Here is a 56815-nt window from a genome sequence, read left to right as displayed (position 1 = left end):
ACCCATGGCAACGAACTGCTCGAGAAGGCCATTGGCTACTACGAGCAGTACCTCGGCCTCAAGGATTCCGACGCAGTGCGCGTGGACATAGCGCTCTGCAAGCTCTACGAGGGCGAGACGAGCGAGGCGATGACCGATCTTGAGACACTCACGCAGGACTCGCCCGCATATGCTCCCGCCTGGGCAAACCTCGGCATGGTCCAGGAGTACTCCGGCGACAAGGAATCCGCCAAGGCCTCCTATCAGAACGCCATCGACAATGATCCCAACGACGAGTACGGTGCAAAGTCCTACGCCACGCAGCGCCTGGCCGCGCTCGAGTCCTCGTCGAGCAGTACGACCGGCACGTCGACGTCCGCGACGCCCTCCTCGTCTTCGGGCGAGACCGGCGCGAAGGGTCTCACGGACACACTAAACAACCTCTCTGGCACCGGATTCTAGGGAAGGGGAACATTCATGAGCATCAACATCTCAACTACACCCATCGAGGGGGGCTGCCGCGTGGCAGTCTCTGGTGAGGTCGACGTCTCCAACGCCTCGGCGCTGCGCGATGTGCTTGACGAGCAGCTCGCCTCTGGCGAGGGGTCGCTCGCAATCGATTTGGCCGACGTGCCCTACATCGACTCCACGGGGATCGGTGTCCTTGTGGGTGCGGCGCATCACGCCAAGGAGCAGGGTCGTGCGCTCTCGGTGGAGCGCCCGCAGAGAAACGTCGCGCGCGTACTCTCGCTTTTGGGCGTGGGTGCCGACCTCAACGTTACCGGACAGGAATAGCCGCGTCCCAAGACCCCTCGCTCGTGGGGGGAGTGTAGGAATTCGATCCATGCTGGAGGAAACCGATCGTGTTTGGCATTGGAGAGTCAGAGCTCGCTCTCATCCTGCTCTTCGCATTTCTCATCTTTGGGCCAGACAAGCTGCCTGGGATGGGGCGCACCATCGGCCGCGCGCTGCGGCAGTTCAGAAACGCCCAGGAGGGCTTCACGCAGGTCGTGCAGACCGAGATCGTTGATCCCGCGACCGAGGCCATGAGCGACTCGCCCAAGAAGCCCAACCGCAAGCGCAGCGAAGAGGAGGACGCGGACATCGAGGATTCCGGTGCCCCCAAATCCACGCCTAAGACCGAGACGTTCGCCGAGCGCAAGAAGCGTCTCGAGGCCGAGCGTGCCGCCGCTGAGAAGGCCAAGGCCAACGCGGCTGCGGTGGCGCCCGAGAAGGCCGCCGCCACCGAAGCTGCGGCGAGCGATGCCGATGCTGATGCCGACGCCGACATCGCGCCTACGTCTGCCGAGGCCGCGGCCACGCCCGCCGCAGAGGCGTCCAGGGCGGCGCCCGAGGAGCCCAAGCCCACGACGGCCGCCGACCTCTACGCGATGAGCCCCAGGCGTCGTCGCGAGCAGGCCGCTGAGGCTGAGAAGGCCGCGACTACCGACGTGACCCCCGTGACCAGCACCAACGTTTCTGCAGCAAACGGAGAGGAGGCCGGCGAGCAGCAGGCCTAGCGCCCCGCTCCCCATACCACCATGCCCATCGGATCAGCACGCATGCCCATCATGGACCACCTGGGAGAGCTTCGTCGCAGGCTCACCATAATCGTGGTCTCGCTCCTTACGGTGGCGGTCATCGTCTACTTTGCCACCCCCACCCTCATCGACATCATGATCGACCAGATCAGGGAGGCCATGCGCGGCGGCGACCTCTACGTTCTCACCGCGCTCGGCGGCTTTACCATCCGCTTCAAGGTCGCCGTGTTCTTCGCGATGATCATCTGCACACCCATCATCATCTGGGAAGTCATGGCCTTTATCATGCCGGCGCTCAAGCCCAAGGAGCGCAAGTGGGTCGTGCCCACGGTGGCAGCCCTTGTCGCCCTGTTCTTTATCGGCATGGTCTTCTGCTACTACGTAATTCAGCCTGCGGCGTTCGGGTGGCTACTCGACCAGTCCTTCGAGTTTGCGAACAACCTAGCCGACGCCGAGGACTACCTCAACATCTACATGCTGCTCGAGGTCGGCTTTGGCATTGCGTTCGAGCTGCCGCTTGTGATCTTCTACCTCTCGATCCTGCACATCGTGCCGTACAAGACCTTCCGCTCCCAGTGGCGCTACATCTACGTTGGCCTCATGGTGCTTTCGGCCGTTGTCACGCCCGACGCCTCGCCCGTGACCATGGTTCTCATGTTTGCCGCGCTTATCGGCCTGTACGAGGTGGCCCTCGCCATTGCCCGTTACGTCATCATTGCGCGCGACGGCAAGCAGGCCCTCAAGTGGACCCGCGAGGACTACGAGAACGCAGAGCTCGACAAGCTTTAAACTAGGGGGGCTCTGCCGTCACGATGCAAGCGAGGTAATCTCCTTTGATCCTTGTCGTCACCGAGAAGAACGATGCCGCCCAGCAGATTGCGAGGCTCCTCTCAGAGTCTGGCAAGCCCAAGGCGGACAAGGTCTACAACACGCCCATCTACCGCTTTAGGAAAGGCGGAGAGGATTGGGTGACCATAGGCCTTCGCGGCCACATCATGCAGCCGGACTTCCCGCCCGAGCTCAAGTTTGACCTTGAGGAGGGCTGGTACGGCCTTACCGCAGAAGGCGAGCACATCCCGGCAGACGTGCCCGACGGACTGTCACGCCCACCGTTTGCCACCAAGCACAAGCCCTTCCTGGTCGACGGCGTCGACATCAAGGGTTGGAAGATCCCGAGCCTGCCGTACCTTGTCTGGGCCCCCATCGAGAAGCTCCCTGCCGAGAAGGAGATCATCCGCTCGCTCAAGAACCTCGCCAAGAAGGCAGACTCTGTGATTATCGGCACAGACTTCGATCGCGAGGGAGAACTCATCGGCTCGGACGCGCTCAAGCAGATTCTCTCCGTGGCACCGGCCATAGCCGTCTCACGCGCGCGCTACTCGGCCTTCACAAAGGCCGAGATTGACCATGCCTTCGATAACCTTGTGGCACTTGACCAGGACCTCGCCGACGCCGGCGAGAGCCGCCAGCACATCGACCTCATCTGGGGTGCGGTGCTCACGCGCTACCTCACCTGCGTGCGCTTTGGTGGCCTGGGCAACACCCGCTCTGCCGGCCGCGTCCAGACGCCCACGCTTGCCCTGGTTGTCGAGCGTGAGCGTGAGCGCATGGCCTTCGTGCCCGAGGACTACTGGGTTCTCTCGGGCGAGGCCGCCCACGACGGCTCCGACCCGTTCCGCATCACGCACGCCACCGCGCGCTTCTCGGACCACGACGCCGCCCAGGCGGCATACGATCACGTGCAAGGTGCGAATGCCGCCAGGGTCACCGCAGTCACCCGCAAGAGCCGTCGCGTGAGCCCGCCGGCACCCTTTAACACCACGTCCATGCAGGCGGCTGCCGCAGCAGAGGGCATCTCGCCCGCGCGCGCCATGCGCCTTGCCGAGTCGCTCTACATGGACGGTCTCATCTCGTATCCACGCGTGGACAACACCGTCTATCCATCCTCGCTTGACCTACGGGAATGCGTGCGCACGCTCTCCTCGGTGCCGCAATTTGCGCCCACGTGCAAGGCGCTTCTCGGCCAGGGCGCGCTCCATGCGACGCGCGGCAAGCAGGAGACCACCGACCACCCGCCCATCTACCCCACGGGTGCCGCGAATCCTGACAGCCTTCAGCCTGCGGAGTGGAAGCTCTACAACCTCATTGCGCGCCGCTTTTTGGCCACGCTCATGGGGTCGGCTACCATCGCCGGCACGAAGGTCGAGTTTGATGTCGCCGGCGAGCCCTTCGTTGCTACGGGCAACGTCCTTGCCGTGCCGGGATTTCGTGCCATCTATCCCTACGGCCTTAAGAAGGACGACCAGCTGCCTGAGCTCAACGAGGGTGACACCTGCGACGTCTTGTCGATGGCGCTCGACGCCAAGCAGACGGAGCCGCCCGCGCGCTACAGCCAGGGCAAGCTCATCCAGGAGATGGAGAGGCGCGGGCTTGGCACCAAGTCCACGCGCGCCTCGATCATCCAGCGCCTCTATGACGTGAAGTACCTTAAGAACGATCCTGCCGAGCCCAGCAAGCTGGGGATGGCCATCATCGATGCGCTCACCAACTACGCGCCGCGCATCACTACGCCCGAGATGACCGCCGAGCTCGAGGGCGACATGACCAAGGTCGCCGAGGGCGCAGACACGCAGGCGCAGGTGGTCGACCACTCGCGTGCGCTTCTCGCCGGCATGATGGACGGGCTTGTCGACCACAAGGACGACCTTTCCGAGGCCATCGCTGACGCCGTCACCGCCGATGCGAAGATTGGCGTGTGTCCCAAGTGCGGTCGCGACCTGGTGGTGAAGACTTCTGCCAAGACGCGCGGGAGCTTTGCGGGATGCATGGGCTGGCCCGACTGCGACGTGACGTATCCACTGCCCAAGGGGCGCGTCGAGCCCATCGAGGGTACGGCAGGCGTGTGCCCGGAGTGCGGAGCGCCACGTGTGAAGGTGCATCCGTTCCGCAACCGCCCGTACGAGACGTGCATCAATCCGGCGTGCCCCACCAACCGCGAGCCTGACATCGTGGTGGGGGAGTGCGGCGCCTGCAAGGCAGCCGGCCGTCACGGAGATCTGGTGGCGCACAAGTCCGAGAAGAGCGGCAAGCGCTTTATCCGCTGCACCAACTATGACGAGTGCGGCACCAGCTATCCGTTGCCGCAGCGTGGCGAGCTGCACGCCACGGGCGAGACGTGCCCCGAGTGCGGCGCCCCCATCGTCGAGGTTGTGACGCAGAGGGGACCGTGGCGCATCTGCGTGAACATGGATTGCCCGAGCAGGGAGAAGAAGGCGGCTGCCAGCGGTGGCGCCCGCGGGCGCAAGGGGGGCTCGAGCCGCGGGAGAGCAACGGGCCGCGGTGGCGCATCCGGCCGCGGTGCGAGCTCCTCTCGGCGCAAGAAGGCGTAAGCTGCTCGGCCTGTTTGGATGCCGCGGTTTTTCGACGTTTAGCCATGGTTAGGCGTCCGGAATCCGCGGCACCGCTATCTTCTCGTGGGAAATCGCCGGTTAAGTGTGGCTAGCCGTTCGCGAAAAACCCAAACGTCGATAATTCACGAGTGGCCCTGCGGGAATGCGTCCTGCGGTGCAAGCCGCCTAATGCCGTCCCCCAGCATTTCGCGCAAATTGCGTCTCACCATGCAAATAATACGTCCGATTGGGCTATCGAAAAATCCTGCAAACAGCCAGTCTACCAGCTATTTTATAAAATATAGTTAGTAGGTGCTGACTTTTCGGGCAATTCTTGGTTAGTTAGCCATATACTACTCATGAGTTAGATGCATTGAACTTCGCGGCAGTGACGTCCCATTTGCCGCATCGCGTCGCCGACAGGCACCGCGACACGGCTGATGGGACAGGAAGGAATGCCACTATGACAGTCATGGAGGCCGAGGCGTCGATGGCAGGAGCAGGCTCGTCAGAGGGGATGGGAAAGCCCGTAGTCACGGGGGCGCAGCTTCCTCTCGCCATGGTTTCCAAGGGCGAGACGATCCGCGTCCTCAAGGTTCGCGGTGGCGCTTCGCTACGCCAGCACCTCTCCGAGATGGGATTCGTTGAGGGCGCAGAAGTCAAGGTCGTCTCGCGCGTCAATGGTGACGTGGTCGTGAACGTCAAGGGTGCCACGTTTGGCATTGGTCGCGACATGGCAATGAAGATCGTCACCTGCTAACCGACAAAGCCTACCTGTGAGTTAAGCACGCATATCAGCTGTCACAGCCGGCGCCTGGCGTAGGCGTGGCATGAAGAAAGGGAGAGCATGGCAACCCTGAAAGACGTTCGTGTGGGAGAGACCTGTACGGTTTCGAAGCTCGGTGGCTCTGGCGCCATCAAGCGTCGGATCATGGACATGGGCATCACGAAGGGCACGCGCATCTACGTGCGCAAGGTGGCTCCCCTGGGTGACCCCATCGAAGTCACCATTAGGGGCTACGAGCTGTCGCTGCGCAAGGACGAGGCAAGCTGCGTGGAAGTCACGAACGTGGCGTAATGGCGCCGTTGCGAGAGGGGGCACTGCCCCCAAATTTCGTGAAAGGAAGTTACCCTTCACTAACAAATATCACTTCTGTGATAACAGTTGGCCGTTACAAATTCGGTGGCGTGAGAGGCTGCGTAGGCAAATCCCTGGCTACCGAGAAGGACAATACAGGAAGGCAAGGAATGGCAGAGAAGATTGACATAGCCTTGGCTGGCAACCCCAACTGCGGCAAGACCACGCTGTTCAACGAGCTCACGGGTTCGAACGGCTATGTGGGCAACTGGCCGGGCGTCACCGTTGAGAAGAAGGAGGCCGTCTGGAAGAAGGACCAGAACGTTCTCTTCACCGACCTTCCCGGCATCTACTCGCTCTCGCCCTACTCGCCGGAGGAGGTCGTCTCGCGCGACTTCATCATCTCCGGCCGTCCAAGCGCCATCATCGACCTCGTGGACGTCACGAACATCGAGCGCAACCTCTACCTCACAACGCAGATTCTGGAGACGGGCCGCCCGGTGGTGGTTGGCCTCAACATGTGCGACCTGCTCGCGCAGCGCGGCGAGAAGATCGACTCCGAGCGCCTCTCCAAGATGCTCGGCGTGCCGGTAGTCGAGGTCTCCGCACTGCGCTCGAAGAACCTGGACGAGCTCGTCGAGACGGCAGTCAAGGACGGACGTGCCAACAAGGCCGCCCAGGGTGTCAAGTGCTTCTCGGCCGAGGTCGAGAATGCCCTTGACGCCATCGCGGGGGAAATCAAGGACAGCTGCGGCCCTGACCTCTTGCGCTGGTACTCCATCAAGGTCTTCGAGCGCGACTCGGCCGCCATCGCGCCCCTCCACCTCACCGAGGCCCAACTCGCCTCGATGGAGAAGGTCATCAAGGCCATCGAGGAGGCGCACAACGACGACTCCGAGTCCATCATCACGTCCGAGCGCTACGAGTGGATCGCCACGGTCATGGACGCCTGCGTGGTAAAGGAGCCGGGCAAGCTCACGACATCCGAGAAGATCGACCGCGTCGTGACCAACCGCATCCTCGGCCTGCCCATCTTCATCGCCATCATGATCGGCGTCTACTGGGTGGCCCTCGTTGCCGTGGGCACGCCCGCTACGGACTGGGTGAACGACAACCTCTTCTCTGACGGCTTCTTTGTGAACCCAAGCGGTCAGGCGGCCTTCGACGAGGCGAACGAGGCCTGGCAGGAGAACCACTACGCCGACCAGATCTCTGGCTACATCGCCGCAGCCGAGGAGGCCGGTGTCGACACCGACGGCGTCCAGGACGCCATCGATGCGGATCCGCAGACGGAAGAGGACGAGCAGACCATCGCAGCCTTCGAGGCGGCAGCCAAGAAGGCCGGCGTCGTGGCGACAGACGTCCCCATCACCGACTCCAACGGCAACTACCTCGACGTCGACGACAACGTCATCACCACGCTTGACGAGGACGGCAACCCGGTTCTCGCCGCCGGCCAGAAGCTCGCCGTACTGCCTTCCGTGACCGCGGCGGACTTCGAGACCGCCCTCGACAACCCCGCGCCCGACCAGCATGACTACGACGGCTTTGTGGATTCCATCCCCAACGCAGTGACTGGCTGGCTCACCGACGCGGGCGCCTCCGACGTGGTCATCTCGCTCGTAGTCGACGGCGTCATCGGCGGCGTGGGCTCGGTTCTCGGCTTCATCCCGCAGATTTTCGTCCTCTTCGTTATCCTGTGCTTCCTCGAGGACTGCGGCTACATGAGCCGCGTGGCCTTCGTCATGGATCGCGTGTTCAGGCGCTTTGGCCTCTCCGGCAAGTCGTTCATCCCCATGATCGTGTCCTCTGGGTGCGGCGTCCCGGGCGTTCTCGCCACGAAGACCATCGAGAACGAGCGCGACCGCCGTATGACCGCCATGCTCACCACGATGATTCCCTGCTCTGCCAAGCTTCCCATCATCGCCCTGGTCATGGGCGTGCTTGCTGGCGGCTCCGATATGTGGTGGGTTGCCCCCATGTTCTACCTCATGGGCATTGCCGCCATCATCCTCTCGGCCGTGATGCTCAAGAAGACGAAGCCCTTCGCGGGCGAGCCCGTCCCGTTTGTGATGGAGCTTCCCGACTACCACCTTCCCAGCGTCAAGAGCTGGGCTCTGCACGTGTGGGAGCGCGTCTCTGCCTACGTCAAGAAGGCTGGTACGATTATCTTCGCAGCTGCCGTGGGCATCTGGGCACTTTCGAACTTTGGCCTCGCCGGCTGGGAAGGCGGCGACGGATCCTTTGGATTCCTGCAGGCCATGGACGGCGCGCCCGACACCTACATGGACTACTCCATCCTCGCCGGCCTTGGCGGCGCCCTGAGCTTCATCTTCATGCCCCTTGGTTTTGGCAACTGGCAGGCCACTGCTTCCACGATCTCGGCGCTCATCGCCAAGGAGAACCTCGTCTCTACGTTCGGCGTCCTCTACGGTCTTGGTGACGCCACCGAGAACTCCGTCACCATGTGGCAGGGCTTCGCTGGCATGTTCACCATCGCGGGCACGCTCCACATCGGCGCCATGTGCGCATTCGTGGCGTTCAACATGCTCTGCGCCCCGTGCTTTGCCGCCATGGGCACCATCCGCAGGCAGATGGACGACCCCAAGTGGTTCTGGTTCGCCATTGGATACGAGTGCGGCTTTGGCTGGGTCATCGGCCTTCTCATCAACCAGTTCTACGAGCTCTTCGTCTTTGGCAGCTTTGGGTTCTGGACCGTCGTGGCCTTCGTGCTTCTCGCGGGCATGCTCTATCAGCTCTTCCGTCCCATGCCCACGTGGGACGAGAAGGACGAGCACATCCTCGACGACCTTACCGGGGAGGCTGCAGCGTAGGGACAACGCCGCCTTGTAGGTAACGCCCAGCCTGCCCGAGCGGTTTTTCCCAGTGCGCCGCCGGTGTGCCCTGAGCCCCGGCGGCGTGCGCCTTCTTGGGGGGCACCGGCCTTCTTCCCATCGTTTTCCTCTGGAGGCTGAGATGGACTTGGTTGACGCGGTCGCGTTTGCGGCTCTGGTTGCTGGCGCCTGCATAGGCGTGAGGCTAGCATGTGAGGGGGAATTGAAGTGAGCGCGAACCCGGGGAGCCCAAAGCCCATATCGGGTTCCAGCCTTCCTCAGCCCAAAGATGCCCTGCCGTGCAAAGGCCATGTCCGCAAGGAGTCCACGCGGATGCGGCACGTGAGGGTGGCCCTGCTCGCCCGGCGCGAGATGGTGCGTGATATGTCGTCACCTAAGACGATTCCCACGCTCGCCGCTATCTGCGACACATCTCCTACCGTGCTCAAGCAGGCGTTTCGTGAGACGTTTGGTATGCCAATCTACAGCTGGTACAAGGAGTACCGCGTGCGTCTGGCTGCAGAGACGCTCCTTTCCACAGACGCCTCCATCGCAGAGGTGGCGGCATCTGTGGGGTACTCAAACCCCTCGAAGTTCACCCGCGCGTTCACGCAGACTATGGGCGTCACGCCTCGCACCTGGCGAGCGCAGGGCCGGAGGAAGGCCCTGGAATGCAGGCTTCGTTCCACAGACCCTAAGCCATCCTCGCGGGACGCATAGCACCTTCGCCGCCTGCGGCTTTCTCGAGACGCTTCTGGCAGCTAGGGCAGATGCCCGTAAGGATGGTGCTGCTCGTCACGTTTGCGTAGCCAGTGAGGTCCTCGGTCTTCTTGCAGAGGCCCGCATCCGGCGGTAGCGGCACATCAATCACGGTGCCGCACTCAGAGCACACGAGATGTGCGTGGTGGTCCATGCGACGGTCGAAGCGCTCGCCGCCAGGCGCCTTCACCGAGAGAATCTCTCCGGTGTCAGCAAGCAGGTGCAGGTTGCGATAGACGGTTCCACGGCTGATGTGTGCGTCCTGCTCGCGCACGTGCAGGTATATCTCGTCTGCGGTAGGGTGGTCGCAGAGACTCTGGACTGCATCAAGCACCAGCTGACGCTGACGCGTATTTCTTCTTTCCATGACAGGCCTCCAGTCACCATCCTACGTCGTAGCCGCCCTGCTTGGGTTTCGAGCATGGTGCATCGAAGTGCAGTAGGCCACGGAAGCGTATTCCTGTTAGGAATAATGCTAGGATTACTTCTCAATAACGTCAACAGGTCACTTGTGAGGCTAATACAGGCGAGCATGGCTGTCTAACTATCTGCGGGAATGCGAGAACACGGCAGCCTGCGAGGGGTGCTCTGCCAAGCACTGGTCGAAGCTGGGTACGACCCATCGACCCATCTGGATTATTGCGCGCTACTTTGGGGAGCCTCAAAGGCCAACTGGGCAAACGTGTGGCAGGCATGAAACTGCGCGCAATAATTTGGTGATCGAAGGTTGGATGGGGTCCGCGCGGCCCTCATCAACAAGGAGATTTGCAACTTCAGCGTTCAGGCTCACCAGAACGCTGACTTCAAGACCATCATCAAGGATGACATCCTCGGCAAGTGGAGCCTGTTCTTCTCCTATCCCGTAGACTTCACCTATGTCTGTTCCACCGAGCTCAAGGAGCTTCAGGAGAACTATGACGGCTTCAAGGCTGAGAACTGCGAGGTCCACTTCGCCTCCCGTAACACCCACTTCGTCCACAAGGCCTGGCACGACGAGTCCGACCGCATTTCTAAGGTGACCCTACCCCATGCTCGCCGACCCCGCCCATGTGCTGACGGGCCCATTCCTGACTTGCCGAGCTCGGTGGGGGGACTGAAGATGGGCGACAATGATGCCGAGAACGTCTACGATGCGGTGGTGATAGGCGGTGGCCCTGCCGGGATTGCCGCCGCACTCTACCTTGCCCGGGCCGTTATCGTGTTCTGGTGGTGGAGAAGGAGCGCTTTGGTGGGCAGATCACTATCACGTCCGAGGTCGTGAACTACCAGGGCGTGCTTGCGTTTGTGGGCTATGCGCCGGCCACCTCACTTGTTGCCGACGTGGCGACGCTCGCGGCGACACCCTCCGTGGCAGGCGGCAACATGAGCGTGCCGTGCCTCGTGGTGGACGACGGTGGCGATGAGCGCGTGAGCCTTAGCAAGAGGGGGCTCTCCGAGATCTCTCGCTCGTGGGGTAGACGGGCAGAAGGTCTGGTCGGCCTCCTGGCGCCCCGTATTGGTGGGGCGCCACATCTCTCATGCGATGCTGCTGTGCAAGCGCGCCCTGCGGTGCCATCGCGTCACCACCTGCACACCTGCTAACCCACCAGCGACATCACGTTGATGGCGGTCACCACCACGCCCGTTGCCACGAGCAGCACATTGGTGAGGGCGGTGTTGGCATACTTCCCCATGACGCGCCTTGAGCCTGTAAGGCTGATCTGCGTGAAGATGGTGATGGGGAGCTGCAGGGAGAGCAGCGCCTGCGAGAGCACCAGCCCCTGGAAGGTGTCCTCGACGAGAAGACACGCGAGGGCAGCCACGGCCAGGCAGGCAAGCGCGCCTACGGAGGAATGACGGTCATGGATGTCGTACTCCTCGCCAAACATTCCGGCGCTGATGGTGCCGGCCGCCATGCCAGCGGTGACGGAAGACGAGAGGCCCGCCAGAAGGAGCGCCACGGCAAAGATCACGGTGGCTGCCTGTCCCAGAATCGGCGTGAGCGTGGCTGCGGCAACGGAGAGGTCATCCACAACTATGCCACGCGCGAAGAAGGTGGTCGCTGCGAGAATCACCATCGAGGAGTTGATCGCCCAGCCCACGCCCATCGAGAAGAGCGTGTCGAAAAGCTCATAGCGCAGGCGCTCGTGAATCTTCTCGTCGCCTTGCCTCTCGTAGTGAACGCTCTGGATGACCTCGGAGTGCAAGAAGAGGTTGTGCGGCATGACCACGGCGCCCAGCACGCTCATCACAATGGCGGCCGACCCCACCGGGAAGCTCGGTTGGACCCACGAGATTGCGGCCTGGGGCCAGTCGACGCCCACGAGGGCGAGTTCCGCGAGAAACGCAAGGCCAATGAGCGAGACAAACGCGATGATCCATCGTTCGATGCGCTGATACGAGTTGGTTGCGAGCATCGCAATCGAGACCACGGCCACGATGATGGATCCCACGCGCACAGGCAGCCCAAAGAGCATCTGGAGCGCTATGGCCCCACCGAGGACCTCGGCCATTGCCGTGGCCACCGTGGCGAGATACGCCGTTCCGAGAATCGTGGTGCCAAGCCAGTGGGGCAGGTGCTTGTGGGTGGCCTCGGCCAGGCACTCGCCGGTGGCGATTCCCAGGTGCGCGGCGTTGTGCTGCAGAAGGATGAGCATCAGGGTCGAGAGTGTGACCACCCACAGGAGCCCATAGCCAAACTGCGAACCGGCCGCCATGTTCGAAGCCCAGTTGCCTGGGTCGATGAAGCCTACCGTGACGAGCAGGCCAGGGCCAATGTGCCTGAGAATCTCCAGGCCACCGTGGCCCCCGGTTCGCTCGCCGCCATATGCTTTGGTAATGCTCTCTCTTAGGTTCATTGGTACTCCAAGGCATCATGGGGCGCCGCGCTTGATGTGCCCATGCATGACGCCCAGAGAATGTCGTACAGTTGGTGGCACTATACCCCTTGGGAGCACTAAATGCGAGACTGAGTCGCAATAAGCTCACGACTCCCGATGATTGCCCGGGATCGTGAGCGTTCTCAGCGGGATTTCTTCTCGTGCGGAACCGCTACTTTTTGAGATAGGGCCGAGTGTTCGCCGCAGCGATGGCAAACGTCGAGAGGTTATGCAGGTACGCGGCGGTGCTTATCGTAAGCGCACCCGCCACGCCAAGCGCGATGAGCGCCGAGTTGAAGGTCACGATGAAGCGATAGCCTGCGTGGATGCGCTCCATGGTCCTCTGTGAGACCTGCCTCATGGTGACGAGAGGCTCAAGCGTGCTGTCGAGCACCGAGACGTCCGCGACGACGCGCGCTATGTCGCTTGCGTCGGACATGGCCACCGAGACGTCGGCCGCGGCAAGTGCGGGAGAGTCGTTGATGCCGTCGCCGACCATGATGGCCTTGTGGCCACCTTTACGAAGACGCTGCACGTAGTCACTCTTGTGCTCGGGAAGCACCTGCGCATGGTAGGAGTCAAGCCCCAGGCTCTCGGCAACGGCGCGTGCGGAGGCCTCAGAGTCTCCGGTGAGCATGACGACCCTCTCGATGCCCAGGCCGCGCAGCGCGCGAATCACTTTGGCGGCCTCCGGGCGTACGGGGTCGGAGATGCAGAACGCTGCCGTAAGCACCTTACTCACGGCCATGTAGATCACCGATGCGGTGGGCGCCTCGCGCTCCACCAGCTCCTCGAGGCCCTCAGGTGCCTCTACGCCCTCGTCCTCGAAGACAAGGTGGTACGAGCCAATGCACACCGGGCGTCCGCCGACCATGGTGTCGATGCCGTGGGCCACCACGTAGTTCACGCTGGCGTGAAGCTCGTGCTCGTGGTTCAGGTCGCGCCTGCGCGCGCCGTCGACGATGGCGCGGGCCATGCTGTGCGGGAAGTGCTCCTCGATGCAGGCCGCATAGGTAAGCGCCTCGTTCTCATCGGCACCGTTAAAGGCAATGACCCTCTCGAGTGTGGGCTTTGCGTGGGTGAGCGTGCCGGTCTTGTCGAAGACGATGGTGTCGGCGTCGGCGAGCGCCTCGAGGTACTTGCCGCCCTTGACCACGATGTCGTTCGCGTATGCCTCGTTCATGGCGCTCATCACGGCAATGGGCGTGGAGAGGCGTATGGCGCAGGAGTAGTCCACCATGAGCACGACCATGGCCTTGGCAATCTGCCCCGTGATGCCCCAGATGGCGAAGAAGGCGAGATAGCTGTAGGGGACAAGGGAGTCGGCCAAGTGCTCGGCCTTGCTCTGCGCCCCTGCCTTGAGGTCGCTCGAGCCCTGTACCATGTCAACAATCTGGTCGATGCGCGCGCGTCCCGGAGGGGTTGTCACGCGCACGCGCAGGTCACCGTCTTCGAGGGCGGTTCCCGCGTAGACCATGGAGCCGGAGCCCTTGTGAACCCGGCGCGACTCGCCGGTCATGGACGACTCGTCGAGCTCGCCCTCCCCGAGCGTCACCTCTCCGTCGACGGGCAAGACCGAGCCCGCGAGGAGGTGCAGCTCCATGCCTCGCTCCACGCGGTCGATGGGGGTGGCCACGTCCTCGCCGTCAACGACGGCCCAGACCTTCTCGGGACGTGTGACAAGCCCTTGGCCAAGTGCAAGGCGCACGCGTCTCTCGACGTGGGCCTGCATGGCGTCGGAGAGCGTGATGAGCATCATGACCGTGCTCGCGTCCGAGAGGCAGCCGCGTGCGATTGACGCGATGACTGCCGTAGCGTCGAGCACCTCGACCGTAAGGCCGTGCGAGAAGAGCTGCTTGAGCCCTCTCGTCATAAATCCCACCGCCCTGAACACGGTGTAGGCTACCGCCAATGGGGCGGGCAGGATGAGGGCGCGCGCAACGTGCCACCCCACAATCCCTGCCACCTCCATGTGGAAGCGGTTGTCCTCCATCGCGGTCTGGACCTCGATGGGAATGGCTAGGTCGCTCTCCTCCAGGCGGGGAAGGGCGCACACGTCGAGCGCACGCACGGCGTCGAGAACCGCTTGGCGCGCATCTGGCGAGAAGGTCACGAGTATCGAGCCGTTCGCCGGATGGGCCTCCGCGTGACGCACGCCGTCCACCTGGAGGAGGGCGACCGACACTCCACGGGCCTCGTCGTCATCAATCACCTGGGCGCCACAGCGTAGTCGCAGGCGGCCGGGTATGTCGGATGCGATTGTGAAGAACATGGGGTCTCGTCGCCTCGCTACCCTTGAACTACTTCCCTGCGCCTGCCGCGTCGACCTTCTCGGTTGCCTCCCTGCGAATCTGGGGCTCGAGCTCGGAGAGACGGTCCTTCACCGCGGCGTCGATCTTTGCCTGGCGACGGGCCTCGGCGCGGCAGTCATCCGCGTCATCGGCAATGCTCTGGGTCTCGGCGCTCACGGCATCCGCAACCGCCATGCAGCCGCTGGTCACGGCAACGGCGCCCCTGTGGAGAAGCCCGCTTTGCGCCAGCCCTGCTACGGCACCAGCCGCCGCAGCGCCGCCTGCGAAGAGCCAGAAGTGATGTGCTGCCATGGTCGTTCCTTTCCCTTGACATCCGGCCGCTTGTCCTGCGACACCTCATGAGAACATCAGCCTTGTGCAAGACGCACTCAACCCCAAACGGACCAATGAGCCCAAACAGACCGATTACAGTGCCGAATACAGAGAAACTTCCAGTTAGATGGGGATAACATGCATCCGTTCAAATGGGCTGTAGCCATGTGGCAAGCTGTGAGTAAACTATGGCTAACTATTGGTGCTGCGATGGCGCAGGTCGGGCGAGGCCCGCATGTTGCCGCAGGATGAGTTGGGAGCTGTCGTTGAGTGACGAGGTTGTTATGGACGTCCGTGCGGACACGACGGAGCTTGACGGGTGTTCGGAGGAAGAGTGCCGGGCCTGCGTGAGCCTTGCAAAGGCGCTCGTCTCGGCTGCGGCTGGAGTGATAGCCGGTGCAAAGCCGGCGGCGCTCTTCACGCTGAGGCCAGACGTCGCCGTGTGCCCGGGGGTCGCGCGCTCTGCCCTGTGTGCCTTCTCGCGCTACCTGCGCTCTCGGAGCGTTGAGGTTACGGGCATTTCATGGGTCCATGGGAGGTTTGCGGTCCTCGTGTGGCGCCCGGACATGGTGGGCGCGGTGCTTTGCGACCCCGAGCGCATGGCGTTCTTGCGTGCACATGGGCTACCCGTGGAAGGCCCCCATCGCCTTGTGGGCGAAGCTGCAAGGAGGCTTGCACGCTACTACCGCTCGCGGAGCGAGACGGCACCCAAGGAGGCGCCATCCAAGGCGCCCTTCCCGCACGAGATAGGGCTCATCCTGGGTTATCCGCTCGAGGACGTTATGGGCTTCGTGGAGGGTCGCAAGGAGACCTGCCGGGGCCTATGGCGCGCCTACGGGGATGCGGACGCCGCACGCGAGCGCTTTGCCCGTCTCGCCAAGCAAGAGGCCCAATGTCGCCACAGCTTTGAGCGGGGTGCCGCGTTTGGGGCGCTGCTCGCGTGACGTGGGCCCGGGCAAACGGGCCTTTCCAGCAAGCGCCATGCCTGGCGGCCACGCAGATGGCAACCATGCCCGCGTGTTTCGCGCGGGCTCCAAACACGACCAAGGAGGTCTTTCATGAGCAGGGTTGCGGTGGTTTATTGGACGATGAGCGGCAACACCGAGGCCATGGCAAATGCCGTGGCCGAGGGTGCTGGCACCGAGGCAATCGAGGTCTCGGACTTCTCTGCCAGCCAGGTGGCAGACTACGATGCCTTTGCGTTTGGCTGCCCCGCCATGGGCTCTGAGGAGCTCGATCCGGACTTCGAGGCCGTCTGGAACGACTGCGTTCCCGTGTTTGGCGACAAGCCCGTGGCTCTCTTTGGCTCATATGACTGGGGCGGCGGCGAGTGGATGAACATCTGGTCCGATGCCGCGCGTGAGGCAGGCGTAAACGTTGCCGACACGCTGACGCAGCACCTCGAGGTCGATGACGAGGGCCTTGTGGCGTGCAAGGCGCTGGGCGAGAAGCTCGCGCGGTAGCCGTTCGAAGGCGTGGGGATGCAGGACGTGGCTGCGCTGCTGCATCCCCCACGCCTTCCCCGCACACGCGGACGCGCCTTCTGCGGGGCCATTCGACCCCGCCATAGGTTACACGCCTTCCCCGCACACGCGGACGTGCCCCTTCCGCTACCATCACAGCGTGTGGTTTTCTGTGCAAGGGGGGCGCCATGACACTGCAGCAACTGCGTTACGTTGTCGAGGTCGCAACGGCTGGTTCGATTACTGCCGCCTCGGCAACGCTCTTCATAGCCCAGCCATCTCTCTCCAAGGCGATTGCCGAGCTTGAGGCCGAGATGGGCATTACCATCTTCGAGCGCTCGAGCAAGGGGGTTGTCCCTACCGAGGACGGCACGCGCTTTCTCTCCTATGCGCGCCAGGTGATCGAGCAGGCCGACCTTCTCGAGGCGCAGTACAAGCATGGTGCCCCGGTCCGTCGCGTCTTTGGCGTGTCGAGCCAGCACTACGCATTCGTGGTCAACGCCTTTGCCGAGCTGGTGCGCGAGTACGGCGAGAGCCGCTACGAATTTAGCCTGCGCGAGGGAACCACCTTCGGCACCATCGAGGACGTGCGTCTTCAGCGCTCTGAGCTGGGCGTCCTTTATAGGAATTCCTTCAATCGCGAAGTGCTCTCCAGTGCCATCCGCGACGCCGAGCTGCGCTTCGAGCCGCTCTTCGAGGCGCGCGAACACGTCTTCGTGAGCAGGGAGAACCCGCTTGCCAGGCGCACCTCCGTCACCCTTCAGGACCTCGCACCCTACCCACGCCTCTCCTACGACCAGGGGTCGCGCAACTCGTTCTACTTTGCCGAGGAGCCCCACATTGTCGAGCCCGTGGACAAGGCCGTTGTGGTCACCGACCGCGCGACCCTCTTTAACCTGCTCATAGGGCTTGACGGCTACACCATTGCGTCTGGCATCCTGAGCAAGGACCTGAACGGCGGGAACATCGTGTCCGTGCCGCTCGAAGACGGCGACGTGATGGAGTTGGGCTACATCCACCAGCCGCGTAGGCCCCTCTCGCCCATTGCCGAGAGCTACCTTGCGCACCTGCGCGGATACGTGAAGGTCTACCTCGGGCACTTGGGCGGGGAGGGCGACGAAGCGCTATCGAGCTAATCTATAACGAGCTATAGGCTATGCAGAGTAGTCGTGCTACATCTTGGTCTCATAGCTTCAGGCTATCTCTATCGATAGCATATCGATACTTCCTCGCCACTTCGAGAACCGCCACCATCTCTTACGTGAAGACCACAGCCGTTGGCGCTTGCGCGCTGGATAAGAGAAGAGGTTCCCATGAGCATCCCCTACGACAAGAAGACCCCGCACCGCTTCGACGTTGTTGGCAGCTTCCTGCGTCCCGAGCGCTTGAAGCGGGCCCGCATTGACTGGAAGGCCGGGCGCATCTCGGCCGAGGAGCTTGCCGCCATCGAGGACGAGTGCATCCGTGACCTGGTGGAAAAGGAGAAGGCCGCCGGCCTTGGCGTGATTACCGACGGCGAGTTCCGTCGCGAAACCTGGCACCTCGACTTTATGTGGGCATTTGGGGGCGTGGACCATCGGCCCACCAAGGAGGGCCTGCCCTTCCACGACGAGGCGGCCAAGATCGACGACACCTACCTTGTGGGCAAAGTTGCCTATCGCGACAGCCATCCCTTCATCGACCACTTCCGCTTTGTCCAGGCGCTCGAGGACGAGAGGTGCGTGGCCAAGCTCACCATCCCGGCACCCGCCCAGTTCTTCGAGCAGTTTGCCATGCCCTTCAACCTGGAGGGCACAAGGCGCCACTACGCCAGCAAAGAGGAGCTGGCAGACGATATCGTTGCCGCGTACAAGGCCTTCATTGCCGACGTCTATGCCGCCGGCTGTAGGGATCTCCAGTTCGACGACTGTTCGTGGGGCATGGTCATCGACCCGCACGCCGAGCAGTTCTTTGGCGTCGATTCCGCAGGTCTTGAGCGCGTGAAGGAAGACCTGCTCGACGTTAACAACCGTGCGCTTGAGGGACGCCCTGCCGACCTTACGGTGAGCACCCACGTGTGCCGTGGCAACTTTCACTCCACCTGGGCGTGCGAGGGCGGCTACGACGACGTGGCCGACTTCCTCCTCGCCTGCGAGAACGTCGACGCCTTCTTCCTCGAGTTTGACGACGCGCGTTCCGGCGGCTTCGAGCCCCTGGCCAAGGTGCCTGCAGGCAAGAAGGTGGTTCTCGGCCTCGTGACCACCAAGTCGCCCGTGCTGGAGAGCAAGGGGTCCGTGGTTGGGCGCATCCGCGAGGCGGAGCACTACGTGCCGCTGGAAAGCCTCTGCCTCTCTCCGCAGTGCGGCTTTGCCTCGTGCGAGATTGGCAACAAGCTCACGGAGGACGAGCAGTGGGCAAAGGTTCGCCTGGTGCGCGAGGTGGCCGAGGAGGTTTGGGGGTAGGGTGCCCGTTGGGTCCGGCGCTCCGGCGCCGGACCCGGGGACCTAATGACAAGTCGCGGTTTTTGCGACTCACAAAAATAATCGCGAAATCTTGCAATTTGCCGTCGACATAGAGTTAGCTATGGTGTACTCTATGTTCAAGAGTTAAGGCAAGTTAACTCCACGTGAGGTCTTTTCCAAGCGTATGCGACTGCAGCGCAAGGGAAGGAAAGCCGTTGACTCCCGCCGAAATGCCCGGACCCTCTCCCCGGACAAGTCGGCAACACAAGTGCCGCCGACGTTCCCCTTTCTTGCGTCGGCGGCGCGTTTGTGTCGCGGCACCTCCGCTCGGTACAGCCCCACGCTGCGTCCATGGGTTTTCTGCGGTCGAGCAACACTTGGGCATTGTGGGGTATGCATGTCCTTCATATGGGTATATACAAAAAGTAAGAAGCAGTAAACTTCAGTACGGCACATGAGAGAGCCGGGACAGCGGGGACAGTGGCCTGACGTCTCGGCAACCACAGGAAGGTGGTAGCCATGAGTGCAATCGAGAAGGTCCATGCACGCGAGGTCCTAGACTCCCGCGGCAACCCTACCGTCGAGGCCGAGGTCATGCTCGCCGATGGTAGCTTTGGCAGGGCAATCGTCCCCTCCGGCGCCTCTACCGGCGAGTTCGAGGCTGTTGAGCTTCGCGATGGCGACGCAGGCCGCTACCAGGGCAAGGGTGTCGAGAATGCCGTTGCCCATGTGAACGACGAGGCGCACGAGGCCGTTCTCAGCCTTGATGCCCGTGACCAGCGCGCTGTTGACGCGGCCCTCATCGCCGCGGATGGCACGCCCAACAAGGGTCGCCTGGGTGCCAACGCAATTCTCGGCGTGAGCCTAGCCACCGCCCGTGCGGCAGCGGCGTCGGCGGGGCTTCCGCTCTACGCCTACCTGGGCGGTCCCAACGCCCACACGCTGCCCACGCCCATGATGAACATCCTGAACGGTGGCGTGCACGCCGACAACAACGTGGACTTCCAGGAGTTCATGATCATGCCCGTGGGTGCCCCTGACTTTCGCACCGCCCTTCGCTGGTCGGCTGAGGTCTACCACACCCTGAAGGGTGTCCTCAAGGACGCGGGCCTCTCCACTGGCGTGGGTGACGAAGGCGGCTTTGCGCCCGACCTCAAGACCAACGCCGAGCCCTTCGAGTACCTCATGAAGGCTGTCGAGAAGGCCGGCTTCAAGCCTGGCGACGACTTCGTCTTTGCCATGGATCCAGCGACGAGCGAGTTCTACGATGCCGCCACGGGCACCTATGTCCTCAAGGGCGAGGGCCGCACGCTCACCAGCGCCCAGATGGTCGACTACTGGGACAAGCTGGTCTCCACGTACCCAATCATCTCCATCGAGGACGGCCTGGCCGAGGAGGACTGGGACGGCTGGCGTCAGCTCACTGCACGCCTGGGTTCCCGCGTGCAGCTCGTGGGCGATGATCTCTTTGTCACCAATACCGCCCGCCTGCGTCGCGGCATCGAGCTTGGTGCGGCAAACGCGCTGCTCGTGAAGGTCAACCAGATTGGCACCCTCACCGAGACGCTCGAGGCCATGCAGACCGCTCAGCGCGCTCGCTACACCACGATCGTCTCGCACCGCTCGGGCGAGACCGAGGACACCACGATTGCCGACCTGGCCGTGGCAACCAACGCCGGCCAGATCAAGACCGGCGCCCCCGCGCGCTCCGACCGCGTGGCCAAGTACAACCAACTGCTTCGCATCGAGGAGGAACTGGGGTCCTCGGCCGAGTACGCAGGTCGTTCGGCGTTCTACAACATCGCGCGCGCGTAAGGCCTCCCGACCGCATAACTCTATGCGGTCGTCTGGTAATGAACGGCGGCGAGCGGCACGGGAGGGTGAATTCCCGTGCCGCTGTTTCTTTGTTGGCCGTGGTGTTCTAGTCGCTAACGTCCGTATCCAGCGTTGCACATACGGTGTAGTTAGGAAAGGCCTTTTCGACCTCGCGTACGATCTGGTGGTACTCACCTATGCGGTCCGGCGCCTCGAAACCGATGATCACATCAAACTCAAGGAGGTGGCGGGTCTCGTCCACGTGGAAGCCGTGGAACTGCAGCACGTGGTCATGTGACATCACGATGCGCTTCACACGTCGACGCATGTCAGAGGCGTTCCGGCTGGTGCTTCTCGAGTAGATGCCCACGGCTGCGACGATGACCTGCCCGTCGGTGCGCTGGTAGACGCGCTCCTGCGTACGTCGGGCGAGTTCATCAATGACCTCTGCCGAGGTTGTGTCGGGCACCTCCACGTGGAGCGACCCCACAAGGCGCTCAGGGCCATAGCTGTGAAGCACCAGGTCGTAGACGCCAAGTACGGTTGGGTCCTCGGCCACGATGGTCTTGACCTTCTCGGCCAGTCCTGCCGACACGCGCTCGCCGAGGATTTGCCCAAGCGTCTGGGAGAGCATCTCGAGGCCCGCCTTCACGATGAAGGTGGAGATGACCATGCCAACCCAGGCCTCAAGTGAGATGCCCCACACAAGGTAGGCGATGGCAGCCCCCAACGTGGAGGCCGAAAGCACGGCATCGGAGAGCGCGTCTTGTCCCGAGGCCACGAGCGAACCTGCATTGACGCGATGCCCAACTGCCTGCACGTGGCGTCCGAGCAGGACCTTTGCGAGTACGCTAGCGCTGACAACCACCAGTGCCGCGGCAGAATAGTCTGGTGCTTCGGGCGAGATGACCTTGTCCACGGACTCGACTGCCGAGGTCACACCTGCATATAGCACGATGATTGCGATGACTGTGGCCGTGAGGTATTCGATGCGCCCATAGCCCATGGGGTGCTTTTTGTCGGGCGCGCGGCTGGCGAGCTTGGTGCCCACAATCGTGATGACCGAGGACAGTGCATCGGAGAGGTTGTTCACGGCATCGAGTGTGATGGCGATGGAGTTGGAGAGAATCCCCGCCGCAGCCTTGAGCGCTGCGAGCGACGCGTTTGTCACGATACCCAGGATGCTTGTGCGTACGATGGTGGTTTCACGGGTGGTCTGCGGCAGGGGGTTGGGTGTGTCCGTTTCGGCGTCCTTCGTCGCTGCGGAGCCGGTCATGCTTCATTTCCTTCTTTCTCAACCTGCCCGCGTGCGTTCTCGAGGACCTTTGCAAGCAGCCGTTTGAGCTCTGTGACCTCGTCCTTTGTGAGGGACAGGCGACATGCCAGCGCAAGGGGCACCTCAGCTGCACGGTTGCGTAGCTGAGAGCCCTTGGGTGTGAGACTCACCTCGAGGACGCGGGCATCATCGGCGTTCCGCTGACGGGTTACGTAGCCATGGTCCTCGAGCTTCTTTAGGACCGGCGTGAGCGTGCCGGAGTCCAGGTAGAGCCGCTCGCCGAGGCGGCTCACGGTTACGGAGTGCTCCTCCCAGAGGACCATCATGCAGAGGTACTGCGTGTAGGTGAGGCCGAGGGGCCCAAGAAGCGGCTTGTAGCTGCGGACGACTTCCTTCGAGCACGCATAGAGCGGAAAGCACAGCTGGTTGTCTAGACGCAGGAGCTCTGTGGGGGAGGCCTGCGTGTGAGGGTGGGCTACCACTAGAGCTGCTCCACGATTGCGCGCTCGACCTCGGCCATATCGGCGGTGGGCTCGAAGCGGGCCACGAGGTGGCCGTTGCGGTCGATGAGGAACTTGGTGAAGTTCCACATGATGTAGGCCTTGTCGCCAAACTTCTTGTTGTTGGCCTTTGCGAACTTGTCGAGGGCGTCCGCCTTGGGGCTGCCGCCAAAGCCCTGGAACGGGCGCTCGGTTGCAAGCGCGGCAAAGAGTGGGTCGGCGGTGTCGCCGTTTACGTCGAGCTTCTTGAAGCGGGGGAACTCGGTGTTGAATCTGAGCGAGCAGAACTGGTTGATCTCGTCATCGGACTCGGGTGCCTGACCGGCGAACTGGTTGCAGGGGAAGTCCAGGATTTCGAGCCCTTGGTTGTGGTGGGCGGCATAGATGCGCTCGAGGTCCTCGTACTGGGGCGTAAAGCCGCAGCCGGTTGCCGTGTTCACGACAAGCAGGACCTTGCCGGCGTAGGTGCTCAGGGGGACGGTATTGCCGTTCTGTGCTGTGACGGAAAAGTCAAGATAGTTGGTGGCGCTCTCGAATGCCATATCTGCTCCTTCTCCAGGTAATGCCTGGGCCTTTGGTTTGGCTGCTTGTAGTATGGACGCATTTTTTGGCGTTTCAGGGTGAATTGATTGCATACGACAAATTGTACACAATTCATTTAGGCTAATTTGGCACGTTTTGGCGTTTGGTGGCAGTTTTCCGGGGACCCCTCGAGTAGAAACTGGTTTGATGTTTGTTGATCCGCAGGTCACGGATTTGCGACCTCTTCTGAAACATATCAAGGATTTGCCCGGAACTGCCACAAACCGTAAATTCGTGCGGCCGCTGTCTGGCGAGCGCCCGGCCCTGCCCGCGTCCCCACAGGGGTCGATGGTGCCGTCGGCGCCCGGGGAAGCCCCTCGCCGCCGGCCGGAACGCGAATTGACGTTTGGTGGCAGTTCCGGGCAAATCCTTGATGTGATACCGCCGGAGTGGCAAATCGCTGACCAGCACTTCAACAAACCTCGAACCAGTTTGTACTTTGCGCACCCTCGAAAAACTGTCGCCAAACGTCAATTTAGTGCTCGGGGACGGCCGCCCTGCCCCATGCGGCCTGCTCAGTGGCGATGCTGCGCGTGGCATCGTCCACGGCCCGGTGCAACAGTGACGTCGAATGCCTGTCGTTCATCGGCCTACTGTCGATTTTGTCCCTGCGGATGCGTTGTCGTGGGAAGCTGAAGCCTGTCACGCCCACGCCAACCACGGGCTCCGGAGGCCGCGTGCGGTGCCAAAGGGTTGGGTTTGAACCGTGCACGCGGCTGCCTTTCTCAGCAAAAGACGGCCCCGACACGTGTCGGGGCCGCCAAACCAGCACCTACGAGGCGATCTCTACACGTTCTGCGCCGGTTATTCGCAGGTCTGCCGAGAAGAACTCGCGCAGCGCACGGATGGTCCATGCGGTGTCGCGGATGCCCGTGGTCTCGTAGCTGGAGTGCATGGCGAGCTGCGGCAGGCCGATATCCACGGCATGTACACTCACCTGCGTGTTCGAGAGGTTTCCCAGAGTCGAGCCGCCGGCCATGTCGGAGCGGTTGGCGAAGGTCTGGTACGGCACGCCAGCTCGCTCGCACAGCGCCACAAAGACCGCGCGGCTAAATGCGTCGGTCGTGTACATCTGGTTAGCCGCCTCCTTGATTACCGGCCCGCCGTTCAAGTGGCAGCGGTTCACGGCATCATAGAGCTCCGGGTGGTTGGGGTGCAGCGCATGCGCGTTGTCGCAGCTCACAAGGAAGGAGCGCGAGAGGGCGCGCAGGTAGCCCTCCTCGCCCATGCCCAGCGTAGCGTTGACGCGTACCAGCGTGTCGTGGAGCAGCGTCGACATGGCCCCTTGCTTGGTGTTGGAGCCCACCTCCTCGTTGTCGAAGCACGCGTAGACGGTCACGCACTGGGTATTCTTCTCGGCAACAAATGCCTCGAGCGAGGCGAATGCGCACTGCAGGTCATCGAGCTTGGGCGACGAGACAAACTCGTCCGCCAGGCCCCAGACGCACGGTTGTTCGCGGTTCACAAGGAAGAGGTCGCGCGCGAGAATGTCCTCGGGGTCGACGCCCACGCCCTCAGCAACCATGCGGTCGAAGTCCTCCTTGCGGAGGCGTCCGGCCGAGAAGAGCGGACAGAGGTCGACGGCCTCGTTGAACGCCTTGCCGTCGTTCACGGTGCGGTCGAGGTGGATAGCAACGCTGGGGATGAGCAACAGGTCGCGGTCAGGCGCGAAGAGACGGCTCTCGATGCCGTCGGCGGTGCGCACGAGGACTCGGCCTGCGAGCGATAGGGGTTTGTCGAGCCAGGTGTAGCCAATCATGCCGCCATAGCCTTCGACGTCCAGACGCAGGCACTCCTCGGGCCCCTCGAGCACGGGAACCGACTTCACCTTGTAGGTGGGGGAGTCCGCGTGTGCGGCGGTCATCTGGAAGTGGTAGCCGTTGCAATCGAGGGCATTCTCGCCCACGCGAAAGGCAATGACGCTCGAAGTGTTCCTCGTGGTGTAATACGAGCCGCCGGGTTTTACGCCCCAGGCGTCTCCCTCGGGCAGGTGTGTGAATCCGGCCTGGTCAAGGCGGGCGGTGACAGTTGCCGCCGTGTGGAACATGCTGGGGCAATGACGGATGAAGTCGACGAGGCGCTCTGAGGTCTCGAGGTCCTCGGCCGTTGCAGCCCCCGCGGATGGATACTCACCGTCTGGCATGCGTGCGTCCTCTCTGTTGGTTGTCTCGAGTTGAGCGTAGCACTGGGACGCGATGCGTGCGGAGACAAGGGGACAGCCGCCTTGTCTCACGAGCGCTGCGTGGCCCATGGATGGCGTTCGTGGCCCGTCTCGGAGAGAAGCATCACCTTGGGACGCACCCAGAGTGAGCTGTCACCATAGAGTTTTCGGTACACCACGAGCTCCTCACCGGTCTCAGCGTCGCGAGAGCCTTCCCTAGGCACTTCTTCATCGCGCCCCTGCACTTTCCGCACTTGGCAACGGCACCGGTCATGCGCTTTGCATCCGAGAGACCCGTTGCACCGGCCTCCACTGCCGCTTCGATATCCGCCCCGGTCATATGCTTGTAGCCGCAGACAACATCCTTCTTCGACTTCTTCATGCCCATGGATTCCCCAATCCCTGGCTGGCATGTGGCGGCGCCGTCCCACGAGGAGGCGGCGGTCGCGAAGCTTGCTATTTGACACCCGATTGGTCAGGGGTCACGCGATGAAATCGAGGAAAGCCGTGGCCTGTGCCGCAAGCGCCGTCTCGTCGTCTGCGGAGAGCACGAGGTTGCCGGTAGTCCAGGACTCGCTGGAGAGAGCGATGCCGGTCTCGCCCTCGGGCATGACCTGCGCGCCCACGAAGGCGAGAAGCGCGTCGAGTGCCTCACGCATCTCGGCCGTAGCCGTCTGGCCGCCCGCACCCGAGACGGTGGCGTGCATGCCGTTGGAGACGGCACTCTCGCGGCCTTGGCCGGGAAGAGGCCTGCTCAGCCAGTCAACAAGATTCTTCACGTGGCCGGGGTACGAGGCGTTGTACTGCGGAACGACAAACCACACGCCGTTGGCCTTGCGTATGGCGTCGCGCGCAGCTGCGACTGCGGGCGGCTCGGGGCTCTCGATGTCCTGGTTCATGGGCGGAAGCATCGAGAAGTCAAGCCTGCTCACGTTGGCGCGGCCTTCGAGCAGCGACTCGATTCGCCGGGCCAGCTGCTCGTTGTAGCCGTTCTTGCGAAGGGTCCCCACAACGATGAGGATGTTCCTGTCTGACATCTTCTATCTCCTGTTCAGCTCTTGTTTGCGAACTTAGTAGTAACTCTGTACTGATCTCAGTGTAGCCAATAAATGAGACTTGATAAATATCGTTTTTTCTCAATACTTAGTATGAGAAAAGATACTTATGCCAAGGCAATGCTGCTGTCATGTGCCTGGGCGAGGAGGGACGGCTTTCATGCAGAGCAAGCCCGAGAACTTTGGTACCTGCCCGTTTGTGACAGCTCAGTGGCTTCTTCGGGGCAAGTGGTCAATTGTGATTCTCCACCATCTGAGTGGAGGGACCCTACGCTTTGGTGAGCTCGAGCGGCGTATGCCAGAGCTTACGCATTCCACGCTCTCGTCGCAGCTCAAACGGCTCGAGGCGGAGGGTCTAGTGCGCCGCGAGGTCTTTCCCGAGGTGCCTCCGCGCGTGGAGTACTCGCTCGCGCAGGTGGGAGAGGACTTTGCACCGGTGCTGGCAAGCATCGAGACGTGGGGAAGGGGCTACGCCGAGCACCTGAAGAACGGTGATGTGATGGCATAGCCCGGTTTGGCGGCATCCGTGCAACAGGATTGGCGATGGGTGCTTGTGGGGTTGAGGCTCTGGGACTTTGCTGGCGGCTTCGGGCTATAGTCTGTCCGAAGCCGCGTCTGGCCATCGTTTAGGATTTCATGGACGGCTATCGCACGCCAACCGGCGATATTCTACGACTTGATGGTGACCCGTCATCACTCCTTGGCGCCGAGGACTCCGGACACAATGCTTACGATGAGCGCCACAAAGAGCGTCCCCCAGAAGCCCGTGACCACGACGCCCATCCCAAACACGCTTTCGGCGAGATTGGACGCGAGCGACACCATAAGCGCGTCGACCACAAACGAGAAAAGCCCGAGAGTGATGACTGTCACGGGGAGCGAGAGGACCTGCACGACTGGCTTCACCAGTGCATTTATCACGCAAAGCATGAGGGCGAAGACAAGATAGGCCATCCAGTGGGGCTCTCCCACCACGTACGCCGAGGGTACGAGAGAGACTGCGACAAACGACGCGATGGCGGTAGCTATGACTTTCATGTGCGCTTCTCCACGTTTCGAGTTGCCAACTGCTGTTACCACATGATACCCAAGGCTGCTTCCTATCGACAAACGACGTGCATTGGTCGTGAAGTTCAATTTTTCTTCTCGTATTATGAACTTCAGCATGATAGTCTTCCATAAATTGAACTTACTGCACTGGAAAAAAAAAATTTGAACTTCAGGGATGTCGGCGGAACGCACGTGAAGATAAAGTTGAACTTCTTGTCTGCAACCGCGAAGCCCGGAAGAGGAGGAACAGTGGCAGGTCAAGAGCACGAGACATTCTCCGAGCGACTTGGAGAGGCAATGAACAAGAGGGGCTTGCGCCAGGCTGATCTTGTCCGCCTTGCTGTCGCCGATGGCGTCAAGCTGGGGAAGTCGCAGCTCAGCCAGTATCTCAGTGGCAAGACCACGCCCAGGAAGGCAACGCTTTTGTTTCTCGCCGGCTCCCTCGGCGTGAGTGCCGAGTGGCTCTTGGGAGACGCAGGCGAGATTGCCACGCCAGCCCTAGCCGATCCGCCAGCCTCGAGTCCCGCGGCATATGACCCGTCAAGCAATCCCACCGAGAAGAAGGAACCCACCATGCCTCGTCGCCAGTTCAAGAAGTCATCCAAGCTCGACAACGTCCTGTACGACATCCGCGGGCCCGTCCTAGACGAGGCATACCGCATGGAGGACCAAGGCATCCACGTTCTCAAGCTCAACATCGGCAACCCCGCCCCGTTCGGCTTCCGCACGCCGGACGAGGTCGTGAAGGACATGCAGGACCAGCTCACGGAGTGCGAGGGCTACTCCAACAGCCGCGGCCTTTTTGCCGCGCGCAAGGCCATCATGCAGTACGACCAGCTCAAAGGCATTCCTAACGTGGATGTGGAGGACATCTACACCGGTAACGGCGCCTCCGAGCTCATCCAGCTTGCGTTGAACGCCTTCATGGACGAGGGCGACGAAATCCTCGTCCCCAGTCCGGACTATCCGCTGTGGACCGCCTGCGCCACGCTCGCCGGCGGCACAGCTGTGCACTACATCTGCGACGAGAAGACCAACTGGTATCCCGACATCGAGGACATCCGGAGCAAGGTGACGCCGCGTACCAAGGGCATCGTCGTGATCAACCCCAACAACCCCACGGGCGCCCTGTATCCGCGCGAGGTGCTGCAGGAGATTGTGGATGTGGCGCGAGAGAACCAGCTCGTGATCTTTGCGGACGAGATCTACGACCGCCTTGTGATGGACGGCAAGCAACACGTCTCCATCGCGAGCCTTGCGCCCGACCTTTTCTGCATCACGTTCAACGGGCTCTCCAAGAGCCACATGGTCGCAGGTTACCGCATTGGCTGGATGAGCCTCTCGGGCAACAAGCGCATCGCAAAAGACCTGATTGACGGCATCAATATGCTGTCCAACATGCGCCTGTGTTCCAACGTGCCGGCACAGTCGATCGTGCAGACCTGCTTGGGTGGCATCCAGCGCAGCCAGGGCCTGCTTGTCCCCGGCGGGCGCATCTACGAGCAGCGCGAGTACGTCTACGGGCGGCTGAGTGCCATGGATGGCGTCACGGTGACCAAGCCCGAGGCGGCGTTCTACATCTTCCCGCGCCTCGACCCGGACAAGTTCCACATCACCGACGATGACCAGTTTGCGCTTGACCTGCTCAAAGACGAGCACGTGCTCGTCACGGCGGGCAAGGGCTTCAACTGGGAGAAGCCCGGCTACTTCCGCATTGTCTACCTGCCGCGCAGGCATACGCTGCATGAGGCCATGGACAAGCTCGAGGACTTCTTGAGCTACTACCGGCAGTAGGCTGGGGATGGGGCCCTGGGGCGGGTGGCTGCTCCGGGGCTTCTTGCATGTTGGCGAGAAAGACGCAGGCAGATGGGTCGTGGTGTCTCATTGGCGCGGCCGTCACACGGGTTTGGCACGGAAGGGCGCGCGGCGAGCAGCCTTGCCAGAAAATCGTGGTGATGCGTACGTATGACCCTATGGCTTTGACATCGCTGGCGGATTGCCGACCGCTCATCCTGCCTGATAGGTGGTTGCACGGGGAATCTAGGGAGATTCTGGCAACCCACCTTCGCGATTTGACGGTTTGTGGCAGTTTCAGGCAAATTCTTTATATGAAGGCTCCGATGTCTCAAATCTCTGACCTGCGAATTATCAACAATTGAACCTCTGGATACTCAGGCTGTCCCTATAAAACTGCCACCAACCGTAAAAACGTGCCATCAGGCGGGTTCGAGCGAGGTGGAGCTCATTCCGACGGCACCCGAGGCATCGTCGGGGGTTGCTGGATGGCGCATTTTTACGGTTGGTGGCAGTTTTTCGCGGTGCTCCCGAGTAGCAGGCGCTTTGAGATTTGGGATACCGCAGGTAGGTGATTTGCCACTACATGTATATCATATCAAGGATTTGCGGCAAACTGCCACAAACCGTCAATTCGTGTTTTAACGGATCGCAACAGACGGTTCCGAACCCTCCCACGCGCCAGCCAATGGCGTGGCCCGCTCGGATTATTGCGCGCAATCCCCGCCGCTCAAAAGCTCAACTGGGCAAACGCTGCGCGCGCACAAAATTACGTTCAATAACTGTGGGGCGCTCGCCCAAGGAACAGCGTCGCTGACGTTTCTCCATACCGTCTTACGCGGCCAACCCCACATTTTCTCTGTTACGGGGCCTATCTCCATGGTGAGCCCCTTTCGCTTACCGCCTGCAGACGCTATTGGTCCGTTCACGGTAATTCTTCAAAACACAGAATTATTCTTTTAAAACACAGAGTAAATTACATGCTACACAGGTTTTAGTATTTGAAGCAAACAAATTCTGTGAAGAACGAAGGCGTCAGGAAGACCGGGGGGCAAGGTGCCGCCGGAAGGACAGGGGAGGAATCGTATGAAGGCTTTGACCCGTTACTGTGACCATGGCGAGTTCGGAGGCTATCACTACATCGACGTGCCAGCTCCCGAGTGCGGCCCCGACGACGTGATCATCCGAATCAAGGCGGCCGCCATCTGCGGTGCCGACATGAAGCACTGGTACGCTGACCTTGAGGGCAGCAACACCTCGGAGAAGGTCGACTCCATCCGCGGTCACGAGTTCGCCGGCGTTATCGTCAAGGTCGGCAAGAACGTGACCGACTGGAAGGTCGGTCAGCGCGTCGTCTCCGACAACTCCGGCAAGGCCTGCGGCAAGTGTCCCGCCTGCGAGCGCGGCGATTTCATGCTCTGCGAGCACAAGTCGGGTTTGGGCCTCGACCATAACTGGGACGTCTTCGGTGGCTCGGGCGGCTTCGCCAAATACGCCAAGATTCCCGGCGGAATCCTGCAGCTCCACCCGCACGCCATCTGGGAGATTCCCGAGGGCGTGAAGTATGAGGAGGCAGCCCTTCTCGATCCCGTCTCCAACTCCTACAACGCCATCGCCCAGCAGTCCAGTCTGCTCCCCGGCCAGGACGTCGTCGTGTTCGGAACCGGTCCCCTGGGCCTGTTCGCCGTCCAGGTCGCCCGAATCATGGGTGCCATCAACATCGTGACGGTCGGCCTGCAGGAGGACGTCGAGACCCGCTTCCCGATCGCTCGCGAGGTTGGCGCCACCCACTGCGTCAACGGCTCCACCGAGGATGTCGTCGCGCGCTGCATCGAGATATGCGGCCGCGACAACCTGGGCCTGGTTGTCGAGTGCTCCGGCGCCAACATCGCCCTCAAGCAGTCCCTCGAGATGCTGCGCCCCAACGGCGAGGTCGTTCGTGTCGGCATGGGCTTCAAGCCGCTTGAGTTCTCCATCAACAACATCACCGAGTGGAACAAGAGCATCATCGGCCACCAGGCCTACGACTCCACCTCCTGGCGTGAGTGCATCCGCCTCATCAAGTCCGGTGCCGTGATGATGCAGCCGATGATCACGCACCGCATGGGTCTCTCCCAGTGGCGCGAGGGCTTCAAGGCCATGGCCGACAAGTCCGCCGTCAAGGTCGTCTTCCACTACGACGAGGATGACAAGGACGCCAAGGAGTTCGGCGAGAAGGACTATGCCGACGACTACGACTTCGACTAGCGGCCACGGGGTGTCGGTTCGCCACGAGCAGGGAGGCAACGCCATGGAAAAGAGGCTCTTGCTCGCACCGTCGATGGGTTGCTGCGACCTATTTGACTTCGCACGCCAGGTCGAGTTCATCGACGGACGCGCGGACTTCTTCCACATCGACATCAAGGATGGAAACTATGTCAAGACCTACAGCATCGGCCCGGACTTCATGGCCGCACTGAAGGGGAGGACCACCACCCCCATGGACGCCCACCTCATGGTCAGGCATCCCCAGTGGATTATCGAGGAGTGCGCAAGGGCGGGTGCGACCTACATCACGCCGCACACAGACTGCATCGAGAGCGACGCGTTCGTGACCATCAACAGAATCATCTCGTTGGGTTGCAAGGCGGGCGTCGCCCTCAACCCCGCCGCGCCGCTCGAGGGCATCAGGCACTACCTGCCCCTCCTCTCGAAGGTGACGGTCATGATCGTTGACGCGGGCTACGCGGGCCAGAGGGTCATCGAGCAGATGTACGACAAGATTCGCACGCTCGCCGACTGGCGCCGCCAGATGGGCCTCGACTTCCTCATCGAGGCTGACGGCTCCATGAACGGTGATGTCTACCGGCCGCTGTACGAGGCCGGCGCCGACGTGGTCGTACTCGGTCCCCCGGCGCTCTGGAACAAGGACGCTGACATCGAGCGCGCCTGGGACGTGATGCAGGGCGAGGTCAACTCCGCACTGAGGGACGCCGTTCGCTCGTAGGGATGTGTCCCCGCAGGAAACAGACAAAGGCAAGAACGGAGAGAAGGAATGAACGAAATCAAGGGGGCAAACATCGGTGCGAGGCTCGATCGTCTGCCCAACTCGAGCTGGCACGTCAAGATGTGGCTCATCGTCGCGTTCGCACTGCTCGTGTGCTGGTCGAACGCAATCTCGGGCTCCGTCCAGAACATCCTTCTGAACGAGGTCCACTGGCTCCAATCGGGCACCACGCTCCTCGCCATGTGGGGAACCGTCTACACCTTGGGCCAGCTTTTCGGTGCCCTGGTCGGCGGCCCCATCGGTGACAGGATCGGCCGCAAGAAGTCCATCCTGGTGTACGAGGCGCTCCACATCCTCGTCATGCTTGGCGCCGCGTTCGCACCCAACGTCCAGGTGCTCTACGTCTGCAGATTCGTCCAGGGCTTCGCCCTCGGTGCGCTGCTCGTCGTGCTGTTCGCGGGCTTCACCGAGTACGTCCCCGGCCGCAACCGCGGCACGTGGTCCAGCCGCACCTCCTTCATCGGCAACTGGGCGCATCCCATCGCCAACCTCATCGGCTTCATCCTCATCAGCTCGGGCCTCTCCATGAGCATGAACTGGCGCGTGCAGTTCATGATTCCCTCCGCGCTCTCGATCATCGCATCGCTTCTCATCGCCTCCAAGTTCCCCGAGTCTCCGCGTTGGCTCGAGTCTCAGGGTCGCGTCGAAGAGGCTGACGCCATCCTCACCAAGATCGAGAAGGAGATTGAGGCGTCCACCGGCAAGCCCCTGCCGCCCGTCACCGAGGAGCCCGCGAAGGTCAAGAGCCTTCCGTACGCCGCCCTGTTCCACGGCAAGCTGATGCGCCGCACCATCGTCGGCTCCCTGGTGCTCATCGGAATGAACACCATCCAGTACACACTCATGACCTGGATGCCGTCGCTTCTCGTCGGCCTTGGCTACAATACGTCGACCTCGCAGTTCATGACCATGTTCGGCCTGTTTGGCGCCCCCTTCGGCATCTTCATCGCGTCGCTGGTCATCGACCGCGTCCCACGCAAGGTCATGGGCGTCCTGCTGCTCTCGGGCATGGCAGCCCTCGGCATTGCGACTGGCGCTGCCACGCAGCTTCGCCTCGTCGACATGAACGGCCTCATCGCCCTCACGTTCCTGCTCAACACGGTCATCTACATGTACGTCTGCTATGCGTCCGCCGTCTACGTGCCCGAGATGTGGCCCACCTCGGCCAAGCTCTCCGGCTCCGGCTTCTGCAACGCCATGGGCCGTCTGAGCAACGTCTTCTTCCCGTTCCTGGTCACCTCGCTCGCGGCCGCCAACTCCAGCTACGTCTTCGTCCTCCTCGCCATCGTCGCCGTGATCATCGCGATCGCGGTCGCCGCCTTGGGCATCGAGACGCGTGGGGAGTCCGTCGAGTCCATCGGTGACGTCGAGTAGCACGAGCGCACCCCGAAGACCACAAGACCCTAGGAAGTGTTGATCACAATGAAGAACAGCAAGGCAATCCTCGTGGAGCCGAAGCGATTCGAGATTTGCGAGACGCCCGTCCCCACGCCTGGCCCCAACGACATCCTGCTCAAGGTCGAGTACGTTGGCATGTGCGGCTCCGACATCCACGGCTTCGAGTTTGGCCCCTTCATTCCGCCCAAGGACCCCAACCAGGTGATCGGCCTCGGCCACGAGGTCGCCGGAGAGGTCGCCGCGGTTGGCGCTGACGTCACCGAGTTCAAGCCCGGCGACAAGGTCCTCATCGAGCCCGGAGTGCCCGACGGGACGTGCGGCTACTGCCGCGAGGGGCGCTACAACATCTGCCCCGACGTCGACTTCATGGCAACGCAGCCCAACTACCGCGGCGCGCTCTGCCAGTACATGGTGCATCCCGCCGAGTGGACCTACCATGTCCCCGAGGGCATGAGCACCATGGAGGCTGCGCTCGTCGAGCCCGCCGCGGTGGGCATGCACGCCGCCATCCTCGGTGGCGCCAGCCTCGGCAGCCACATCGTCATCCTCGGCGGCGGCACGATTGGCCTCATGACGCTGCAGGCCTGTCTGAGCCTCGGCGCAACCGACGTCACGGTCGTCGATGTCATCCCCTCCAAGCTCGAGCTTGCCAAGAGGCTCGGCGCAAAGGAAGTCATTAACGGCAAGGGCACCGACATCGTCAAATACCTGCGCTCTGACGAGAAGTTCGGCGACCACGGCGTCGACCTCGTATTCGAGTGCTCGGGCTCCGGCTTCCTCGCGCAGCAGGCCATCCAGATCGTCGCCCGCGGTGGCAAGATCATGATGGTCGGCACCCAGAGCAAGCCCGTGCCCATCGACTTCCTCAAGATCAACCGCGAGGTCGTCATCCAGACGTCCTTCCGCTACTGCAACGACTTCCCCCGCACCATCGAGGCGATTGCCAGCGGGAAGTTCGACGTCAAGTCCATGGTTACCAACGTCTACGACTACAGGGACGTCCAGCGAGCGTTCACCGAGGCCATCGACCCCAAGAGGAAGGCCGACATGGTCAAGGGCGTCGTCAAGGTCGCCGGGACCCCCGGCTGCGAGTAGGCCTCTTCCCTGCGCAGCCAGCAAACACAAGACACGAACCTGGAAGGAACAGCATGCTTGCCAACATCAAGTACTGGGAGAACAAGGCCAAGGACGGCCAGTTCGCGATTCCGCACTTCAACGTCTGGAACGCCGAGATGCTCATGGGCGTCATCGACGCCGCCGAGGAGGAGAACGCGCCCATCATCATCTCCTTCGGGACCGGCTTCGTGGGCAATACGGTCTTCGAGGACTTCTGTTGGATGATGCTTGCCATGGCCAAGGAGGCCAAGGTCCCCGTCATCACCCACTGGGATCACGGCCGCAGCATGGACATCATCAAGAACGCCTACACCCACGGCATGAACTCCGTCATGCGCGACGCCTCGGCCATGTCCTTTGAGGACAATATCGCCGAGATCAAGATGGCCGTCGACTACTTCCACCCTCTTGGGGTTCCCGTCGAGGCCGAACTCGGCCACGTTGGCAACGAGACCGTCTACGAGGAGGCCCTCGCGGCCTACGCCTACACCGACCCCAGCCAGGCGGCCGAGTTCGTCGAGCGTACCGACTGCGACTCGCTCGCCGTCGCCGTCGGAAACGTCCACGGCCACTACAGCGCCACCCCCAAGATCAGCTTCGACGTCATCGAGAAGTGCCGCGACGCCGTCGACGTGCCGCTGGTCCTGCATGGTGCCTCCGGCATCGGTGATGAGGACATCAAGACCGCGATCTCGCTCGGCATTGCCAAGATCAACATTCACACGGAGCTGTGCGACGCGGCCATGGGTGCCATCAGGAAGAGCACGGACAAGTCCTTCCTCGAGCTCGAGCGTGCCGTCCGTCAGGCCGTGAAGGATCGTGCGAAACACAAGATCGAGCTGTTCGGCGACGCTGACAAGGCTGACCTCAGGTAGCGAGCAGGACTGGAGCCCACAATGGACAAGACGCTTGATGTTGTCTGCGTCGGCGCGGCAATCGTGGACGTGCCCCTGCAGCCGGTCGACAGGAACATCTTCGACAGCGAGTCGTACCCCCTCGAGCAGATCTCGATGACCATTGGCGGCGATGCCATCAACGAGTCGACGATAATCTCCCGACTGGGAGGCAGGGTCGGGCTTCTCAGCCTCGTTGGCAATGACGCCGTTGGCGACTACATCATCCGCCACTGCGACAGGGAGGGGATCGACCGCGAGGGAGTTCGCCGTGCCGACGGCGTTGATACCTCCATCAACGTCGGCCTGGTCACGGCAGACGGCGAGCGGACGTTCGTCACCAACCGTAACGGCAGCCTCTGGAAGCTGTGCGGCGATGACATCGGCCTCGGTCTTGTCCCGAGGGGGCGCGTCCTGTCTATGGCGAGCTTCTTCAACAGTCCGCGGCTGGACAACGACGCCATCGTGAGGATCTTCAAGGTTGCGAGGGATGCCGGCATGACCATCTGCGCCGACATGATCAAGCCCCGCCTGGGCGAGACCTTCGACGACGTCGCCGAGGCCCTCTCCTACGTCGACTACTTCTTCCCCAACAACGACGAGGCACGGGCCATGACGGGCGAGAAGACCGTCGAGGGCGTCGCCGACAAGATCTTGTCCTATGGCGTCAAACACGCCGTCATCAAGATCGGGCGTGCCGGTGCCTTTGTCAAGGGTGTCGACTGCGGCCAGATGGTCGTACCCGCCATGGGTGGCATGACCCCCATCGACACCACCGGGGCAGGTGACAACTTTGCCTCGGGCTTCATCACCGGGCTCCTCGAGGGCAGAGACGTCCGCAAGTGCACAGAGTACGGCAACGTTGCCGCCTCCATCGCGATCCAGAGCGTCGGGGCCACGACGGGAATCACCGACAGGGTCGTCTTCGACCAGGCGCTCGAGCGGTACCGCAAGCAGAACGCGCGTTAGGAAAAGTCCCTGGCGGGGCACTGTGGGCCCCGCCCCAAGAAGGAGGGGTTTATGCGATACATGGAACTTGGCAACTCGGGCATCCAGGTCTCCAAGATGGGCCTCGGCACCTGGGCCATCGGCGGTGGTCCCGCCTGGAGTGGCGGCCCCAGCGAGCAGAACGCCATCGACACCATCATTGAGGCGGTCAACCAGGGCATCAACATGGTCGACACTGCCCCCGGCTACAACTTCGGCGCCTCCGAGGAGATCGTCGGCAAGGCCCTGAAGAGGATCGATCGCGAGAAGGTCATCCTCGTCACCAAGTGCGGCGTCGTCTGGAACCGCAAGGGCACCGCCTGGAACAAGGTCGGCGACCGCCAGCTCTACAAGCTGCTCACGCCCGAGTCGGTCAAGCTCGAGGTCGAGGAGTCCCTACAGCGCCTCGGCACCGACCACATCGACCTCTACATGACCCACTGGCCCTCCGTGCCGCCCTTCGAGACGCCTATCCCCGAGACCGTCGGCGCGCTCAACGACCTGAAGAAGGAGGGTAAGATTCGCGCCATCGGCGCAGCCAACGTGAGCATCCCACAGATCGAGGAGTACCTGGGCTGCTGCGAGCTCGACCTGGTGCAAGGCAAGTACAACGTCCTCGAGCGCGGCGTCGAGAGGGACCTTCTCCCGCTGTGCCGCGAGCACCGCATCACCATGCAGGCGTACTCGCCGCTCGAGCAGGGCCTTCTCACCGGGACCATCTCCAAGGGCTACCGTCCCGAGCCCGGCAACGCGCGCGGCAACAAGAAGTGGTGGCAGCCGGGCAACATGGAGCGCGTCATCGACATGCTCGACGAGTGGAGGCCCCTCTGCGAGAAGTACGACTGCACCATCCCCACGCTGTGCCTCGCCTGGATCATGAACCAGGGCGACGAGGTCAACCTGCTCACCGGCGCGACCGCGCCTGACCAGGTGGACATGAACGCCCGTGCCGCCGACATCGTCATCTCCGACGATGACCTGCGCAAGATGCGCGACATGGCGGAGACGCTCGACAAGTAGTTTTGCGGCGCCGCACCGGCGCCACACGGTTCGTTCGCCGTGGGGTGTGCCTTGACCTTCACGGGCGAGGCGCACCCCATCCGACAGTCAGAGAGGCGGCGGAGATGTCGCAGGGTAGGAAGAAGCTCACAATCGTTCAGCGGATGTTCGTTGCGGTCCTGCTGGGCATCCTCGCGGGTGTCGGCTTCATAGCGCTCCGTGGTGCGATTGGTGCGGGAAGCGATGTTTGGAAGCTCATTTACCAGGCGCTGTTCGTCGACATAACCAGCGAGGCGGGCACGAATGGGCTCGGCCTGTTCTACATAGTCAGCCAGTTGTTCATGCACATGCTGCAGGTCGCAATCATCCCCGTTGTCCTCGTGTCCCTGGCGCTGTCCATCTGCAGCCTGGCACAGCCCGAGAGGCTCGGTCGCATCGCCGTGCGCATGCTCGTCACCTTCTTCTGCCTCTACGTCGCGGCCGCGACGGTCGCGGGCATCGTGTCCTACCTCGTCGCCCAGTCAGGTGGCTTCACCGTCACCCTGCCGGAGGCCGAGGTCGTCGAGACCAAGCTCGTCGACGCATACAACCCGCTCTCCATCATCGTCAACATCGTCCCCTCGAACATGTTCACCGCGATGTCCGACAACGGCTCCGTCCTTGCCGTGTGCTTCATCGGGATTGTCGCGGGCATCTGCATGGCGAAGATGGGGGAGAGGGCCAAACCGATCAAGGACCTCCTCGAGAGCCTGAACGAGCTGATCCAGATCTTCGTCAACTTCGTTCTGGGGAAGCTCGGACCCCTGAGCATCTTCTGCATGGTCACGAGGAGTCTTGCCGTCTATGGCACCGACTACCTGCGCCCTGCGGCGGTGTGGATTGCGACCACGATGCTTCTGTGCATCCTTCTCGCTTTTGCGCTCTACCCAGCTGCGGTCGCCCTGGTTGCGCGCCTGAACCCCATCACCTTCGCCCGCAAGTCGGCCAAGATCGCACTGTTCGGTGCCGCAACGCAGTCCTCCGCGGCGACGCTGCCGCTCAACATGGAGACGTGCGTCAACGAGCTCGGCTGCTCGAGGGACGTGGCAAGCTTCGTCCTGCCTACGGGTGCGACCATCAACATGAACGGGACCACAACGATGCAGATAATAGCCGTCACCTTCATCGGCACCGCTGCGGGCATCCAGATGACGCCCGCCCTTATCGCCACAGCCGCCCTCATTGCGATCACGGTCTCCATGGGCACCCCGCCGATTCCCGCCGCCGGGGCGACGCTCGTCTCGGTAGTCATGCTCGGGGCCGGCCTCAACACGCCGCTGTGCCTGGTTGGCTACTCCCTGGTCCTCGCGCTCAACTACGTTCCTGGCATGGGTGTCATGCCCATGAACGTCGTGGGTGACGCGGCGACCGCCGTCATCGTGAGCAAGCTGGAGGGGACGCTCGACAAGGAGAGGTACGACGCCTAGCCCCGCGCCTCCAGGCTTGCGCGGCGGCGTGCCTGAGCTCCACTTATCTGATTGGCGCCTGCGTTTCGCAAGAATAATCTCTGTGCAAGTTTGTAGATTAGATTATTCATAATGGTTGGAAATTGCTATTTGGGCGAGCATGGGGGCCACGATGAGGGGCGTCGAGAGACAAGAGGAGATAAAGAGCTACATTCATGCCTCAAAGGGCAGGGTGTCAGTCTCTGACCTGAGCAACCGCTGGGGAATCACGCAGGAGACCGTCAGGCGTGACCTGGACAAGCTTGAGGAGCAAGGCTTTGTCACGAGGGTCTACGGTGGGGCCATCTGGAACTCCACCGTGTCCAGGAGCGGCGTACGCTTCATGGAGCGCCGCTCCCGACAATCCAATGAGAAGAAGCTCATCGCCCTGAAGGCCGCCCACCTGGCCAACGGATGCTCCTCTATTGCCGTTGACGCGAGCAGCACGGCCCTCGGCGTCCTGCGCGCGATGGACGCAGCCCCGAGCCTAAAGGTGGTCACGAGCTCGGTCGTCCCGTTTCTCGACGCCAACGAGCAGGGCTTCGAGCTCATCTCGAGCGGCGGTCAGTTCAACAGCGGCACCCTTGCGTTCCAAGGCGAGACGGCCGTCCAGTCGATCCTTCGCTTCCACGTCAACCTTGCCCTCATAGGGTGCGCTGCCCTCGACCTCTCGGGAAGGGTCACCGACTCCAACGAGGACGAGGTACAGGTGAAGCGTGCCATCATCCAGGCGGCGGACAGGGTTGCGGTTCTAGCCGACCACACGAAGTTCGATCGCGTTGCCTTCCTCGACTTGGTGAGCCTGTCGGAAGTCTCCTACCTCGTGACGGACGAGCGGCCCTCGCAGGAATGGGTCGACCGTTGCGAGGAGCTCGGGGTCGAGCTTCTCTACTAGTCAGTGCCCGTCATTGGCGTGCGCCGGCTGGGGCACCCAGTTCGCTGGGCGAGAGGATGGTCCGCCGCGCCAACCTGCGCCTCTACTCCAGCTCGCGCGCCCCCGTCCACAGCTGCCAGTACTCGCCATGCTGCGCCAGAAGCTCGTCATGGGTTCCGCGTTCCACAATGCGCCCGTGCTCAAGCACCATGATCGCATTTGCGTTGCGCACGGTAGAGAGCCGGTGCGCAATCACGAAGACTGTCCGGCCACGCATGAGCGCATCCATGCCACGTGCGATAAGCGCCTCGGTGCGCGTGTCCACGCTCGAGGTTGCCTCGTCCAGAATGAGGACGGGCGGGTTGCTCACGGCTGCGCGGGCAATGGCGATGAGCTGGCGCTGTCCCTGGCTGAGGTTTGCGCCATCGGCGGTGACCAGCGTGTCATAGCCCTGTGGCAGACGCGAGATAAACGAGTCTGCGTTGGCCACGCGCGCCGCATGGCGCACCTCCTCGTCGGTGGCGTTGAGTCTGCCAAAGCGGATGTTGTCGGCGATACTTCCGCGGAAGAGGTGGGTGTCTTGCAGCACGATGCCCAAAGACGAGCGAAGCGAGGATTTCTTGATGTCGCGCACATCGAGGCCATCGTAGGTTATCTCGCCGCCGCGCACGTCGTAAAAGCGGTTGATGAGATTCGTGATGGTGGTCTTGCCCGCGCCGGTGGAGCCGACAAAGGCGATCTTCTGCCCGGGCTTTGCAAAGAGCGTCAGGTTTGCCAGGACCGTCTGCCCCTCTTCGTAGCCAAAGGTGACGTTGCCAAAGCGCACGTCCCCGGCGAGAGGGACCGTGCTGCCGTCCTCGCGGCGCCACTGCCAGCCAGCGGCGCCGGCGGCCATGCGGTGCCTCTCGTCATCCTTCGCGTCACCGGCCGCGTCCACGCGCTCGAGCGTGATCGTGCCCTCGTCTACCTCTGCAGGCTCCTCCATAACGGAGAAGACCCGCTCCGCGCCGGCAAGGGCCGTGAGCATGAAGTTGCCGAGCTGCGTGAGCTGGTTGATGGGCATGGCTGCCTGGCGAACAAAGACCAGGTAGCTGGCAAGGCTTCCCACGCTCATGTGCCCAGCGATGGCAAGCGAGGCGCCCACGACGGCTACCACGGCATAGTTGGTGTACGAGATGGCCACCGTCACCGGCACCATCGTCGATGCGTAGGCCTGGGCCCCGGTACCGCTTGTGCGCAAGGCCTCGTTCAAGGCCTTGAAGCCCTTGAGGTTCTCGGCCTCGTGGCCGAAGACCTTTACGACCTTCTGCCCAGCGATCATCTCCTCCACGTAGCCGTCAAGCGCGCCAAGGGTGCGCTGCTGCTGCGAGAAGAGCCGCTTGGAGCGCCTGCCGGAGAAACGCGCGTAGAGCACAATGATTGCGTCGCAGGCCAGCGTGATGAGCGTGAGCCTCCAATCCAGGGCAACGAGAAGCACAATGGTTCCCACGGTCTGGACGGCTGCCTGCACCATGTTGGCAAAGCCGTTGTTGAGCGCCTCCGAGATGGTGTCCACATCGTTTGTGAAGTAGCTCATCACATCGCCGTTGCGCGTTCGGTCGAACCACGAGAGCGGCAGCGTCTCAATGTGCCCAAGTAGGTCGCGGCGAATGTCAGAGACCACCCGCTGCGCCGCGCGCACCATGGTCTGGGTGTAGCCCACACTCGCGACAACGCCGGTGGCATAGATGGCCGCGGTGAGGGCAACGAGATGGGCAAAGCGCGTCCAGTCTCCCGCGCCCACGGCGTCGACGACGGGTTTGATCATGTACGTTCCGGCAAGGTTTGCGCCACCCGCCGCGCATACCAGCACCGCCACGGCCAGAAGCTGCCAGCGGGCGTGGCCGAGGTATGCGATGAACCTCCTCAGCGTGTGGCGCAGGTCCTTGGGGCCTGCCGGTGCCCCGCCCCTATTGCTCATCGCGGGCCCCCTTTCCGGCTCTGGGGGCGGCGGTCGCGGTATTCTCGCCTGCGGCGGCTGTCCCGCTTGTGGTGTCCGTCTCGGCCGTGCCTCCCACCTGCGACTCGTAGAGTTCGCGGTAGATGTTGTCGGTCTGCATGAGCTCTGCGTGCGTGCCCGTGGCGTGAACGTGGCCGTCCTCGAGGACCACGATCTGGTCGGCATCCATGACCGACGCCACGCGCTGGGCAATCACGACCTTCGTGACATCCGTGAGTGCGGAGAGGTTCTCGCGGATGCGGGCGTCTGTGGCCATGTCGCACGCGGAGGTCGAGTCGTCAAAGACCAGCACGCGCGGGTGCTTGAGCAGCGTGCGAGCAATGCAGAGTCGCTGCTTCTGGCCACCAGAGACGTTGCCGCCACCATGTCCAAGGTCTGCGTCGAGGCCGCCGATGCGGTCGAGAAACTCGTCGGCGCAGGCGAGCTGGCAGGCGCGTAGCAGCTCGTCGTCTGTGGCCGTGGCGTCACCCCAGTGAAGGTTCTCTCGAACGGTGCCCGTGAACAGCACGTTTTTCTGGAGCACGATGCCCACGCCGTCGCGCAGCGCGGCGAGGTCGTACGCGCGCACGTCATGGCCACCCACCTCGACGCCTCCAGAGCTGGCGTCGTAGAGACGCGCCATGAGCTGCACGAGCGAGGTCTTGCCCGAGCCCGTGGCGCCGAGCACGCCTATGGTGGAGCCTGCGGGGAAGTGCAGGCTAATGTGCGAGAGGACGTCCTTCTCAGCCGTAGGAGAGTACCTGAAGCTCACGTCGCGAAACGTGACCTCGCCTGTGTCCACGTGGTCGATGCCCTCTGCGGGGCTCTTGATGGAGGGCGTCTCGCACAGCACTTCGCTCACGCGATGGACGCTTGTGATGGCACGTGCCAGCAGCAGAAACACGTTCGAGATCATCATCAAGGAGTTCATGATGAGAAGGACGTAGCTCATGAAGCCGGTAAGCGTGCCCACGCCCATCTCGCCCGCCATGATCATCTGGCCGCCAAACCAGAGGAGCGCCACACTGGCCACGTTCATCGAGAGCGTGAAGACGGGCGTGTTGATCACTGCGGTCCTAAAGGTGCGCGTGGCTGCGTTGGCAAGGCGCGCGTTGACCCCTTCGAAGCGCTCGGCCACATAGTCTTCTCGTACGTAAGCCTTGATGGCGCGGATGGCAACGAGATTCTCCTGCAACGTGTCGTTGAGCTGGTCCATTGCGTGCTGCATGGCCCCAAAGAGCGGTGCCACGTGGTGCACGATAAGCGCGAGGGCGCAGGCCAGCGCAGGCAGTATCACAAAGAAGACCACAGCGAGCCTGGCGCTCATGGTGCAGGCAATGATGAGTCCGCACACGAGCATGACTGGCCCTCTCAGCATGGGCCTGAATCCCATCACGAGGGCGTTTTGAATCACGGTGACATCGGTGGTCATGCGCGTGACCAGGGAAGACGTGTCAAAGTCATCGAGGTTCGAAAAGGCAAGTTCCTGCACGTGAGCGTACTCGGCCTCGCGCAGGCCCGCACCAAAGCCCATCGCAGCCTCGGCCGAGAAGTGCGCGTAGCCAAGCCCCAAGGCGCCCGCGCACACGGAGAGCGCCACCATGCGGGCGCCCAGCGAGAGGACAAGCCCCATGTCGCCGGCGGTCACGCCCACGTCGACGATGCTTGCCATCACAAAGGGAATGCAGAGCTCAAGCGTTGCCTCGGCAAAGGCACAGAGTGCCGCAAGCGCAAACTGCCTGCGGTAGGGCTTGAGGCAGCGAGAGACAAGGTGGAGGTCACTCATCGCAGGCCTCCTTTTTGGGGTGGCCGCAGTTGCGCCTGGGCATTGGCGGCGGCGAGGTTCGCGTGGGCGCGCCCAAGGAGTGCCGCGAGGGTCTCGCGCTCCTCGCCGCTCAGGCCGGCGAGCATAGCTTCTTGTTCGTTGTCACAGACGTTGTCCCAGGCAGCAAGGGCACCGTGGCCCGTTACGGTGAGCTCTGCGGCCTTGGCCTTGGTGCGCCGGTCTTGCCCGCATGTGGTGCGCACAAAGCCCGCCTGGCGGAGCAGGTCGAGCATGCGCGAGACTGCGGCGTCATCCACCTCGATGTAGCGTGCCATCTCGTGCTGGTTGCTTGTGCCGTGTATGGTCAGGTAGGCGAGGAGCTTTGGCTGGCCGGGGCAAAGGCCCAGGCGCGCCATGCGCGGGCGCAGGTAGTTCGTCTGCGCGTGACAGGCGCGGGAGAGTGCCATGTGCATATCGTTGAGGGAGCGCCCCTCTTGTTCCACAGCGGCCACCTTCGGTCATTGGTTGATGCATCAAGTAAATAGTTCCAACCTAGCGCGGAGCATGAGCGCGTTGGCCAGCATTGGCAGCCATCACAAAGTTGATGCATCAAGGATTTTGGGGTGCGGAGGCGGTTCTCGGCGGGGCTCTTGGGGCGGTCCAACAGACGCGATGGTGTGCGTACGCACGAGGGCAGTTTCCTGCCGGCATGGGGCTCTTGGAGGCCGTGATTGTCAGCAAGTCTCAGTTGTGCGTACGCACGGGTGGGATTCTCTGCCACTGTGGACCATCAAGGCCTCTGGGTGGCGAGAAGTTCCACTCATGCGTACGCTCAGCCCGACTTTTCTGACAAGGCCTGTGCGTTTCCCCAGTTGGGCGAGATGGTCGTGGCAAATCTTAGGGGTCGCGCGTACGCACGACCCCCTTCCGTTGCCATGCTTTCCGCTCCAAGCTGGGCAAACGTAGGAGTCCTGGCAGAACTTGGGCATGGTGCGTACGCACGACTTCGAGTTGCTGACAGGGCCACCCGTGTCGCCGGCCCCCTCTCGTGACTTCTCGCCGTTTATGGGTTTTCCGAACGGTTAAAGCTGCCCAACCGTCGGTTTTCCACGAGTCGGCAGCGGCCCTAGACGGTAGCCCCTCATCGGAGATAGGGTAAAAGCAACCCTCGGCCTGGCCCCACGCCACAAGGAGATCCCATGCACACGCCCAAGCTCATTGCCAGTGACATCGACGGCACCATGCTCATCAACTGGGCACCGCGCTTCTCGCCGCAGATGCTGGGGCTTGTCGAGCGCATCGTGGATGCGGGCATCGCCTTTGTCCCTGCGTCCGGCCGGCAGTACACCAACCTGCAGCGGCTTTTTTCGCCCGTTGCCGATCGCATCTCGTATGTGTGCGAGAACGGCGCGCTTGCCATCATGGGCGGCGAGCTGGTCTATAGGGCCACGATGGACGATGGCCTTGCGCACGAGATCATCGAGGACATGTTGTCCGACCCCGGTTGCGAGCCCGTAGTCTCGGGGATGAGGACGGTCTACGTGCGAAGTGGCGCGCCCGAGCTGGTGGACCATCTCACCAATGTGACCGGCTACAACGTGACCGAACTCGGTGACGTCACGCAGGTTCCCGAGCCGTTTATGAAGGTCTCGGCGTATTGCACCGATGGGGTCCCGCGCGAGAAGCACTGGCATGAGCGCTTTGGCGGGCGTTGCTCGGTCAAGGTCTCGGGGTTGCAGTGGCTTGACCTGGTACCCAACGGGGTCGACAAAGGGATGGCCTTGTCGGCGCTGGCCGATCGCCTGGGCATTGACGCCGCTGACTGCATGGTCTTTGGCGATGCCGAGAACGACATGGAGATGCTCAGGTGGGCGGGCTGCCCCATTGTGGTGGAGTCCTCGCAGCCGTCGGTGCTGCCTCTGGGGCGCTATCGCACCGATACCGTTGAGCACGCGTTCGAGCGCATCCTCAGTGGGCGGGGTTTCGTCTGGTAGGTGAGGCAGATGCGGGTACGGGCTGGGTGCCGCGTCGCTGCCCCGCGCGGAAGGCAGGCCCCCTGCTCCTCCTTCGCGTCGTCACACATTCGTGTACGAATGTGTGACGCGTGCTGGTCGCAACACAAACGTCGACGAACGTGTAGCGGAATGCGGCCCTCGTCGGATGAGACAAGGGGACGGTCCCCCTGTCTCTCACGTTAAGAGACTGCAAACTGAGTGTCGGTAACGTGTAACCTTGCAGTGGGAATGCCGTGTTTGGTTGCATCAGGTATGATGCTTTGGCCAACAATCGAAAGGTGACGCCCACATGGTCAGCTTCTCCCAGTTCGTCGCGGCCGTCCAGACCAGTCCGTTCCTCGCCTTGGTCATGGTCCTCGTTATCGGGACCATCCTCGTGAATGGTGCGACGGATGCTGCGAATGCCATCGCCGAGCCCGTGGGCACGCGCGCCATTGGCGTCAACCAGGCCATCGCGATGAGCGTGGTGTGCAACTTCGTGGGTCTTATCGGCATGACGCTCATCTCCACGGCCGTCGCCAACACCATGAGCGGCATGGTCGACTTTGGCGGAGACACCCATGCTGCCCTCATTGCCCTTGCGGCGGCAACCGTAGGCATTGTGACTTGGGCATCCATCGCTTGGGTCTTTGGCATTCCCACATCCGAGAGCCACGCGCTCATCGCGGGACTCACCGGTGCCGCGCTCGCTGTGCACGGCGGGCTCGATGGCGTGAACATGAACGAGTGGATCAAGGTCGTCTACGGTCTCATCCTCTCGTCGGTTTTGGGCTATGGCGCTGGTTGGGCAATCGCCAGGGTAATCCCTGTGATCTTTCGCCAGTCGGACCGACGCCGCATGAATAACATCTTCAAGAAGTGGCAGGTCGTTGGTGCTGCCGGCATGGCAACCATGCATGGCGCCCAGGACGGCCAGAAGTTCATGTCCACCGCCATGATGGCCGTGCTCCTCTCGCAAGGCATGTCGGTCGACGGCGCGCAGTTCCCCCTGTGGATTGAGGTTCTCTGTGCTGCTGCCATGGCCATCGGCACCGCTATCGGCGGCAAGCGCATCATCAAGAGGGTCGGCATGGAGATGGTCTCGCTCGAGCAGTACCAAGGCTTTGCCGCCTCGGTGAGCGCGACGGCGTCGCTGCTTCTTGCGACCCTCACGGGCCTTCCGGTCTCGACCACCCACACTTCCACGGCTGCCATGATGGGCGCCGGTGCCGCCAAGAACGTCCGCTCCGTCAACTGGGGCGTTGCCAAGGAGATGGTCCTTGCCTGGGTATTCACGTTCCCTGGCTGTGGTCTCATTGGATTTCTGCTCACCAAGCTCTTTCTCGTCGTGTTCTAAGGAGAACCCATGTCCCGTGCCAAAAAAGAGGACGTCTTCTACACCCTGCTCAAGGACTTTGCCGCACGCATTGAGGACGCGGCCGTGGAGTATGCGATGATCATCACCGGCTTCCCCGAGACCATCTCGGAGATTCCGCAGATGAAGGTCTTCGAGAACAAGTGCGACGAGAAGGTCAAGCACATCATGGAGGAGCTCTACTCGTCCTTCGTGACGCCCATTGAGCGCTCGGACATCGATGACCTTGCGCTTGCCATGGATGACATCGTGGACTACATGAACAGCATCTCCTCGGGGTTGGACCTCTTCAACGTGAACGAGATGCGCAAGGAGGGCCCACAGATGGCCAACCTCACGCTCACGGCCGTCAAGGACATCCGCATCATGATTGACCACCTGCCCGACTACAAGAAGGACCCGCTGGTCATGGAGAAGGCCATTGCCGTGGGCCACATCGAGGACGAAGGTGACCTGGTCTACCAAAATGCCCTGCGTCGTCTGTTCCTGGAGGAGCCCAGCGGCCGCTATACCGTTACCTGGACGCGCCTCTTCGACCAGATGGAGAACCTGCTCGATGCGTGTGACAACACGGCTGGCGTCGTGCGCTCCGTGGTGCTCAAGGGCGCGTAGCGCGAGAGGGACGCGGGGTGCGGAAGCCTCACGCCGCCAAGCGAGCGTTTTTCGAAAGCCGCCTGTTTGGCGCAGGCGGCTCTCTTCTTGTGGCAGTGGTGGGATTGTACGTACGCACGACTGGGCCGCTCTGCCGCGGGAGACCATCCGGGGAGCCTGGTTGGCGAGAAGTTCCACTTGTGCGTACGCTCAACCCGACCTCTCTGACAGGGTCTGTGCGTCTCCCCAGTTGGCTGGGAGGGACCTGGCGGCAAATGGGGTTGGTGCGTACGCACGACCGGACTTTTCTGCCAGACGGACCCCGTTATGGGTCCGAAATGTCAAAAATCCAGGGTTCTGCATACGCAGATCAGGTGGTTCTTGCCATCCGTCGCCACCGGCGCCGTCGTAGCTGCCGCCACCGGTCCTGTCATAGCTGCGGCGGCAGGTGCCGCCCCATCTGCCTTTCTCAAGAACTGTCTTGTCAGATGGCAAGACAGAGTTCATACTGTCGCACCAGCGACCATGGCTACCAAGGGGGCATCGTGGGGGAAGACCAATCCGTGCGGCGTGACGAGAAGGGTGCGCTTGCCGAGCGCGTGACGCAACTCAAGCGCGAGAGGGGGGCTGTGGTCCTCGCGCACTACTACGTTCCGGCCGAGACGCAGCGCATGGCCGACTACGTTGGCGACTCGTTCTACCTGGCATGTCTCGCCAAGACCCTCGATGCGCCCACCGTCGTGCTGTGCGGGGTATCGTTCATGGCCGAGAGCGTGAAGCTGCTTAGCCCGGCGCGCCACGTTCTCATGCCGGAGCCGGCGGCAGACTGTCCCATGGCCCATATGGTGCGCCGCGAGGACGTTGACCGCGTGCGCGCAGAGGTGCCAGACCTTGCCGTCGTGGCCTACGTCAACACCACAGCCGAGGTCAAGCGCTGGGCCGACGTCTGCGTGACCTCCTCCAACGCAATCAAGGTGGTGCGTAAGCTGCCCCAGGAGAACGTCCTTTTCATTCCCGACATGAACCTTGGCCGCTATGTGGCCGAGCAGGTGCCCGAGAAGCACGTGATCCTGAACCGTGGCTACTGCCCCACGCACAACAGGATCGGCCTCGGCGAGGTCGAGGCGCTGGAGGTGGCGCACCCCGACGCCTTGGTCCTGGCGCACCCAGAATGCACCCGCGAGGTACTCGACGAGGCGGACTTCATCGGCTCCACCAAGCAGATCATCGAGCGCATAGCCGCAGGTGAGGAGCGAGAGTTCATCGTGCTCACAGTGGTGGGCGTCGCCGCAGAGATCACGCGGCGCACCGAGGGCCAGGACAAGCGCATCTTCTTCCCCGAACCAGCACCCATATGTCCCAACATGGACATGGTCACTCCCGAGAAGCTCGTGGCCTGCCTGGAGAACATGTCAGGGGAGGTGGCGCTGCCAGAAGACCCTCGGCGTGCCGTTGGGCCGCTCGAGCGCATGCTCGAGCTGGCGGGGAGGTGACCTGCATGGCAGGTGCTGCCATGGCAGAGATGTCGGCGCGGGCGATGAGAGAGACCGCGGCCACAGAGCCGCCGCTCGCGAGTGACGTGGTCATTGCGGGTTGTGGCGTGGCCGGGCTCTACGCAGCGATCAACCTGCCGCGTGCGCTGCGCGTGACCATGATCTGCAAGGAGGACCTCGAGAGCTGCGACTCGATGCTTGCGCAGGGCGGCATCTGCGTTATGCGCGACTACGACGACTACGACTCGTGGTTCGACGACACCATGCGCGCCGGTCATGGCGAGTGCCGAGCCGAGAGCGTGGACACCATGATCTGGTCGAGCCGCGACGTGATTGCGGACCTCGTGCGCCTGGGTGTGGAGTTTGATCGCACGTCCGATGGCGGCTACGACTACACCCGCGAGGGAGCGCACTCGCGTCCGCGCATCCTCCACCACGCCGACGTCACTGGCAAAGAGATCACGACCAAGCTGCTGGCGCAGGTGCGCAAGCTCTCCAACGTCGGGGTCCACGAGTACGTGTGCATGGACGACCTCCTGGTCGAGAACGGCGCCTGCGTGGGCATCGTGGCGCATGGCGAGCACGGCAAGCGCTCGGAGCTTCGCACACGCGACGTCATTCTCGCCACGGGCGGCGTTGGCGGCCTCTACGAGCGCTCGACCAACTTCCCCTGTCTCACGGGTGACGGCTGCCGGGTGGCCGCGGCCCATGGCGTGACGCTTGACCACATGGACTACGTGCAGATTCATCCAACCTCGCTCTACACCGACAAGCCCGGGCGCGCCTTCCTCATCTCCGAGAGCTGCCGTGGCGAGGGCGCCGTCCTTCTCAACGCTGCGGGCGAGCGCTTCTGCGACGAGCTTCAGTCCCGCGACGTTGTCTCAAAGGCCATCTATGCCCAGATGGAGAGCGAGGGCTCGCGCTATGTACGCCTCTCGTTCGAGCGCGTGAGCGAAGACGTGATCTGCGGGCACTTTGCCAACATCTGGCAGCACTGCCTTGAGGAGGGCTACGACATTCGCCGCGAACCCATTCCGGTGGTGCCCGCGCAGCACTATCTCATGGGTGGCATTCACGTGGGCGCACACTCAGAGACCACGCTGCCGCACCTCTATGCGGCGGGCGAGACAAGCTGCAACGGCGTGCATGGCGCAAACCGGCTGGCGAGCAACTCGCTCCTCGAGAGCCTCGTCTTCTCCCGGCTTGCAGCACGCGACATCGTACGAGAAAGGCATGCCGCATGAACTCGGTAACGCTTAAGCTCCAGGCCGAACCTTTGATTCTCTCGGCCCTTCGCGAGGACATCACCAGCGAGGACGTCACCACAGCGTCTGTGATAGGGGAGAAGGCCATAGGGGAGGTCCGCCTCATTGCCAAGGAGGACGGCGTCATCTGCGGGCTGGATGTGTTCGCCTGCACGTTTGAGCTGCTTGATCCTACAGCTACCTGCGAGTTTTCGGTTACGGAAGGGGAGGGCGTCTCCGAGGGGCAGGACCTGGGCTTCGTGCGTGCCCACGTGCGTGCGCTTCTCTCTGGCGAGCGTGTGGCGCTTAACTTCCTGCAGCGCATGAGCGGCATAGCGACGGCGGCGCGGAGGATGTCGGCCCTCTTTGCGGGCACCAAGACGCGTTTGGTGGACACGCGCAAGACCTGCCCCAACATGCGCGTCTTCGAAAAGGAGGCCGTGCGCGTGGGGGGTGCCGGCAACCACCGCTACAACCTTTCCGATGGCGTGCTGCTCAAGGACAACCACATCGATGCCGCCGGTGGGGTGGCCCAGGCCGTTGCCGCCGCGCGGGCCTATGCGCCCTTCGTACGCAAGATCGAGGTAGAGGTCGAGACAATCGAGCAGGTTCGTGAGGCGGTGGCAGCCGGAGCGGACATCATCATGCTTGACAACATGAACCTGGATGCCATGCGCGAGGCCATCCGCGTGATTGACGGGGCTGCCGAGGTGGAAGTCTCGGGCAACGTCACGATGGAGCGCGCCGCCCACCTTGCAGACCTGGGCGTGGATTACGTCTCGTCCGGCGCGCTGACCCACTCCGCGCCCATTCTCGACCTCTCGCTTAAGCACCTCACGGTGACCTCGAATCCATGCTAGGCTAAGGTGCATGGGCGGAGAAGATCGTAGAGCAAAGATCGTCGCGCTCCTCGACAGCGCCGGGGAGCCAATTTCTGGTGGCCAGCTGGCGGGCGAACTTGGCGTAAGCCGGCAGGTCATCGTGCAGGATATCGCGCTCCTCAGGCGTAGTGGCATTGAGGTTGAGTCCACACATCGCGGCTACGTGGTGCGCAGGAGCGACGTGCCGCGGCGCATCTTCAAGGTGCGCCATTCGGAGGAGCAGATAGAAGACGAACTCAACCTTATTGTCGACTTGGGAGGCACCGTTGAGGACGTGGTGGTGAACCACCGCACTTACGGGGTGATCTCTGTGTCGCTCAACGTCTCGAGCCGTCGAGACGTGGCCCGCTACCTGGCAGAGATTGCATCAAGCAGGTCGACACCCCTCTCGCGCGTGACGTCCGGGTATCACTTCCACCACGTGAGCGCCCCAACCGAGGAGGCGCTGGACGAGATTGGCGCGGCGCTTGCGGAGCGTGGGTTCCTGGTGGACCGCCTACCGTACGAGACCGTGAAGTGAGGGCGCAACGCGTGCCGACCGCAGTGGATGCCGATAAGCTACGGCCTGCGTTGCGAATCATGGCGTACGAGGCGACCCCTCGCTCCACCGTGTAGGTGCCAGCCTCCTTTGTTACAAGCTACGCAACGATTGCGGCCGGCTGGTTCTACCGTCCTACTCTGGTTAAACACGCACTCGTGCCTGAGTGCGAGCTGGATGAGAGGGGAATGCCAATGGAGAAGAAGGACATCGACTGGGGTAGCCTCGGGTTTACGTACACACACACCGACTATAGCTACATCTCGAACTACAAGGACGGTGTCTGGGACGAGGGCACGCTTACGCCCGACCACACCGTCACGCTCTCCGAGTGCGCCGGGCTCCTTCACTACTGCCAGGAGGTCTTCGAGGGACTCAAGGCATATACCACGAGGGATGGCGACATCGTCTGCTTCCGCCCGGACCAGAATGCCGAGCGCATGTACAACTCCGCCAAGCGCATCTGCATGCCGCCGTTCCCCAAGGACCGCTTCGTGAAGGCCGTCGAGGAGGTCATCAAGGCGAATGCCGCCTACGTTCCGCCCTTTGGCTCCGGTGCCACCCTCTACATCCGTCCGTTCATGTTTGCGACCGGCGACGTCATTGGCGTGAGACCTGCCGACGAGTACCAGTTCCGCATCCTCGTGACGCCCGTTGGTCCGTACTACAAGGGCGGCGTCAAGCCCGTCAAGCTGCAGGTCTCCAAGTTTGACCGCGCGGCACCTCACGGCACCGGCAACATCAAGGCCGGCCTCAACTACGCCATGAGCCTCTATCCCAGCGTCGAGGCCCACAGCAAGGGCTATGCCGACAACATGTTCCTCGACCCCAAGACCCGCACCTACGTCGAGGAGTCCGGCGGGGCAAACATCCTCTTCGTCAAGGAGGACGGCACCCTCGTCGTGCCGCAGTCCTTCACCGACTCGATCCTGCCCTCCGTCACGCGCCGCTCTCTGGTCGACGTTGCCGAGAAGATGCTTGGCATGAAGGTCGAGCAACGCCCGGTCAAGTTCCGGGAGATCCTAGACAACGAATTTGTCGAGGCTGGCATGTGCGGTACCGCTGCTGTCATCTCGCCCGTGGGTGAGGTCGACAACGATGACGTCCACTACGTCTTCAAGAGCGGCATGGAGAACGTCGGCCCCGTCATGAAGAAACTCCGCGAGACGCTCACCGGCATCCAGTCCGGCGAGGTCGAGGATCAGTTTGGGTGGGTCCACAAGATCTGCTAGTCACCCGCTACGCTAGCCGAGGCCCCTGTTCCCTACGAGAAGTGCGCTGCGCGAAACTTCTCTTCGGGAACAGGGGCCTCGGCGTATCGGGCGAGCTGGCAGGGACAACGGGGCAACGACACGACAGCTGACAAAAGCGGCTCTGGCCGCTGTTATGTGTCTGAAGACGTCTCAACAGGCCGGGGCGCGGGACCAAGGGTCATCGAACATCGAGCCGTTGATGGCCTGGGTAGTCGATAAAACCGTCTCTGGTCAGCTCACTATTCTCTATGGGAGGATTCTGGCCCCGCTCAAGCCGAAGAGCCGTGAACTTGAAGCCTCGATACCCAAGCCATCCGGGAGAGGGTAGAAAGGCTGCCCTTGGACGTGTTCCGGGAGACGCTTGCCAACGTAATGGCGTTTCCTACTGCTGGCCGCAGATCAGTAATCTAGCCCATTCGAGAAGGCCGTCGGACTCGTAGCAGACGAGCTCTTGCCACTGTCCGCCGTATACAAGCGCATCCCCTGCGCCCTGCCCTGCCTTGGGGCGGGAGCCGTTCTTCCGATTTCCGCCCACATGCTCTGGCATGAGGAAGGGATGGGGGATCCATCTGCTTCTCGTCATGCCCTTCTTTGTCAGTACGCGATCCTTGGAAAAGTCAAGGATTCCGTAGCCAGGGAGTTCGGGGGCAAAGCTCAGCCGTTGGGTGGGGATGTATAGAGTGTTGTTGCTGTTGTCGAGTTTGCCAGGCTGTGCGTGCGGATGCCAGTAGTACTGGCGTATCTCCCTGGGATCGGTGAGGATGCTGCCGATTTCCATGTAACCCCATACGACCTGGAGGTCAGAGTGGCGATACCAGTCGTCGAGGTTGCTGCTGCGAAAGTCGCGACCCTTGCTCATGTATCGCAGGGTTCCGTCCCTGGTTCGTGCAGCGCCCCTGAACCACCCAAAGAACAGGAAGAGGTCTCCCTTCGTGACGCCAGCGTTATAAAGCTGTTTTTGCGCCTTTCCCGTCTGCCCAAACGCGGGTTTCCATCCTTGAGTCCGCTCCCGGCGTTCTCCCTCGCGAATATCGGGGTCGACGTGGCACTTGGGCGTCTTGCCCTTGGCTTTGAGAGACGAGAGAATCTGGTCATACCCCATTCCGTCGTATTCGAGCTCGGCGTACGAGTCTCGGGCATCGCTGTCTGGAATGGGGCGCGAGAGAAGCGTGCCCGAGAGGTCGCTTGTGTCCTCAAAGAATATCGGGCTGGCTACGCCTCCTGCGTTGCTGTCAAACCCCTTGCGCGAGAGGATGACCTTCCTGCCGGAGGTGGGGACGACTTCTTCGTACGCGTCTTTCGTAGATTTGCACTTGCTCATCAGCGTCCATCCTTCTGGTTGAGCACTCAGATCGAACCATCCATACAAGGAGCTTCGGCGGACGTCTCCGGTGGGGCTGTCGTGAGTCCGCTCTCCGTAAGGGAGAAAGTCCGAGCCCGTGTGCGGCAGCTTGCAGAAACGTATGGCAGGGATGCGCCATCCGACCTTCTTTTGGGCGAGCGTGTACTCGACCCCATCGAGCGGCTCCTTAACGACCCCACTTCCCAATCGGGGGACATCGACCATCCGTTTGAGAGCCCCTACATCGACAAGGATGGAGTCTGCCATGCAAACCCCAAGCACCATCTCAAGACGCTGTATAAAGTGAGGCCTCGGGTGATGCTGGCGCCGTGACCATTTTTGCGCCTGTTTCCAAGATGTTCTATCATATAAGTTAGATAGAACTAACTTATGAAGGGACTCCTATGGCAAAGAAGAGACAAGGGGACCTGTCCGCCCTCCTCGGCTATGCCGGCGAGCGACGAGGCCTAACCTTTTTGGGACTCACGCTTTCCGCCATCGCCATGGCCGCAGGGATGGTTCCCTACATCTGCATTTGGCTGGTGGTACGCGATCTGGTGGCCGTTGCGCCCGACTGGGGCTCGGCAGGTGCCATCGCCGGGTACGGCTGGGTGGCGTTCGCCTTCGCGGTTGCGGGCATCGTCGTATACTTCGGTGCGCTCATGTGCACGCACCTGGCGGCGTTCCGCACGGCCTCCAACATCCGCAAGCAGGGCATGGCACATCTGATGGAGGCGCCGCTCGGCTACTTCGACAGCAATGCGAGCGGGCTGATACGCAACCGTCTGGACGGCGCTTCCGCCGAGACCGAGACGCTGCTCGCGCACAACCTGGCCGACATCGTGGGTACCGTGACGATGTTCGTTGCCATGCTCGTGCTCATGTTCGTGTTCGACTGGCGTATGGGCGTCGCATGCCTCCTCGCCGCCGTCATCTCCGTTGCCGCGATGTTCTCCATGATGGGCGGCAAGAACGCCGAGCTCATAGCGGAATACCAGGCATCGCAGGACCGCATGAGCAAGGCGGGCACGGAATACGTGCGTGGCATCCCCGTGGTGAAGGTGTTCCAGCAGACGGTGAACTCCTTCAGGGCTTTCAAGGAGGCCATCGACGACTACAGCGCGAAGGCGGGGTACTATCAGGGCTCCATCTGTCGGATTCCCCAATCGGTCAACCTCACCTTCACCGAGGGGGCGTTCGCCTTCCTGGTGCCCGTTGCCCTACTCCTGGCGCCGAAGGCACTCGCCTCGGGCGACCTTGCGGGCTTTGTGACGAACTTCGCCTTCTACGCGGTGTTCTCCGCCATAATCTCGACGGCACTGGCAAAGATCATGTTCGCAGCGGGTGGCATGATGCTCGCCAGCACGGCGCTCGATCGCATCCGGCCCGTGATGGACGCGCCGGTTCTCGACGTTGCGCAAAGCCCCGACATGCCGCAGGGGAACGGTATCGCATTCAAGGATGTGAGCTTCACCTACGAAGGTGCGTCAGAGCCAGCCCTCGACCACGTCTCGTTTACGGTTGAGCCGGGACAGACCGTGGCCCTCGTCGGACCCAGCGGCGGCGGCAAGACCACTGCCGCGAGCCTGATTCCACGCTTCTGGGACGTGACCAGTGGCACCGTGGAGGTGGGCGGCGTCGACGTGCGCAAGGTCGACCCACACGTGCTCATGGATCAGGTGGCCTTCGTGTTCCAAGATAACCGGCTGTTCAAGACGTCGATCTTGGAGAACGTCCGTGCGGCGCGCCCCGAGGCCACGCGCGAAGAGGTCGAGGCGGCTCTCGCTGCAGCGCAATGCGAGGGCATCATCGCGAAGCTGCCACAGGGCATCGACGCGAAGATTGGAACGGGAGGTACCTACCTTTCCGGCGGCGAGCAGCAGCGCGTCGCCCTGGCCCGCACCATATTGAAGGACGCGCCCATCGTGGTACTCGACGAGGCGACCGCCTTTGCCGACCCCGAGAGCGAGGTGCTCATACAGAAGGCCTTCGCCGCGCTGATGCGAGGCCGCACCGTCGTCATGATTGCGCATCGGCTGCCCACGGTGGTGGGCGCCGACAAGATCGTCGTGCTCGACGACGGCTCCGTAGCCGAAGAGGGCACGCACGATGAGCTGGTTGCTGCGGGCGGTCTGTACGCTCGCATGTGGGCCGACTACAACAAGGCCGTCCAATGGCAGGTCTCGACCGATGGAGAGGTTTAAACATGCTGTTCGACAAGAGGTTCCAGCGCAAGTTCGCGCTATCGGACGAGGGCGTGACCACCGTGAAGAAGGGGACGCTGTGGACCGTGATTGTGAACTTGGTGGTCGTGGGCGGCATGGGAATCCTCTACCTGCTCATGATGCGGTTCATGGACACGCTC

The 56815-nt window shown here is 62.4% G+C and carries 53 protein-coding genes and 1 pseudogene (2 of these 54 running past the window's edge); 38 read left to right on the top strand and 16 right to left on the bottom strand.

The genetic code is table 11. The features are described from left to right. The 9 genes from E0E00_RS01150 to E0E00_RS01110 form a co-directional block, all read left to right on the top strand. A protein-coding gene (locus E0E00_RS01150; protein ID WP_130810642.1) for a tetratricopeptide repeat protein crosses the window boundary here: on the top strand, window positions 1–441 show its final stretch. It extends 471 nt beyond the left edge of the window; the window shows 441 of its 912 coding nt (coding positions 472–912); its start codon lies off the left edge, out of view; it ends in the stop codon at window positions 439–441. 15 nt (window positions 442–456) lie between these two features. Next, the gene (locus E0E00_RS01145) at window positions 457–774 is read left to right on the top strand and encodes an STAS domain-containing protein (RefSeq protein ID WP_130810640.1); all 318 of its coding nucleotides are present in this window, start codon (window positions 457–459) and stop codon (window positions 772–774) included. A 68-nt stretch (window positions 775–842) separates the two neighbouring features. Further along, window positions 843–1499 carry a twin-arginine translocase TatA/TatE family subunit gene (locus E0E00_RS15115; RefSeq protein WP_207302598.1) on the top strand — a complete coding sequence of 219 codons (657 nt, stop codon included), beginning with the start codon at window positions 843–845 and terminating at the stop codon, window positions 1497–1499. Between the two features lie 21 nt (window positions 1500–1520). After that, a complete protein-coding gene (tatC, locus tag E0E00_RS01135; protein ID WP_130810638.1) occupies window positions 1521–2309 on the top strand; it encodes a twin-arginine translocase subunit TatC in 789 nt (262 codons plus the stop codon). Between the two features lie 44 nt (window positions 2310–2353). Then, window positions 2354–4909, top strand: coding sequence for a DNA topoisomerase I (locus tag E0E00_RS01130; protein ID WP_130810636.1), 2556 nt, complete (start codon window positions 2354–2356; stop codon window positions 4907–4909). Between the two features lie 463 nt (window positions 4910–5372). Continuing rightward, on the top strand, window positions 5373–5669 hold the full coding sequence (locus tag E0E00_RS01125; RefSeq protein ID WP_371683361.1) for a ferrous iron transport protein A: 297 nt from the start codon (window positions 5373–5375) through the stop codon (window positions 5667–5669). Between the two features lie 87 nt (window positions 5670–5756). Further along, the gene (locus E0E00_RS01120; protein ID WP_130810634.1) at window positions 5757–5987 is read left to right on the top strand and encodes a FeoA family protein; all 231 of its coding nucleotides are present in this window, start codon (window positions 5757–5759) and stop codon (window positions 5985–5987) included. Window positions 5988–6157: 170 nt separating this feature from the next. Further along, a complete protein-coding gene (locus E0E00_RS01115) occupies window positions 6158–8821 on the top strand; it encodes a ferrous iron transporter B (RefSeq protein ID WP_130810632.1) in 2664 nt (887 codons plus the stop codon). A 333-nt stretch (window positions 8822–9154) separates the two neighbouring features. Next, the gene (locus E0E00_RS01110; RefSeq protein ID WP_130810629.1) at window positions 9155–9541 is read left to right on the top strand and encodes an AraC family transcriptional regulator; all 387 of its coding nucleotides are present in this window, start codon (window positions 9155–9157) and stop codon (window positions 9539–9541) included. Here the strand turns inward: E0E00_RS01110 and E0E00_RS01105 are convergent. Next, the gene (locus E0E00_RS01105; protein ID WP_130810627.1) at window positions 9516–9947 is read right to left on the bottom strand and encodes a Fur family transcriptional regulator; all 432 of its coding nucleotides are present in this window, start codon (window positions 9945–9947) and stop codon (window positions 9516–9518) included. The genes E0E00_RS01110 and E0E00_RS01105 overlap by 26 nt on opposite strands. A 360-nt stretch (window positions 9948–10307) precedes the next feature. Between E0E00_RS01105 and E0E00_RS15260 the strand changes: the two genes are divergently transcribed. Next, a complete protein-coding gene (locus E0E00_RS15260; protein WP_371683360.1) occupies window positions 10308–10841 on the top strand; it encodes a redoxin domain-containing protein in 534 nt (177 codons plus the stop codon). After that, window positions 10787–11161 (top strand): hypothetical protein, encoded by a 375-nt coding sequence (locus E0E00_RS14835; RefSeq protein WP_242622077.1) that lies wholly within the window; start codon window positions 10787–10789, stop codon window positions 11159–11161. The genes E0E00_RS15260 and E0E00_RS14835 overlap by 55 nt, the downstream gene beginning before the upstream one ends. On the opposite strand, the gene E0E00_RS01090 is transcribed toward E0E00_RS14835, so the two are convergent. The 3 genes from E0E00_RS01090 to E0E00_RS01080 form a co-directional block, all read right to left on the bottom strand. Next, on the bottom strand, window positions 11158–12417 hold the full coding sequence (locus E0E00_RS01090) for an Nramp family divalent metal transporter (protein ID WP_130810625.1): 1260 nt from the start codon (window positions 12415–12417) through the stop codon (window positions 11158–11160). The genes E0E00_RS14835 and E0E00_RS01090 overlap by 4 nt on opposite strands. A gap of 193 nt (window positions 12418–12610) precedes the next feature. Further along, on the bottom strand, window positions 12611–14710 hold the full coding sequence (locus tag E0E00_RS01085) for a heavy metal translocating P-type ATPase (RefSeq protein WP_130810623.1): 2100 nt from the start codon (window positions 14708–14710) through the stop codon (window positions 12611–12613). A gap of 28 nt (window positions 14711–14738) precedes the next feature. Further along, a complete protein-coding gene (locus tag E0E00_RS01080; RefSeq protein ID WP_130810621.1) occupies window positions 14739–15041 on the bottom strand; it encodes a DUF1490 domain-containing protein in 303 nt (100 codons plus the stop codon). A gap of 287 nt (window positions 15042–15328) precedes the next feature. Between E0E00_RS01080 and E0E00_RS01075 the strand changes: the two genes are divergently transcribed. The 5 genes from E0E00_RS01075 (at window position 15329) to eno (ending at window position 20781) form a co-directional block, all read left to right on the top strand. Next, complete coding sequence (locus E0E00_RS01075) at window positions 15329–16006, top strand: DUF3793 family protein (protein WP_165443483.1); 678 nt, start codon at window positions 15329–15331, stop codon at window positions 16004–16006. A gap of 114 nt (window positions 16007–16120) precedes the next feature. Next, the gene (locus E0E00_RS01070) at window positions 16121–16525 is read left to right on the top strand and encodes a flavodoxin domain-containing protein (RefSeq protein WP_130810617.1); all 405 of its coding nucleotides are present in this window, start codon (window positions 16121–16123) and stop codon (window positions 16523–16525) included. 188 nt (window positions 16526–16713) lie between these two features. Beyond that, a complete protein-coding gene (locus tag E0E00_RS01065; protein WP_130810615.1) occupies window positions 16714–17661 on the top strand; it encodes a LysR family transcriptional regulator in 948 nt (315 codons plus the stop codon). A gap of 177 nt (window positions 17662–17838) precedes the next feature. Continuing rightward, window positions 17839–18966, top strand: coding sequence for a 5-methyltetrahydropteroyltriglutamate--homocysteine S-methyltransferase (locus E0E00_RS01060; RefSeq protein WP_130810613.1), 1128 nt, complete (start codon window positions 17839–17841; stop codon window positions 18964–18966). A 519-nt stretch (window positions 18967–19485) separates the two neighbouring features. Continuing rightward, window positions 19486–20781 carry a phosphopyruvate hydratase gene (gene eno / locus E0E00_RS01055; protein WP_130810611.1) on the top strand — a complete coding sequence of 432 codons (1296 nt, stop codon included), beginning with the start codon at window positions 19486–19488 and terminating at the stop codon, window positions 20779–20781. A 106-nt stretch (window positions 20782–20887) separates the two neighbouring features. Here the strand turns inward: eno and E0E00_RS01050 are convergent, their stop codons facing one another. From E0E00_RS01050 to E0E00_RS01020, 7 genes and pseudogenes are all read right to left on the bottom strand, one after another. Then, window positions 20888–22057 (bottom strand): cation diffusion facilitator family transporter, encoded by a 1170-nt coding sequence (locus E0E00_RS01050; RefSeq protein WP_130810609.1) that lies wholly within the window; start codon window positions 22055–22057, stop codon window positions 20888–20890. Then, the gene (locus E0E00_RS01045) at window positions 22054–22539 is read right to left on the bottom strand and encodes a MarR family winged helix-turn-helix transcriptional regulator (RefSeq protein ID WP_130810607.1); all 486 of its coding nucleotides are present in this window, start codon (window positions 22537–22539) and stop codon (window positions 22054–22056) included. The genes E0E00_RS01050 and E0E00_RS01045 overlap by 4 nt, the downstream gene beginning before the upstream one ends. Next, window positions 22539–23099 (bottom strand): glutathione peroxidase, encoded by a 561-nt coding sequence (locus E0E00_RS01040; RefSeq protein WP_130810605.1) that lies wholly within the window; start codon window positions 23097–23099, stop codon window positions 22539–22541. Before E0E00_RS01040 ends, E0E00_RS01045 begins: the two co-directional genes overlap by 1 nt. A gap of 812 nt (window positions 23100–23911) precedes the next feature. Beyond that, complete coding sequence (locus E0E00_RS01035; RefSeq protein ID WP_130810602.1) at window positions 23912–25282, bottom strand: M18 family aminopeptidase; 1371 nt, start codon at window positions 25280–25282, stop codon at window positions 23912–23914. A gap of 86 nt (window positions 25283–25368) precedes the next feature. Next, window positions 25369–25476 carry a DUF1653 domain-containing protein gene (locus E0E00_RS15255; RefSeq protein WP_207302597.1) on the bottom strand — a complete coding sequence of 36 codons (108 nt, stop codon included), beginning with the start codon at window positions 25474–25476 and terminating at the stop codon, window positions 25369–25371. A 53-nt stretch (window positions 25477–25529) separates the two neighbouring features. Continuing rightward, window positions 25530–25682: pseudogene (locus tag E0E00_RS15250) on the bottom strand ((2Fe-2S)-binding protein); the annotation flags it as partial. 100 nt (window positions 25683–25782) lie between these two features. Then, entirely contained in the window at window positions 25783–26337 is a 555-nt protein-coding gene (locus tag E0E00_RS01020) for an NADPH-dependent FMN reductase (protein ID WP_130810596.1), read from the bottom strand. Window positions 26338–26515: 178 nt separating this feature from the next. Here E0E00_RS01020 and E0E00_RS01015 point away from each other — a divergent pair, with 178 nt between their 5' ends. Continuing rightward, window positions 26516–26863 carry a helix-turn-helix domain-containing protein gene (locus tag E0E00_RS01015; protein ID WP_130810594.1) on the top strand — a complete coding sequence of 116 codons (348 nt, stop codon included), beginning with the start codon at window positions 26516–26518 and terminating at the stop codon, window positions 26861–26863. A 185-nt stretch (window positions 26864–27048) separates the two neighbouring features. On the opposite strand, the gene E0E00_RS01010 is transcribed toward E0E00_RS01015, so the two are convergent. After that, entirely contained in the window at window positions 27049–27393 is a 345-nt protein-coding gene (locus E0E00_RS01010) for a phage holin family protein (protein WP_165443482.1), read from the bottom strand. 309 nt (window positions 27394–27702) lie between these two features. On the opposite strand from E0E00_RS01010, the gene E0E00_RS01005 reads away from it, so the two are divergent. The 10 genes from E0E00_RS01005 to E0E00_RS00960 all read left to right on the top strand — a co-directional run bounded on the left by E0E00_RS01005 (window position 27703) and on the right by E0E00_RS00960 (window position 40017). Continuing rightward, a complete protein-coding gene (locus tag E0E00_RS01005) occupies window positions 27703–29199 on the top strand; it encodes an aminotransferase class I/II-fold pyridoxal phosphate-dependent enzyme (RefSeq protein WP_130810590.1) in 1497 nt (498 codons plus the stop codon). 1086 nt (window positions 29200–30285) lie between these two features. Continuing rightward, window positions 30286–31446 carry a zinc-binding dehydrogenase gene (locus E0E00_RS01000; protein WP_130810588.1) on the top strand — a complete coding sequence of 387 codons (1161 nt, stop codon included), beginning with the start codon at window positions 30286–30288 and terminating at the stop codon, window positions 31444–31446. 43 nt (window positions 31447–31489) lie between these two features. Further along, window positions 31490–32185 (top strand): ribulose phosphate epimerase, encoded by a 696-nt coding sequence (locus E0E00_RS00995; protein WP_130810586.1) that lies wholly within the window; start codon window positions 31490–31492, stop codon window positions 32183–32185. A gap of 48 nt (window positions 32186–32233) precedes the next feature. Further along, complete coding sequence (locus E0E00_RS00990) at window positions 32234–33619, top strand: MFS transporter (protein WP_130810584.1); 1386 nt, start codon at window positions 32234–32236, stop codon at window positions 33617–33619. 48 nt (window positions 33620–33667) lie between these two features. Continuing rightward, on the top strand, window positions 33668–34738 hold the full coding sequence (locus E0E00_RS00985) for an NAD(P)-dependent alcohol dehydrogenase (RefSeq protein ID WP_130810582.1): 1071 nt from the start codon (window positions 33668–33670) through the stop codon (window positions 34736–34738). 53 nt (window positions 34739–34791) lie between these two features. Then, window positions 34792–35634, top strand: coding sequence for a ketose-bisphosphate aldolase (locus tag E0E00_RS00980; RefSeq protein WP_130810580.1), 843 nt, complete (start codon window positions 34792–34794; stop codon window positions 35632–35634). Window positions 35635–35655: 21 nt separating this feature from the next. Beyond that, a complete protein-coding gene (locus E0E00_RS00975; protein WP_130810578.1) occupies window positions 35656–36621 on the top strand; it encodes a carbohydrate kinase family protein in 966 nt (321 codons plus the stop codon). A gap of 51 nt (window positions 36622–36672) precedes the next feature. Next, complete coding sequence (locus tag E0E00_RS00970; protein ID WP_130810577.1) at window positions 36673–37659, top strand: aldo/keto reductase; 987 nt, start codon at window positions 36673–36675, stop codon at window positions 37657–37659. 104 nt (window positions 37660–37763) lie between these two features. Beyond that, window positions 37764–39104, top strand: coding sequence for a dicarboxylate/amino acid:cation symporter (locus E0E00_RS00965; protein ID WP_130810575.1), 1341 nt, complete (start codon window positions 37764–37766; stop codon window positions 39102–39104). Window positions 39105–39255: 151 nt separating this feature from the next. After that, complete coding sequence (locus E0E00_RS00960; protein WP_165443481.1) at window positions 39256–40017, top strand: DeoR/GlpR family DNA-binding transcription regulator; 762 nt, start codon at window positions 39256–39258, stop codon at window positions 40015–40017. 82 nt (window positions 40018–40099) lie between these two features. Here the strand turns inward: E0E00_RS00960 and E0E00_RS00955 are convergent, their stop codons facing one another. Genes E0E00_RS00955 through E0E00_RS00945 form a run of 3 tightly spaced genes read right to left on the bottom strand, consistent with a single transcriptional unit; the run spans window position 40100 to window position 44242 of the window. After that, window positions 40100–41956 carry an ABC transporter ATP-binding protein gene (locus tag E0E00_RS00955; protein ID WP_130810571.1) on the bottom strand — a complete coding sequence of 619 codons (1857 nt, stop codon included), beginning with the start codon at window positions 41954–41956 and terminating at the stop codon, window positions 40100–40102. Further along, window positions 41946–43760 carry an ABC transporter ATP-binding protein gene (locus tag E0E00_RS00950; RefSeq protein WP_130810569.1) on the bottom strand — a complete coding sequence of 605 codons (1815 nt, stop codon included), beginning with the start codon at window positions 43758–43760 and terminating at the stop codon, window positions 41946–41948. The genes E0E00_RS00955 and E0E00_RS00950 overlap by 11 nt, the downstream gene beginning before the upstream one ends. Further along, entirely contained in the window at window positions 43757–44242 is a 486-nt protein-coding gene (locus E0E00_RS00945; protein ID WP_207302596.1) for a MarR family winged helix-turn-helix transcriptional regulator, read from the bottom strand. The genes E0E00_RS00950 and E0E00_RS00945 overlap by 4 nt, the downstream gene beginning before the upstream one ends. Window positions 44243–44938: 696 nt before the next feature. On the opposite strand from E0E00_RS00945, the gene E0E00_RS00940 reads away from it, so the two are divergent. The 8 genes from E0E00_RS00940 (at window position 44939) to E0E00_RS00905 (ending at window position 53087) form a co-directional block, all read left to right on the top strand. Next, window positions 44939–45733, top strand: coding sequence for an HAD family hydrolase (locus E0E00_RS00940; RefSeq protein ID WP_130810567.1), 795 nt, complete (start codon window positions 44939–44941; stop codon window positions 45731–45733). Window positions 45734–46043: 310 nt separating this feature from the next. Beyond that, window positions 46044–47090, top strand: coding sequence for an inorganic phosphate transporter (locus E0E00_RS00935; RefSeq protein WP_130810565.1), 1047 nt, complete (start codon window positions 46044–46046; stop codon window positions 47088–47090). Window positions 47091–47099: 9 nt separating this feature from the next. Continuing rightward, a complete protein-coding gene (locus E0E00_RS00930; protein WP_130810563.1) occupies window positions 47100–47720 on the top strand; it encodes a DUF47 domain-containing protein in 621 nt (206 codons plus the stop codon). Window positions 47721–48244: 524 nt separating this feature from the next. Further along, window positions 48245–49192 carry a quinolinate synthase NadA gene (gene nadA, locus E0E00_RS00925; RefSeq protein ID WP_242622076.1) on the top strand — a complete coding sequence of 316 codons (948 nt, stop codon included), beginning with the start codon at window positions 48245–48247 and terminating at the stop codon, window positions 49190–49192. A 5-nt stretch (window positions 49193–49197) separates the two neighbouring features. Then, window positions 49198–50436: an L-aspartate oxidase gene (locus E0E00_RS00920; RefSeq protein ID WP_242622075.1), complete on the top strand. Its 1239-nt coding sequence runs from the start codon at window positions 49198–49200 to the stop codon at window positions 50434–50436. Continuing rightward, window positions 50433–51296 (top strand): carboxylating nicotinate-nucleotide diphosphorylase, encoded by an 864-nt coding sequence (gene nadC, locus E0E00_RS00915; protein WP_130810558.1) that lies wholly within the window; start codon window positions 50433–50435, stop codon window positions 51294–51296. The genes E0E00_RS00920 and nadC overlap by 4 nt, the downstream gene beginning before the upstream one ends. Before the next feature lie 10 nt (window positions 51297–51306). After that, window positions 51307–51837 (top strand): transcription repressor NadR, encoded by a 531-nt coding sequence (locus E0E00_RS00910; RefSeq protein ID WP_130810556.1) that lies wholly within the window; start codon window positions 51307–51309, stop codon window positions 51835–51837. Between the two features lie 206 nt (window positions 51838–52043). Beyond that, window positions 52044–53087, top strand: coding sequence for a branched-chain amino acid aminotransferase (locus E0E00_RS00905; protein ID WP_130810554.1), 1044 nt, complete (start codon window positions 52044–52046; stop codon window positions 53085–53087). Window positions 53088–53490: 403 nt separating this feature from the next. Here the strand turns inward: E0E00_RS00905 and E0E00_RS00900 are convergent, their stop codons facing one another. Next, window positions 53491–54429 (bottom strand): hypothetical protein, encoded by a 939-nt coding sequence (locus tag E0E00_RS00900; RefSeq protein ID WP_130810552.1) that lies wholly within the window; start codon window positions 54427–54429, stop codon window positions 53491–53493. Window positions 54430–54549: 120 nt separating this feature from the next. On the opposite strand from E0E00_RS00900, the gene E0E00_RS00895 reads away from it, so the two are divergent. The 3 genes from E0E00_RS00895 to E0E00_RS00885 all read left to right on the top strand — a co-directional run. Next, on the top strand, window positions 54550–54783 hold the full coding sequence (locus E0E00_RS00895) for a hypothetical protein (RefSeq protein ID WP_130810550.1): 234 nt from the start codon (window positions 54550–54552) through the stop codon (window positions 54781–54783). A 71-nt stretch (window positions 54784–54854) separates the two neighbouring features. Further along, window positions 54855–56654 carry an ABC transporter ATP-binding protein gene (locus E0E00_RS00890; RefSeq protein WP_130810548.1) on the top strand — a complete coding sequence of 600 codons (1800 nt, stop codon included), beginning with the start codon at window positions 54855–54857 and terminating at the stop codon, window positions 56652–56654. 2 nt (window positions 56655–56656) lie between these two features. After that, on the top strand, window positions 56657–56815 hold the start of the coding sequence (locus E0E00_RS00885; RefSeq protein ID WP_130810546.1) for an ABC transporter ATP-binding protein. Its footprint extends 1605 nt past the window's final position; only the first 159 of its 1764 coding nucleotides appear in the window; it begins with the start codon at window positions 56657–56659; its stop codon lies off the right edge, out of view.

The sequence above is a fragment of the Olsenella sp. Marseille-P4559 genome (genome assembly GCF_900605015.1).
In the GTDB taxonomy this organism is placed as follows: Bacteria; Actinomycetota; Coriobacteriia; order Coriobacteriales; family Atopobiaceae; genus Tractidigestivibacter.
The sequence above is the reverse complement of the archived record's forward strand: the minus strand, read 5'-3'. Positions and strand labels throughout refer to the sequence as shown.

Bases quoted from the DNA above. Each gene is read 5' to 3' on its own strand.
- E0E00_RS01145 (WP_130810640.1), top strand. From the start codon at position 457: ATGAGCATCAACATCTCAACTACACCCATCGAGGGGGGCTGCCGCGTG.
- tatC (WP_130810638.1), top strand. From the start codon at position 1,521: ATGCCCATCGGATCAGCACGCATGCCCATCATGGACCACCTGGGAGAG.
- E0E00_RS01125 (WP_371683361.1), top strand. From the start codon at position 5,373: ATGACAGTCATGGAGGCCGAGGCGTCGATGGCAGGAGCAGGCTCGTCA.
- E0E00_RS01120 (WP_130810634.1), top strand. From the start codon at position 5,757: ATGGCAACCCTGAAAGACGTTCGTGTGGGAGAGACCTGTACGGTTTCG.
- E0E00_RS01115 (WP_130810632.1), top strand. From the start codon at position 6,158: ATGGCAGAGAAGATTGACATAGCCTTGGCTGGCAACCCCAACTGCGGC.
- E0E00_RS01110 (WP_130810629.1), top strand. From the start codon at position 9,155: ATGCGGCACGTGAGGGTGGCCCTGCTCGCCCGGCGCGAGATGGTGCGT.
- E0E00_RS01105 (WP_130810627.1), bottom strand. From the start codon at position 9,947: ATGGAAAGAAGAAATACGCGTCAGCGTCAGCTGGTGCTTGATGCAGTC.
- E0E00_RS01090 (WP_130810625.1), bottom strand. From the start codon at position 12,417: ATGAACCTAAGAGAGAGCATTACCAAAGCATATGGCGGCGAGCGAACC.
- E0E00_RS01085 (WP_130810623.1), bottom strand. From the start codon at position 14,710: ATGTTCTTCACAATCGCATCCGACATACCCGGCCGCCTGCGACTACGC.
- E0E00_RS01080 (WP_130810621.1), bottom strand. From the start codon at position 15,041: ATGGCAGCACATCACTTCTGGCTCTTCGCAGGCGGCGCTGCGGCGGCT.
- E0E00_RS01070 (WP_130810617.1), top strand. From the start codon at position 16,121: ATGAGCAGGGTTGCGGTGGTTTATTGGACGATGAGCGGCAACACCGAG.
- E0E00_RS01065 (WP_130810615.1), top strand. From the start codon at position 16,714: ATGACACTGCAGCAACTGCGTTACGTTGTCGAGGTCGCAACGGCTGGT.
- E0E00_RS01060 (WP_130810613.1), top strand. From the start codon at position 17,839: ATGAGCATCCCCTACGACAAGAAGACCCCGCACCGCTTCGACGTTGTT.
- eno (WP_130810611.1), top strand. From the start codon at position 19,486: ATGAGTGCAATCGAGAAGGTCCATGCACGCGAGGTCCTAGACTCCCGC.
- E0E00_RS01050 (WP_130810609.1), bottom strand. From the start codon at position 22,057: ATGACCGGCTCCGCAGCGACGAAGGACGCCGAAACGGACACACCCAAC.
- E0E00_RS01040 (WP_130810605.1), bottom strand. From the start codon at position 23,099: ATGGCATTCGAGAGCGCCACCAACTATCTTGACTTTTCCGTCACAGCA.
- E0E00_RS01035 (WP_130810602.1), bottom strand. From the start codon at position 25,282: ATGCCAGACGGTGAGTATCCATCCGCGGGGGCTGCAACGGCCGAGGAC.
- E0E00_RS01020 (WP_130810596.1), bottom strand. From the start codon at position 26,337: ATGTCAGACAGGAACATCCTCATCGTTGTGGGGACCCTTCGCAAGAAC.
- E0E00_RS01015 (WP_130810594.1), top strand. From the start codon at position 26,516: ATGCAGAGCAAGCCCGAGAACTTTGGTACCTGCCCGTTTGTGACAGCT.
- E0E00_RS01010 (WP_165443482.1), bottom strand. From the start codon at position 27,393: ATGAAAGTCATAGCTACCGCCATCGCGTCGTTTGTCGCAGTCTCTCTC.
- E0E00_RS01005 (WP_130810590.1), top strand. From the start codon at position 27,703: ATGAACAAGAGGGGCTTGCGCCAGGCTGATCTTGTCCGCCTTGCTGTC.
- E0E00_RS01000 (WP_130810588.1), top strand. From the start codon at position 30,286: ATGAAGGCTTTGACCCGTTACTGTGACCATGGCGAGTTCGGAGGCTAT.
- E0E00_RS00995 (WP_130810586.1), top strand. From the start codon at position 31,490: ATGGAAAAGAGGCTCTTGCTCGCACCGTCGATGGGTTGCTGCGACCTA.
- E0E00_RS00990 (WP_130810584.1), top strand. From the start codon at position 32,234: ATGAACGAAATCAAGGGGGCAAACATCGGTGCGAGGCTCGATCGTCTG.
- E0E00_RS00985 (WP_130810582.1), top strand. From the start codon at position 33,668: ATGAAGAACAGCAAGGCAATCCTCGTGGAGCCGAAGCGATTCGAGATT.
- E0E00_RS00980 (WP_130810580.1), top strand. From the start codon at position 34,792: ATGCTTGCCAACATCAAGTACTGGGAGAACAAGGCCAAGGACGGCCAG.
- E0E00_RS00975 (WP_130810578.1), top strand. From the start codon at position 35,656: ATGGACAAGACGCTTGATGTTGTCTGCGTCGGCGCGGCAATCGTGGAC.
- E0E00_RS00970 (WP_130810577.1), top strand. From the start codon at position 36,673: ATGCGATACATGGAACTTGGCAACTCGGGCATCCAGGTCTCCAAGATG.
- E0E00_RS00965 (WP_130810575.1), top strand. From the start codon at position 37,764: ATGTCGCAGGGTAGGAAGAAGCTCACAATCGTTCAGCGGATGTTCGTT.
- E0E00_RS00960 (WP_165443481.1), top strand. From the start codon at position 39,256: ATGAGGGGCGTCGAGAGACAAGAGGAGATAAAGAGCTACATTCATGCC.
- E0E00_RS00955 (WP_130810571.1), bottom strand. From the start codon at position 41,956: ATGAGCAATAGGGGCGGGGCACCGGCAGGCCCCAAGGACCTGCGCCAC.
- E0E00_RS00950 (WP_130810569.1), bottom strand. From the start codon at position 43,760: ATGAGTGACCTCCACCTTGTCTCTCGCTGCCTCAAGCCCTACCGCAGG.
- E0E00_RS00940 (WP_130810567.1), top strand. From the start codon at position 44,939: ATGCACACGCCCAAGCTCATTGCCAGTGACATCGACGGCACCATGCTC.
- E0E00_RS00935 (WP_130810565.1), top strand. From the start codon at position 46,044: ATGGTCAGCTTCTCCCAGTTCGTCGCGGCCGTCCAGACCAGTCCGTTC.
- E0E00_RS00930 (WP_130810563.1), top strand. From the start codon at position 47,100: ATGTCCCGTGCCAAAAAAGAGGACGTCTTCTACACCCTGCTCAAGGAC.
- E0E00_RS00920 (WP_242622075.1), top strand. From the start codon at position 49,198: ATGGCAGGTGCTGCCATGGCAGAGATGTCGGCGCGGGCGATGAGAGAG.
- nadC (WP_130810558.1), top strand. From the start codon at position 50,433: ATGAACTCGGTAACGCTTAAGCTCCAGGCCGAACCTTTGATTCTCTCG.
- E0E00_RS00910 (WP_130810556.1), top strand. From the start codon at position 51,307: ATGGGCGGAGAAGATCGTAGAGCAAAGATCGTCGCGCTCCTCGACAGC.
- E0E00_RS00905 (WP_130810554.1), top strand. From the start codon at position 52,044: ATGCCAATGGAGAAGAAGGACATCGACTGGGGTAGCCTCGGGTTTACG.
- E0E00_RS00900 (WP_130810552.1), bottom strand. From the start codon at position 54,429: ATGAGCAAGTGCAAATCTACGAAAGACGCGTACGAAGAAGTCGTCCCC.
- E0E00_RS00890 (WP_130810548.1), top strand. From the start codon at position 54,855: ATGGCAAAGAAGAGACAAGGGGACCTGTCCGCCCTCCTCGGCTATGCC.